At 70.0% G+C, this 55,298-nt stretch carries 51 protein-coding genes and 2 tRNA genes (1 of these 53 running past the window's edge); 19 read left to right on the forward strand and 34 right to left on the reverse strand.

Going from position 1 to position 55,298, the window contains the following annotated elements; translation table 11 throughout:
- Positions 1–13 precede the first annotated feature (13 nt).
- Positions 14–89: transfer RNA gene (locus tag GUI43_RS12910), tRNA-Lys, on the forward strand.
- A gap of 108 nt (positions 90–197) precedes the next feature.
- Here GUI43_RS12910 and GUI43_RS12915 read toward each other — a convergent pair.
- Complete coding sequence (locus GUI43_RS12915; RefSeq protein ID WP_112698884.1) at positions 198–668, reverse strand: TspO/MBR family protein; 471 nt, start codon at positions 666–668, stop codon at positions 198–200.
- A gap of 109 nt (positions 669–777) precedes the next feature.
- Between GUI43_RS12915 and GUI43_RS12920 the strand changes: the two genes are divergently transcribed.
- Together GUI43_RS12920 and GUI43_RS12925 are read left to right on the forward strand one after the other, a co-directional pair.
- Positions 778–1,086, forward strand: a complete 309-nt coding sequence (locus GUI43_RS12920; protein WP_112605750.1) for a hypothetical protein — start codon at positions 778–780, stop codon at positions 1,084–1,086.
- A complete protein-coding gene (locus GUI43_RS12925; RefSeq protein ID WP_112698885.1) occupies positions 1,086–3,746 on the forward strand; it encodes a DUF4132 domain-containing protein in 2,661 nt (886 codons plus the stop codon). Before GUI43_RS12920 ends, GUI43_RS12925 begins: the two co-directional genes overlap by 1 nt.
- 2 nt (positions 3,747–3,748) lie before the next feature.
- Here the strand turns inward: GUI43_RS12925 and GUI43_RS12930 are convergent, their stop codons facing one another.
- A complete protein-coding gene (locus GUI43_RS12930) occupies positions 3,749–5,428 on the reverse strand; it encodes a Na+/H+ antiporter (RefSeq protein ID WP_428842207.1) in 1,680 nt (559 codons plus the stop codon).
- A 235-nt stretch (positions 5,429–5,663) separates the two neighbouring features.
- Between GUI43_RS12930 and GUI43_RS12935 the strand changes: the two genes are divergently transcribed.
- Positions 5,664–5,739 (forward strand) — tRNA-Lys (locus GUI43_RS12935).
- Between the two features lie 7 nt (positions 5,740–5,746).
- Here the strand turns inward: GUI43_RS12935 and GUI43_RS12940 are convergent.
- The 8 genes from GUI43_RS12940 to GUI43_RS12975 all read right to left on the reverse strand — a co-directional run bounded on the left by GUI43_RS12940 (position 5,747) and on the right by GUI43_RS12975 (position 12,505).
- On the reverse strand, positions 5,747–6,997 hold the full coding sequence (locus tag GUI43_RS12940; protein ID WP_249037734.1) for an MFS transporter: 1,251 nt from the start codon (positions 6,995–6,997) through the stop codon (positions 5,747–5,749).
- Between the two features lie 127 nt (positions 6,998–7,124).
- The gene (locus GUI43_RS12945) at positions 7,125–7,469 is read right to left on the reverse strand and encodes a YnfA family protein (RefSeq protein ID WP_112582170.1); all 345 of its coding nucleotides are present in this window, start codon (positions 7,467–7,469) and stop codon (positions 7,125–7,127) included.
- 34 nt (positions 7,470–7,503) lie between these two features.
- A complete protein-coding gene (locus GUI43_RS12950) occupies positions 7,504–7,953 on the reverse strand; it encodes a MerR family transcriptional regulator (protein WP_112605759.1) in 450 nt (149 codons plus the stop codon).
- Positions 7,950–8,282 (reverse strand): hypothetical protein, encoded by a 333-nt coding sequence (locus GUI43_RS12955; protein WP_112698887.1) that lies wholly within the window; start codon positions 8,280–8,282, stop codon positions 7,950–7,952. The genes GUI43_RS12950 and GUI43_RS12955 overlap by 4 nt, the downstream gene beginning before the upstream one ends.
- 85 nt (positions 8,283–8,367) lie before the next feature.
- Complete coding sequence (locus GUI43_RS12960) at positions 8,368–8,820, reverse strand: MerR family transcriptional regulator (RefSeq protein ID WP_112605764.1); 453 nt, start codon at positions 8,818–8,820, stop codon at positions 8,368–8,370.
- The gene (locus GUI43_RS12965) at positions 8,820–10,319 is read right to left on the reverse strand and encodes a SulP family inorganic anion transporter (protein WP_112605767.1); all 1,500 of its coding nucleotides are present in this window, start codon (positions 10,317–10,319) and stop codon (positions 8,820–8,822) included. The genes GUI43_RS12960 and GUI43_RS12965 overlap by 1 nt, the downstream gene beginning before the upstream one ends.
- A 230-nt stretch (positions 10,320–10,549) precedes the next feature.
- Positions 10,550–11,533, reverse strand: coding sequence for an aldo/keto reductase (locus GUI43_RS12970; RefSeq protein ID WP_112698888.1), 984 nt, complete (start codon positions 11,531–11,533; stop codon positions 10,550–10,552).
- 87 nt (positions 11,534–11,620) lie between these two features.
- Positions 11,621–12,505 (reverse strand): aldo/keto reductase, encoded by an 885-nt coding sequence (locus tag GUI43_RS12975; protein ID WP_112698889.1) that lies wholly within the window; start codon positions 12,503–12,505, stop codon positions 11,621–11,623.
- Between the two features lie 211 nt (positions 12,506–12,716).
- On the opposite strand from GUI43_RS12975, the gene GUI43_RS12980 reads away from it, so the two are divergent.
- Positions 12,717–13,592 carry a helix-turn-helix transcriptional regulator gene (locus GUI43_RS12980; RefSeq protein WP_112698890.1) on the forward strand — a complete coding sequence of 292 codons (876 nt, stop codon included), beginning with the start codon at positions 12,717–12,719 and terminating at the stop codon, positions 13,590–13,592.
- Here the strand turns inward: GUI43_RS12980 and GUI43_RS12985 are convergent.
- From GUI43_RS12985 to GUI43_RS12995, 3 genes are all read right to left on the reverse strand, one after another.
- Entirely contained in the window at positions 13,585–14,307 is a 723-nt protein-coding gene (locus GUI43_RS12985; protein ID WP_211326682.1) for a flavodoxin, read from the reverse strand. The genes GUI43_RS12980 and GUI43_RS12985 overlap by 8 nt on opposite strands.
- Positions 14,308–14,629: 322 nt before the next feature.
- A complete protein-coding gene (locus tag GUI43_RS12990) occupies positions 14,630–17,701 on the reverse strand; it encodes an efflux RND transporter permease subunit (RefSeq protein WP_146765898.1) in 3,072 nt (1,023 codons plus the stop codon).
- Positions 17,702–17,806: 105 nt separating this feature from the next.
- On the reverse strand, positions 17,807–18,442 hold the full coding sequence (locus GUI43_RS12995; protein WP_112698892.1) for an acyl-CoA-like ligand-binding transcription factor: 636 nt from the start codon (positions 18,440–18,442) through the stop codon (positions 17,807–17,809).
- Positions 18,443–18,537: 95 nt separating this feature from the next.
- Between GUI43_RS12995 and GUI43_RS13000 the strand changes: the two genes are divergently transcribed.
- The gene (locus GUI43_RS13000) at positions 18,538–19,476 is read left to right on the forward strand and encodes an oxidoreductase (RefSeq protein WP_112698893.1); all 939 of its coding nucleotides are present in this window, start codon (positions 18,538–18,540) and stop codon (positions 19,474–19,476) included.
- A gap of 74 nt (positions 19,477–19,550) precedes the next feature.
- Positions 19,551–19,901: a DoxX family protein gene (locus GUI43_RS13005; protein ID WP_112582160.1), complete on the forward strand. Its 351-nt coding sequence runs from the start codon at positions 19,551–19,553 to the stop codon at positions 19,899–19,901.
- A gap of 8 nt (positions 19,902–19,909) precedes the next feature.
- On the opposite strand, the gene GUI43_RS13010 is transcribed toward GUI43_RS13005, so the two are convergent.
- Positions 19,910–20,617 (reverse strand): ABC transporter ATP-binding protein, encoded by a 708-nt coding sequence (locus GUI43_RS13010; RefSeq protein ID WP_112698894.1) that lies wholly within the window; start codon positions 20,615–20,617, stop codon positions 19,910–19,912.
- A gap of 20 nt (positions 20,618–20,637) precedes the next feature.
- Entirely contained in the window at positions 20,638–23,511 is a 2,874-nt protein-coding gene (locus GUI43_RS13015) for an FtsX-like permease family protein (RefSeq protein WP_112698895.1), read from the reverse strand.
- A gap of 262 nt (positions 23,512–23,773) precedes the next feature.
- On the opposite strand from GUI43_RS13015, the gene GUI43_RS13020 reads away from it, so the two are divergent.
- Positions 23,774–26,758: a glycoside hydrolase family 3 protein gene (locus tag GUI43_RS13020; protein ID WP_112698896.1), complete on the forward strand. Its 2,985-nt coding sequence runs from the start codon at positions 23,774–23,776 to the stop codon at positions 26,756–26,758.
- Between the two features lie 52 nt (positions 26,759–26,810).
- Here the strand turns inward: GUI43_RS13020 and GUI43_RS13025 are convergent, their stop codons facing one another.
- The 3 genes from GUI43_RS13025 to GUI43_RS13035 are packed head-to-tail and all read right to left on the reverse strand — an operon-like array spanning position 26,811 to position 30,312.
- Complete coding sequence (locus tag GUI43_RS13025) at positions 26,811–28,895, reverse strand: CotH kinase family protein (protein WP_112582153.1); 2,085 nt, start codon at positions 28,893–28,895, stop codon at positions 26,811–26,813.
- Entirely contained in the window at positions 28,892–29,713 is an 822-nt protein-coding gene (locus tag GUI43_RS13030) for a polyphosphate polymerase domain-containing protein (protein ID WP_112698897.1), read from the reverse strand. The genes GUI43_RS13025 and GUI43_RS13030 overlap by 4 nt, the downstream gene beginning before the upstream one ends.
- Positions 29,710–30,312 carry a DUF4956 domain-containing protein gene (locus GUI43_RS13035; RefSeq protein ID WP_112698898.1) on the reverse strand — a complete coding sequence of 201 codons (603 nt, stop codon included), beginning with the start codon at positions 30,310–30,312 and terminating at the stop codon, positions 29,710–29,712. Before GUI43_RS13035 ends, GUI43_RS13030 begins: the two co-directional genes overlap by 4 nt.
- Positions 30,313–31,165: 853 nt before the next feature.
- On the opposite strand from GUI43_RS13035, the gene GUI43_RS13040 reads away from it, so the two are divergent.
- Positions 31,166–33,868: a ricin-type beta-trefoil lectin domain protein gene (locus tag GUI43_RS13040; RefSeq protein WP_112698899.1), complete on the forward strand. Its 2,703-nt coding sequence runs from the start codon at positions 31,166–31,168 to the stop codon at positions 33,866–33,868.
- A 147-nt stretch (positions 33,869–34,015) separates the two neighbouring features.
- Here the strand turns inward: GUI43_RS13040 and GUI43_RS13045 are convergent, their stop codons facing one another.
- Both GUI43_RS13045 and GUI43_RS13050 read right to left on the reverse strand, forming a co-directional pair.
- A complete protein-coding gene (locus GUI43_RS13045; protein WP_112605788.1) occupies positions 34,016–34,237 on the reverse strand; it encodes a hypothetical protein in 222 nt (73 codons plus the stop codon).
- Positions 34,238–34,339: 102 nt separating this feature from the next.
- The gene (locus GUI43_RS13050; RefSeq protein WP_112605790.1) at positions 34,340–34,654 is read right to left on the reverse strand and encodes an amphi-Trp domain-containing protein; all 315 of its coding nucleotides are present in this window, start codon (positions 34,652–34,654) and stop codon (positions 34,340–34,342) included.
- Between the two features lie 144 nt (positions 34,655–34,798).
- Here GUI43_RS13050 and GUI43_RS13055 point away from each other — a divergent pair, with 144 nt between their 5' ends.
- A complete protein-coding gene (locus GUI43_RS13055; RefSeq protein ID WP_091393391.1) occupies positions 34,799–35,095 on the forward strand; it encodes a DUF6582 domain-containing protein in 297 nt (98 codons plus the stop codon).
- A gap of 65 nt (positions 35,096–35,160) precedes the next feature.
- On the forward strand, positions 35,161–36,378 hold the full coding sequence (locus tag GUI43_RS13060) for an FUSC family protein (protein ID WP_112698900.1): 1,218 nt from the start codon (positions 35,161–35,163) through the stop codon (positions 36,376–36,378).
- 14 nt (positions 36,379–36,392) lie between these two features.
- On the opposite strand, the gene GUI43_RS13065 is transcribed toward GUI43_RS13060, so the two are convergent.
- Positions 36,393–36,818 (reverse strand): VOC family protein, encoded by a 426-nt coding sequence (locus GUI43_RS13065; RefSeq protein WP_091393382.1) that lies wholly within the window; start codon positions 36,816–36,818, stop codon positions 36,393–36,395.
- Positions 36,819–36,974: 156 nt separating this feature from the next.
- Between GUI43_RS13065 and GUI43_RS13070 the strand changes: the two genes are divergently transcribed.
- Entirely contained in the window at positions 36,975–38,804 is a 1,830-nt protein-coding gene (locus GUI43_RS13070; protein WP_112698920.1) for a glycoside hydrolase family 15 protein, read from the forward strand.
- Positions 38,805–38,813: 9 nt separating this feature from the next.
- Here the strand turns inward: GUI43_RS13070 and GUI43_RS13075 are convergent, their stop codons facing one another.
- The gene (locus GUI43_RS13075; RefSeq protein ID WP_112698901.1) at positions 38,814–39,653 is read right to left on the reverse strand and encodes a DUF72 domain-containing protein; all 840 of its coding nucleotides are present in this window, start codon (positions 39,651–39,653) and stop codon (positions 38,814–38,816) included.
- A 100-nt stretch (positions 39,654–39,753) separates the two neighbouring features.
- On the opposite strand from GUI43_RS13075, the gene GUI43_RS13080 reads away from it, so the two are divergent.
- Positions 39,754–40,764 (forward strand): glycosyltransferase, encoded by a 1,011-nt coding sequence (locus GUI43_RS13080; RefSeq protein WP_112698902.1) that lies wholly within the window; start codon positions 39,754–39,756, stop codon positions 40,762–40,764.
- 61 nt (positions 40,765–40,825) lie between these two features.
- On the forward strand, positions 40,826–41,554 hold the full coding sequence (locus tag GUI43_RS13085; RefSeq protein ID WP_112582135.1) for a Clp protease N-terminal domain-containing protein: 729 nt from the start codon (positions 40,826–40,828) through the stop codon (positions 41,552–41,554).
- 10 nt (positions 41,555–41,564) lie between these two features.
- Here GUI43_RS13085 and GUI43_RS13090 read toward each other — a convergent pair whose 3' ends face one another.
- Together GUI43_RS13090 and GUI43_RS13095 are read right to left on the reverse strand one after the other, a co-directional pair.
- On the reverse strand, positions 41,565–42,083 hold the full coding sequence (locus tag GUI43_RS13090; RefSeq protein ID WP_112582133.1) for a hypothetical protein: 519 nt from the start codon (positions 42,081–42,083) through the stop codon (positions 41,565–41,567).
- Between the two features lie 145 nt (positions 42,084–42,228).
- Positions 42,229–42,423, reverse strand: coding sequence for a DNA repair protein (locus GUI43_RS13095; protein ID WP_112582132.1), 195 nt, complete (start codon positions 42,421–42,423; stop codon positions 42,229–42,231).
- Between the two features lie 169 nt (positions 42,424–42,592).
- On the opposite strand from GUI43_RS13095, the gene GUI43_RS13100 reads away from it, so the two are divergent.
- Entirely contained in the window at positions 42,593–43,255 is a 663-nt protein-coding gene (locus GUI43_RS13100; RefSeq protein ID WP_112698921.1) for a GNAT family N-acetyltransferase, read from the forward strand.
- A gap of 221 nt (positions 43,256–43,476) precedes the next feature.
- Here GUI43_RS13100 and GUI43_RS13105 read toward each other — a convergent pair whose 3' ends face one another.
- The 4 genes from GUI43_RS13105 to GUI43_RS13120 form a co-directional block, all read right to left on the reverse strand.
- Entirely contained in the window at positions 43,477–44,175 is a 699-nt protein-coding gene (locus GUI43_RS13105) for a TetR/AcrR family transcriptional regulator (RefSeq protein ID WP_112582130.1), read from the reverse strand.
- Positions 44,138–44,632: a thiol-disulfide oxidoreductase DCC family protein gene (locus GUI43_RS13110; protein ID WP_112604437.1), complete on the reverse strand. Its 495-nt coding sequence runs from the start codon at positions 44,630–44,632 to the stop codon at positions 44,138–44,140. The genes GUI43_RS13105 and GUI43_RS13110 overlap by 38 nt, the downstream gene beginning before the upstream one ends.
- A complete protein-coding gene (locus GUI43_RS13115; protein ID WP_249037735.1) occupies positions 44,629–45,183 on the reverse strand; it encodes a hypothetical protein in 555 nt (184 codons plus the stop codon). Before GUI43_RS13115 ends, GUI43_RS13110 begins: the two co-directional genes overlap by 4 nt.
- Before the next feature lie 134 nt (positions 45,184–45,317).
- A complete protein-coding gene (locus GUI43_RS13120; protein ID WP_112698903.1) occupies positions 45,318–46,772 on the reverse strand; it encodes a glycoside hydrolase family 3 N-terminal domain-containing protein in 1,455 nt (484 codons plus the stop codon).
- 168 nt (positions 46,773–46,940) lie between these two features.
- On the opposite strand from GUI43_RS13120, the gene GUI43_RS13125 reads away from it, so the two are divergent.
- Positions 46,941–48,116: an ROK family transcriptional regulator gene (locus tag GUI43_RS13125; RefSeq protein WP_112582127.1), complete on the forward strand. Its 1,176-nt coding sequence runs from the start codon at positions 46,941–46,943 to the stop codon at positions 48,114–48,116.
- A 124-nt stretch (positions 48,117–48,240) separates the two neighbouring features.
- On the opposite strand, the gene GUI43_RS13130 is transcribed toward GUI43_RS13125, so the two are convergent.
- Both GUI43_RS13130 and GUI43_RS13135 read right to left on the reverse strand, forming a co-directional pair.
- Positions 48,241–49,254, reverse strand: a complete 1,014-nt coding sequence (locus tag GUI43_RS13130) for an ABC transporter permease subunit (RefSeq protein ID WP_112582126.1) — start codon at positions 49,252–49,254, stop codon at positions 48,241–48,243.
- The gene (locus GUI43_RS13135) at positions 49,251–50,249 is read right to left on the reverse strand and encodes an ABC transporter ATP-binding protein (RefSeq protein WP_112698904.1); all 999 of its coding nucleotides are present in this window, start codon (positions 50,247–50,249) and stop codon (positions 49,251–49,253) included. The genes GUI43_RS13130 and GUI43_RS13135 overlap by 4 nt, the downstream gene beginning before the upstream one ends.
- Before the next feature lie 131 nt (positions 50,250–50,380).
- Between GUI43_RS13135 and GUI43_RS13140 the strand changes: the two genes are divergently transcribed.
- Both GUI43_RS13140 and GUI43_RS13145 read left to right on the forward strand, forming a co-directional pair.
- Positions 50,381–51,223, forward strand: coding sequence for an ABC transporter ATP-binding protein (locus GUI43_RS13140; protein ID WP_112582490.1), 843 nt, complete (start codon positions 50,381–50,383; stop codon positions 51,221–51,223).
- Between the two features lie 23 nt (positions 51,224–51,246).
- On the forward strand, positions 51,247–52,143 hold the full coding sequence (locus GUI43_RS13145) for a ribokinase (RefSeq protein WP_112604428.1): 897 nt from the start codon (positions 51,247–51,249) through the stop codon (positions 52,141–52,143).
- 40 nt (positions 52,144–52,183) lie between these two features.
- Here the strand turns inward: GUI43_RS13145 and ftrA are convergent, their stop codons facing one another.
- Entirely contained in the window at positions 52,184–53,212 is a 1,029-nt protein-coding gene (ftrA, locus tag GUI43_RS13150) for a transcriptional regulator FtrA (RefSeq protein WP_112604426.1), read from the reverse strand.
- 70 nt (positions 53,213–53,282) lie between these two features.
- Between ftrA and GUI43_RS13155 the strand changes: the two genes are divergently transcribed.
- Entirely contained in the window at positions 53,283–53,741 is a 459-nt protein-coding gene (locus GUI43_RS13155) for a rhodanese-like domain-containing protein (protein ID WP_112582120.1), read from the forward strand.
- 24 nt (positions 53,742–53,765) lie between these two features.
- On the opposite strand, the gene GUI43_RS13160 is transcribed toward GUI43_RS13155, so the two are convergent.
- The 3 genes in view from GUI43_RS13160 to GUI43_RS13170 are tightly spaced (at most 47 nt apart) and all read right to left on the reverse strand, a layout consistent with a single transcriptional unit that may run on beyond the window.
- A complete protein-coding gene (locus GUI43_RS13160; protein ID WP_112604424.1) occupies positions 53,766–54,494 on the reverse strand; it encodes a hypothetical protein in 729 nt (242 codons plus the stop codon).
- Between the two features lie 47 nt (positions 54,495–54,541).
- Positions 54,542–54,931, reverse strand: coding sequence for a DoxX-related protein (locus tag GUI43_RS13165; protein ID WP_112582117.1), 390 nt, complete (start codon positions 54,929–54,931; stop codon positions 54,542–54,544).
- A protein-coding gene (locus GUI43_RS13170) for a DUF6232 family protein (protein ID WP_091393319.1) crosses the window boundary here: on the reverse strand, positions 54,928–55,298 show its 3' portion. 112 nt of this gene lie beyond the right edge of the window; the window shows 371 of its 483 coding nt (coding positions 113–483); its start codon lies beyond the right edge, outside the window — the gene reads right to left on this strand; its stop codon occupies positions 54,928–54,930. Before GUI43_RS13170 ends, GUI43_RS13165 begins: the two co-directional genes overlap by 4 nt.

The raw sequence follows: 55,298 nt of genomic DNA on the forward strand, positions 1-55,298 counted from the left end.
CCGTTGCCGACGAGCGCCGCTAGCTCAACTGGCAGAGCAGCGGACTCTTAATCCGCGGGTTCGGGGTTCGAGTCCCTGGCGGCGCACCAACGATCAAGGTCCTGACCTGGTGATTCACACCGGGTCGGGGCCTTTTTTGTGTCTTCGGTACGTCCGGTAACTGGCGGACACACGCGGTACGAGGATGATCTTCCGGATCAACGGTTGGTGTTCAGGCGGACGATGGTGCCGTTGAGGGCGGTCGCGAAGAGCGTCCACGCGGCGTACGGGGCCAGTGCGACGGCCGCGACGCGGTCGGCCCGTGCGGCTCGGCGGAGCAGCACGAGGTTGGAGGCGTTGAGCGCGGCGATTTCGGCCAGCGCGATGGTGGGTCGGTGGGCCTTGAAGAACAGCGCGCTCCAACCGAAGTTGAGGGCCAGGTTGAGCCCGTAGGCGCGGGTGAACGCGGCGCGGTCGGTTCCGCTGGTGCGGTCCAGCACGCGGGCGCCGGCCACCGCGATCAGGGCGTACAGCGGCGTCCATGCCAGCGGGAACGCCACGGGCGGGGGTTGCCAGGTCGGCTTCCGTAGCCGTTGGTACCAGCGTGAGGAGGCGTCGGTGACCGTCGCCCCGGCGGTGGCTGTCACGGTGACCGCTGCCGCGGTCCTGGCCAGGGTTGGTAGTCGCATGCGGTTCAGCTACCCGGCCTGCGACGGATCAATCGCGTCCCGTTCACCGGCCGGCGGGCGGTGCAACGAGAGCGGAACGCTGTCGGGGTGCTCGGTTAGCCTCGGCGCCATGCCGATGATCACAATCGCCGATGAAGTGACCGGAGCGCCGAGCGGTCCTGAGTGGACCATGGACATCTTCGAGGAAGAGGTACGCCTCGGCGAGTTGATTCGGCGGCGGGTCTTTCTGGAGGTCGCGGAGTCCGGCGGGCACGTCGATCCGGAGGAGCGGACCCGGGCGACGCTCGAGGCGTTCGGCCGCAACGGCTTCGTGGTGCTGGTCGACGACCGGCAGGTGACGGCCCTGGACGACAAGGTCCACCTGCACGCGGGGTCCCGGATCACGTTCCTCAAGCTCGTCCCGCTGGTGGGTGGCTGATGGACACGTACGACCCGGAGCAGGCGCTGCGTGACGTGATCACCACGGTCAGGGGGTGGTGCGAGCGGGGCGGTGACGCCCTCAACGAGATCGACGGGCGGGACTTCGTCAATCGGGTGAGCATGGTGTGCGGCTGGGCACCGGACGGCACCGGGCCGGCGCTGCTCGCGGCGCTCAACGACCCGGCCGGACCGTACGAGCTGGCGTCCCCGCAGATCGAACTGCTGCCGGACGCCACACAGCGGGCCGAGGAACTCGCCGCCGCCGTCGCGGCGCTGAATGGTGATGGGGCGGATGACGACCGGCGGGCCGCCGCGGCGATGACAGTGATCGACAATCTGCCGCGGTTACCCCACAGCCGGAACACCTTGTGGGACGTCGCCCGCGGCGAGGTCTGGGAGCGGGCGAAGCAGCTCCTGGCCGTCCAGCCGGTGCAGGCGCGGCAGTTGGTGTTCGACGCATTGGCGGTGCCGGGGCAGGACAGCGACGGGCGCAACGGGCTGATCCGCGCTCTGTGCTCGGCCGGCGGGTTGACTGGATCCGGCTGGCTGGAGCGGCTGGGCGGTCAGGCGTGGCTGGGATTCGGACGGTGGAGCGCGTCGCTTGTGAGCTTCACCCGGGAGTCGCTACAAGCCGAGCACCTCGCCGGGCGTTCGCACCCGGCGGCGCTGGCGACCTGGCGGCGGACGCGGATCGAGCGCGTCCACTCGGACATGGGCGACGAGGACGAGGCGATGTGGCCGACCGTCAACATCGGCGAGCAGTGGGCTGACCGGGCCGTCGCGGACATCGAGGCGATGCCGCAGGAGCGCCGATCCAGGTGGCAGGCGTTGCTTGCCCACTGCCTGCTCGGTGCGGACAAGGCGCGGCCGACGGCCGCCTGGCAGAAGAGCGCCCGGGTTCTGCTCGACGCGGTCGGCGTCGACGAGTTCACCGATCGGCTCGACGACTGGCTTCCGCTGGTGGGTCTGCCGCGCAGTCTGCCGCTGCGGATGACCACCTGCTGCCCCGGTCACATCGAAGATTTCCCGCCGCGGCTGGCCGACCGCCACAACGTCGGGGTGCTGTGGGGCCTGCTCTGGACGCGAGCGATGTGCCCGCCGTCGGAGGAGACCCTGCGCAGCCTCGGCCACATCGCGGAACGGGCCGCCCGCAAGGTTCCCGGCCACGGTCCGTCGAGCCCGAAGCTGGCGAACGTCGCGGTCGCGGTGCTCGTCGACACCGATCACCCCGCCGCCCTCGCGCAACTGGCGCGGCTGGCGTCGCGGCTGACCTACAAGAGCACGCTTCGCATCGTCGAGAAGGGCCTGACCAAGCACGCCGAGGCGCTCGGCATCGGTCGAGAGGACGTCGAGGAGATGGCGCTGCCCGGTTTCGGGCTGCCGCTCGCGGACAAGCTGGGTGACAGCTCGTACGAGGTCGAGGTGCGCGGCGTCGACGCCGTCGTGGTGTGGCGCAACTCCGACGGCAAGGTGGTCAAGGCGCCTCCGGCGCAGGTGCGCAAGGACCACGGCGAGGAGTTGAAGGAGCTGAAGGCCACAGTCGCGGATGTCGGTGCCACGCTGATCGGGACCCGCGACCGCCTGGAAGGGCTGCTGCGGCGCAACCGTACGTGGACCGTCGAGCAGTGGCGGGAGCGGTTCCTGGACCACCCGCTGGCCCGGACCCTGACCCGACGGCTGATCTGGACCGTCGACGGCGTCGCCTGCTGCTGGGGCGGCGACGCCCTGCGGACCGTGGACGACAGGGTGTTCGAGCCCGCCGGCGACGCCACGGTGAGGCTGTGGCACCCGGTCGACGATCCGACCACGGTCCTGGCCTGGCGGGACTTCCTGGCCCGGCACACGATCACCCAGCCGTTCAAGCAGGCGCACCGCGAGCAGTACCTGCTGACCGACGCGGAACGGGCCACGGGGACATACTCCAACCGGTTCGCCGCGCACATCGTGCGCCAGCACCGTCTCATCGCGCTGCTGTCCCGGCGCGGCTGGTCGCACGTTCGACACCGCAACGACGGCGCGAGCTACCAGGACCCCTGGCTGGCCCTTCCGGACTGGGAGCTGCGCGCCGTGCTGCACATCGCCGGGATCGAGGATCAGGGCGACGACCTGATGTTCGACACGATGGGGACCGACCAACTGGTGTTCGTCCGGGGGGAACGTACGCCGGTGCCGCTGGAGGAGGTTCCGGCGGTCGTGCTGAGTGAGGTGATGCGCGACGTCGACCTGTTCGTTGCCGCGGCCGGGGTGGGCAACGACCCGAACTGGTACGACGGTGGTCCCCAGGGCCGGTACCGCGACTACTGGTCGCAGAGCAGCTTCGGCGACCTCACCCCGACCGCTAAGACTCGCCGGGAGGTGCTGGCCGAGCTGGTTCCCCGACTGGCGATCGCCAACCGGTGCACGTTCACCGACCGGTTCCTCGAAGTACGGGGTGACCTGCACACGTACCGCATCCACTGCGGCTCGGGCAACATCCTGATCGCCCCGGAGGATCGGTACCTGTGCATCATCCCCGACTCGGCGAAGGCGAAGGAACCGGAGATGTTCCTGCCCTTCGAGGGCGACAGCCGGCTCGGCGAGATCATCAGCAAGGCGTTGCTGTTGGCCGCCGACAAGAAGATCAAGGATCCGGTGATCCTGCACCAGTTGGCACGTTGACGTCAGCTGGAAGCCCGCCTCGGCAGTAGCAGCTCCTCGTGATCGAGTTCACGTTCCAGGACGCGGAGTTCCTCGTCCGGCAGTCGGCCGGAGTCGCGCCAGCGCACGAGCTCCTCGCGCTGCGCGTCGATGGCTGTCCGCCGGACACGAAGAGCCGTCTCGTACTCCGGTGAGGTGGGCAGCTCGGATGAGCCGCTCTGCTCCAGAAGGTCCAGCCGCCCGCGGTAGCGCGCCAGTCGGGCCAGCAGTTGCGTACGGGTGGTGTTGACGGCCACCACGCTGTCCGGCTCCACGGCGGCAACCTCCTCGAGGCGGGCCAGGGCGGCCTCGACCGCCGCCGAGCGGGCCTCGTTGCGTACGCGGGCCTGGTCGGTTTCGTTGGCGCGCAGGCCCAGCATCCGCACGAGCGGCGCGAACGTCAGGCCCTGCCCGACGAGTGTCACCAGGACGACCACGAAGGTGCAGAACAGCAGGAGGTCACGGTCGGGAAAGGGTGCGCCGCTGTTGGTGGTCAACGGCAGGGTGAAAATCGCGGCCAGGCTGATCACGCCACGGGTGCCGGACCAGCTCAGTGCCACCACTTCACGGGAGGTGAGCCGGCGGGCGTTGCGGTCAGCGCGCTCGATCCGCCGGGCGCTCCCGGGTTCGTCGGGGTCGTACTGCTCGGAAATGCCGCCCAGCCGGGTGTGCAGTGACCGCGGGAGGGACTGGGTCATCACCAGCCACGCGGGGCGCAGCAGGAGCACCACGCCGACCGATACCGCGACAGCGATGAAGATGGTCGACGTGTCGTACTGACGTAGGCCCTTGACGACTTCGGGAAGCTGCTGGCCGATGAGCAGGAAGACGAAGCCTTCGAGGAGGAAGTCGACCAACCGCCACACCGCGCTGGTCTGCAACCGGGCGGCCCCCGAGGTGAGCTGCGGCGTCTTGTGACCAACGATCAGCCCGGCGATAACCACGGCGAGCACCCCGGAGACGTGCAGTTCCTCGCCCAACAGGTAGGCCACGAACGGTGTCGCGAGCGAGATGGCATTCGACAACAGTGGGTCCGCGGTGAACGGTCGGGCCAGACGTACCAGCCAGGCCACGGCCGCTCCCACTGCGACCCCGCCGACCGCCGCCAGCACGAACTGGGCAACAGCGGACGGAAACGAGAACTCACCACCCACCGCGGCGGCCACCGCGACGCTGAGCATCGTCAGCGCGGTGGCGTCGTTGAGCAGCCCCTCGCCCTGAATGATCGTGACCATCTTCGGTGGCAGGTTCACTCGGCGGCCCACCGCCAGGGCGGCCACCGGGTCGGGCGGCGCGATGGCGGCGCCGACCGCGATCCCGGCAGCGAGCGTCGCCCCGGCGACGAACAGGTGGAACCCGATGCCGACCAGTACCCCGGTGAGGAGCACCAGCAGCACGGACAAGCTGACCACGATGCGCAGGTTCCGGCGAATGTCCAACAGTGAGGAGTCCAGTGCGGCGCTGTAGAGCAACGGCGGCAGCACGATCATGAGCACAAGGTCGGGATCAAGGCCGATGTTGGGGCCGGGGAGCAGCGCGTACACGATGCCGATGAGCGGCAGAAGCGCCGCGGCCGGCAGACCGGTGCGGGCCGCCACCCACCGCACGACGACGATGACCGCGACAGCGGCGAGCACGAACAACAACATCGAATGGGTGCTCACCTGGCTACTTCCCCCTGGAGCGGCGCGAGGTTCTTCGGATCCACTGCGGGCTCGCGGCCGAGCCGGCCGTTCGGCGCTGGTCAGCGCAGCAGGCAGCAGTAACGAGCGTACCCGCTTGATCAACCGGACCTGGCCGGCTGCCGGACCCGGCCGGCTGCCGGACCCGGCCGTCGTGCCCAGCACCGGCGACAGCGTCTCCCGGCACCGTGCTAACGTCTCGTCCCGTTGCCGACGAGCGCCGCTAGCTCAACTGGCAGAGCAGCGGACTCTTAATCCGCGGGTTCGGGGTTCGAGTCCCTGGCGGCGCACCAGCGATATTCAGGGGGCATGGCCAATCGGCCGCGCCCCCTGAATTGCGTTCTCCGGCGGGGCAACGCGGATCACGAGTGGACCACGACGTCCCAGCGCCCACACGATGAGCGCGAAGCAGCAGAGCGCCGTTCCCGCGATGGTGACCGCTGTCCAGCCGCCCGCGGACCAGAGCGCGGTTGCGGCGGCGGAGCCGATGGCGGCGCCGACGAAGTTGCCGGTGGCCAGCGCGGTGTTGAGCCGGCTCCGGGCCTCGTGAGAGAGGGCGAACAGTCGCGCCCGGTTCAGCAGGGCCTGCGTCTGGAGGGCGACGTCGAGCATGACGATCACGATGATGACGAGGACGACGGACCGTACGGCGAACGCCGCGACGACGAAGGCTGTGAGGGCCAGTATCCAGGCCGCGCCGGTGGCCGGAAGCGACCAGCCGCGGTCGTGCAGCCGTCCGCCGCGTAGGCCGGACAGGACACCGGCGAGTCCGGCCAACCCGAACAACCCGATCACCGCCACCGGGTACCGGAACGGCGGGCTGCTGAGGAGGAACGTCAGCGCCGTCCAGAACAGCGAGAACGCGGCGAATCCGGTGGCGCCCAGGACCAGCGTCCATCGGACCGCCCGATCGCGCACGACCACCGCGCCGACCGAGGCGATGAGCTGCGCATAGGGCATGCGTGTCCGCGGTGCCAGCGGTGGAATCGCGCGGTGGAGCACGATCGCGAGCAGGACGGCGAGGACCGCGGCGAGGGCGAAGATCGTCCGCCACCCGGCGGCGTCGGCGACGAGGCCGCTGATCGTGCGGGAGGCCAGGATGCCGGTGAGGGTCCCGGATCCGACGACGCCGACGATCCGACCGCGCTGGGCGTCGCCGGCAAGGTCTCCGGCGAGCGGAGTGAGGATCTGCCCGGAAATCGTCGTCACGCCGAGCACGCCGAGTGCGAGCAGGAGTACGCCGATCGACGGCGCCAGCGCGCACAGCAGCAGTGCGGCGGCCGAGGTCAGCAGCATGATCGGGACGAACCGGCGGCGGTCCAGGACGTCACCGAGCGGTACGAGCAGCAGCACACCGACGGCGTACCCGAGCTGCGTCGCGGTGACCAGCCAGCCGGCCGTCGCGGTCGTGACGCGTAGATCGCCTGCGATGAAGCCGAGCAGTGGCTGGGCCCAGTACAGATTGCCGACGGCCACTCCCGCGGCCAACGCGAAAAGGAACGTCAGCCGGCGGCCCATCCCTGACGGCGGTGCCATGCGGGGTGCTGCCACCCTGCCACGCTACGACCTGGGGCAAAGCCTGTGCCGTGGCGAGGGCTGAGCGTGCAGGACCGCTCTGATGCCCAGGTTCCCGGGTCGAATTGCCAGGGGACTTCGGGCCCGCTGGTCTTCGTGGCGATCAGGAGCCGCCTGCCGAACGCGGCGCGTACATGATCAAGGCGACGCCGATCAGGCAGATGCCGGCGCCGATGACGTCCCACCGGTCGGGCCGGAACTTGTCGACGATCACGCCCCAGGCGAGGGATCCGGCCACGAACACGCCGCCGTAGGCGGCGAGGATGCGCCCGAAGTTCGGGTCGGGCTGGAAGGTGGCGACGAATCCGTACGCGCCGAGGGCGATGACTCCGGCGGCGATCCACCACAGGCCGCGGTGCTCGCGCCAGCCCTGCCAGATCAGCCACGCCCCGCCGATCTCGAACAGGGCGGCGACGACGAACAGCAGGATCGAGCGGACGACGGTCATGCGTGGACCGTACCGGTGTGCCCGCAGCCCCCGATCATGTCGGTGACCTGGCCGAACAGGCACCTCCTGGAGCGATGGTGGCGAAGGGGATGGGGCAGCACGGCTGGCCGGCGCACTCGACGAGGTCGTCGCAGCCGGCCTCCACCGCGGCGCGCAGTGTGCCGGCGATGACCTGCAAGTCAGCGATCTTCGCCTCGACCTCGGCGAGCTTTGCCTGGGCACGGACCCGTAGGCCGGCGTCGGGGTGGCGACCGTGCCGGTGCTGGCCCGCGTCGAGAAGTTCGGCGACCTCGTCGAGGGTGAACCCGAGCCGCTGCGCCGCTTTGATCACCCTCAGCACGGTGACCGCTTCGGCTGGGTAGAGGCGGTGCCCGCCCAGACTTCGGTCTGGTTCGGCGAGCAGTCCGCGGCGTTCGTAGTAGCGCAGCGTCTGCGGGTTCACCCCGGCTGCGGCGGCGACCTGGCCGCTGCGCAATCCGCTCATGCCGTCATCCCGGCCGTGGCTCGTAGCGCGAGCGCGTCGAGGACGTCGACGTGCGCGGCCGGCACCCGCACGTCGAGGCGCAGCGTGCCGGTCTCGGCGGCGAGGGTGAACGAGAAGAACGAGCAGCAGGAGCTTTCCCGGCGGATGAGGTCCCGGGCGGTCGCCTCGGCGGTCGGGTCGAGACGCCACAGCAGTTCGGTGGGGGACAGCCGCTGCTGCGCCAGCAGGGCGGTGGCGAACAGGTAGTCGAATTCGGCCAGCCGCAGCGGCCGTTGTCCGCTCGGCAAGGTGCACGACTCGGGCAACCACGCCTGGGAGTCAGTGGTCATACCGACGACGGTAAGCGTGTACCTGGGTACCGGATGCAAGCCTGACGCTCGGCAAGTTTGCCGACCGGTCGCCACGGCCCAAGGTTCAGACAGGTGGGCGTTCGTGGTGGTCGATTTCGGCGCGGAGCGTGTCGGCGAAACCTTCGGCCGTGGCGAGTTGGTCGCGCAGGGCGGTGACGCGGGTGGTGGCGGCGGTGTGGAACATGGCGAGCCGGTCGAGCAGGGCGGCGCGGTCGGCGCCGGTGGTGGTGTCGAGGGCGTCCAGGACGGTGAGGAGGTCCCGCATCTCGTCGAGGGTGAAGCCGAGGGGTTTCATGCGTTTGACGACGGCGAGGCGGTCGAGGTCGGGTTCGGTGTAGAGGCGGAAGCCGCCCTCGCTGCGGGCGGAGGGAACGATCAGGCCGGCTTCCTCGTAGTGGCGGATGGTGCGGATGCTCAGCCCGACCCGTTCGGCGGCCTCGCCGATCTGCATGAGGCGGCCGGTGGCCGAGCCGGAGCGGTGCTGCTCCGGCTCGGTTTCCCGGCTGGTGGTGGCCATCAGTGGCCGACGCCGAGCTGACCGGCGAGGGTGTCGTGGATGCGGGCGCTGGGCTTGTTCAGTTCGATGATCTCGACGGTCTTGCCGCGGGTGGCGTACTTCTGCGTGATGGCGTCGAGGGCGGCGACGGATGAGGCGTCCCAGACGTGGGCGTGGGTCATGTCGATGACCACCGTCTCGGGGTCGTTCGCGTAGTCGAACTGGCCCACCAGGTCGTTGCTGGAGGCGAAGAAGAGCTCGCCGCGTACCGAGTAGATCCGTGTGGTGCCGTCCGGGTCCAGGACGCTGGTGACCTCGACCAGGTGGGCCACCCGCCGGGCGAAGATCACCATGGCGGTGAGGACGCCGATCACGACGCCGATGGCGAGGTTGTGGGTGGCCAGGGTGGTGGCGACGGTCGCGACCATGACGATCGTCTCGCCGTACGGCATCCGCTTCAGCGTGGCCGGGGCGACGGAGTGCCAGTCGAACGTCGACACCGCCACGATGATCATCACGGCGACCAGGGCAGCCATCGGAATCACCGCCACCACGTCGCCGAGCGCGACGACCAGGACCAGCAGGAACACGCCGGCCAGGAACGTCGAAAGCCGGGTACGGGCGCCGGACGCCTTCACGTTGATCATCGTCTGGCCGATCATGGCGCAGCCACCCATGCCGCCGAAGAAGCCGGTGACGATGTTGGCCACGCCCTGACCCCAGGACTCGCGCGTCTTGCTGGAGGGGGTGTCGGTGATGTCGTCGACGAGCTTGGCGGTCATCAGCGACTCCATCAGCCCGACCAGCGCGATCCCCAGGGCGTAGGGGGCGACAAGGGTGAGGGTGTTCATGGTCCAGGGGATCTGCGGCAGGCCTAGGGTGGGCAGGCTGTCCGGCAGGGCTCCCTCGTCGCCGACGGTCGGCACCGCCACGCTGGCGAAGACGGTGACCAGGGTCAGGACCACGATGGCGACCAGTGGCGCCGGGATGGCGCGGGTGAGCCGGGGGAGCCCCACCATGATCGCCAGGGCGACGGCGACGAGCGGGTAGACCAGCCACGGCACGCCGAGCAGGTGCGGGACCTGGGCGGCGAAGATGAGGATGGCCAGGGCGTTGACGAAACCCACCATGACGCTGCGCGGGATGAACCGCATCAGCTTCGCCACGCCGAGCACGGCGAGCAGGATCTGGATCGCGCCGCCGAGGATCACCGCCGCGATCAGGTAGTCCAGCCCGTGTTCCTTCGCCAGTGGCCCGACGACGAGGGCGATGGCCCCGGTCGCGGCGGAGATCATCGCCGGACGTCCTCCGCAGATCGCGATGGTGACTGCCATCGTGAACGAGGCGAACAGTCCCACGCGGGGGTCGACACCGGCGAGGATCGAGAACGAGATCGCCTCCGGGATCAACGCCAGGGCGACGACCAGACCGGCGAGGACCTCGGTGCGGAACACCTTCGGTGACAACCAGGACGGACGGGACAGACGCGGCCGGTTGACCGCGGACAGCACAGAAGACATACAGCCATTTCCACTCGGGCGTCTCGTGGACGCGCTCAGCTCCGCCCTGGATCGGGCAGCTACCCGCCGACCAGCGACAGGCGGTTGAGCGGCCTCAGGGCGTCATTGCCCGGACGCGTCACACTCGCCGGGGGAGCCAAGCGGCCCCGCCTGAAAGCCGACAGTGAAGCTACCCTTCCGTCAGGGGAGAGTTCACCGAACGTGCTGATCATCACCGCGCGCTCCGCCGATCAGCGCTCGATCACCTGCATCTGCTCGTCGGTGTGGTGGCCGCCCTCGGCGACGGGCAGCGCAGTGAGGGTGGCGACCTGCTTGGGGGTGAGCGTGACGGTGTCCGCTGCGGCGTTCTCCTCCACGCGGCTCACCCGCTTGGTGCCGGGAATGGGAACGATGTCGTCGCCCTGGGCCAGTAGCCAGGCCAGGGCGACCTGGGCTGACGTGGCGCCCACCTGGTCGGCGACGGCCTGCACCTGGTCGGCGATGCGCAGGTTGCGCTGGAAGTTCTCGCCGGTGAAGCGCGGGTGGTTCTTGCGGAAATCGCTGTCGTCGAGGCGCTCGACGTCAGCCGGCGTGCGTAGGGCACCGGTGAGGAAGCCGCGGCCAAGCGGTGAGTACGCCACCAGGCCGATGCCCAGCTCCCGCAGCACGGGCAGAATCTGCTCCTGATCACGCGTCCACAGGGAGTACTCCGACTGCAGGGCGGTGACCGGGTGGACGGCGTGGGCGCGGCGGATGGTGTCGATCCACGCCTCGGACAGGCCGACGTAGCGGATCTTGCCTTCCTGAACCAGGGCCGCGAGGGCGCCCATGGTGTCCTCGATCGGGGTGCTCTGGTCGACGCGGTGCTGGTAGTACAGGTCGATGTGGTCGGTGCCGAGGCGCTTCAGCGAGCCCTCGACGGCGGTGCGGATGTTGTCGGGGCTGCTGTCCAGGCCTCCCGGGACACGGCCGTCGTGGGAGACGAGGCCGAACTTGGTGGCCAGCACGACCTGGTCACGGCGGCCCTGTAGGGCACGGCCGACCAACTTCTCGTTGACGTACGGGCCGTAGATCTCCGCTGTGTCGATCAGCGTGACACCCAGCTCGAGAGCCCGGTGGATGGTGCGGATCGACTCGGCATCGTCGCTGCCCGCACCGCTGTAGCCGTGGGACATTCCCATCGCACCCAGACCGATGCGGGCGACCTCGAGCTGACCCAGCTTCACCGTACGCATGTTTGTCGTCCTCTCGTTCGTTCGTTGAACCGACAACCCGTTGTCCCGCGACATGTGCCTGGTGGGGGACTGCGGGTTCGGGGTGGATCAGGCTTCGGGGATCGGCCTGCCGAAGGTGGCGAGGGTGATGTCGGCGGGATCCGGGCCCCCGCGCTTGCCGGTGTCCAGGGCGTCGATCGCGGCGAGTTGCTCGGCGGTGAGCGCGAAATCGAACACGTCGAAGTTCTCTGCGATCCGCGCGGGCTTCGTCGACTTGGGGATCGCCGAACGTCCCTGCTGCACGTGCCAGCGCAGCATCACCTGCGCCAGTGTCTTGCCGTGTGCCTTCGCAATGTCACCGATCACCGGATCCTGCAGGGTGCTGGTGTGCTCGCCGTCGCGGTAGAAGGTGATGCCGCCGATCGGCGACCAGGCTTGCGACAGGATGCCGTGTTGCGCGGCGAAGGCCTGCACCTCACGCTGGGCGAAGTAGGGATGCACCTCGATCTGGTTCACCGCGGGCACGACGGTCGCCTTGTCGAGCAGCGCGGTCAGGTGATCGACCATGAAGTTGCTGACTCCGATGGCGCGGACCCTGCCGTCGGCCAGCAGCTTCTCCAGAGCCCGGTACGCGTCCAGGGTCCGATCGAACTCCGACGGCAACGCCTGGTGCAGGATCAGCAGATCGATCTGCTCGACGCCGAGTTTGGCGGCGCTCTTCTCGAATCCGTGCAACGTCTGGTCGTACCCGTAGTCGTTGATCCAGATCTTGGTCTCGATGAAGACCTCGGAGCGGTCGATGCTCGACGTGGCGATCGCCTCGCCGACCTCACGCTCGTTGCCGTAGGCGGCCGCGGTGTCGATGTGTCGGTATCCGGCCGACAACGCGGCCTCTACCGCGGAGCGGGTTTCCTGCGGAGGTGTCTGGAAGACACCGAGACCGACGGCGGGAATCTCGACGCCGTTGTTAAGCGTCAGCTGCGGGGTTGGCATGACAGCTAGTCCTTCCGATGCCGGGGCCCGTGCGGGTCTTACTTTCAACAGCAGATACCGCAGTCAGGTTTCCGGGGAGACCTTGCTCAAACGGGTACTGGCAGAGTCCCCCACCCCAGGTTTGGTCGCCGGGCGGTCGAGCATGAACCACCGTCGTGAGGGGTACCGCCAGGGACCCCCTCATGCCGGCCGTGATGCCTAGCCTGGGCATATGGACAACCGCAGCGAGGTACGGGCGTTTCTCACCTCCCGCCGAGCCAAGGTCAGCCCGGAGCAGGCCGGCATCCCCGCGTACGGCAGTCGCCGCGTCGCGGGGCTGCGCCGCGGTGAGGTGGCCGCGCTGGCCGGTGTCAGCGTCGAGTACTACACCCGCCTCGAACGTGGCAACCTCGCCGGCGCGTCCGACAGCGTCTTGGACGCCATTGCTCGTGCGCTGCAGCTCGACGACACCGAAACCGCTCACCTGCACCATCTCGCCCGCGCCGCCGGCCCTCAACCTGCGCGCGGCCGCGCCCAGCGCGACAAGGCCCCGGAGATCCGGCCGGCGATCCGCCGAGTGCTGCACTCGATGACCGGTGTGCCGGCGTTCCTGCGTAACCACCGCTTCGACATCCTGGCGGCGAACCCGCTGGGCATGGCCCTCTACGCGCCCATGTTCGCCGCGAACGCGGCGCTGCCGGCGAGCTCGATGCGGTTCACCTTCCTGGACCCACACGCACAGGCTTTCTACCCGGAGTGGGCGCAGGTGGCCCGCTCCGCCGTCGCCGCGCTCCGCATCGCCGCCGCGCAACACCCCGAAGACCAGCAGCTGATGAACCTGATCGGTGAGCTGTCGATGCGCAGCGAGCCCTTCCGTGCCTGGTGGGCCGCCCAGGACGTCTACGTCCACCGCCACGGCAGCAAGCGCTTCCGCCACCCGGCCATCGGCGAACTGGACCTGGCCTTCGAAGTGCTCGAGCTGCCCGGTGACGCTGCCCTGACGGTCCTGACCTACTCCGCCGAGCCGGGCACCGGCTCCGGTGACGGCCTGGAGCTGCTCGCCGCCTGGGCCGCCGCGCAGGAAGGCGCGGCTACCCGGATCAGCTGAGCAGGCCGATGCGGCGCAGCCAGGCCGCGACGTCGGGTTCGGCGTCGGCGACTTCCTCTCCGCGCACAGCGAGGCCCTCCCCGATCGTCGCGCCCCGGCAGATGGCGGCGTAGTCGCGTTCGGTGGTCCCCAGCCCGCTCATCGCGTGGGTGGTGAGCGGGTGGACGATCCTACCGCTGAAGTCGAGGCCCTCGACGAACGTCGTCATGATCATCGGTGCTCGGACGTTCCAGATTGGGCTGCCGAGCAGGATCGTGTCGTAGCGTCCGATCGAATCGAGTGGGTTGGCGATCGCCGGGCGGGCGTTCGCGTTCTGTTCCCGCACGTTGCGCGCGACGGTCGGCTCATAGTCGTCGGGATAGGGGTCGGCGGCCTCGATGCGGTGCACGGCGCAGCCGGTGAGTCGGCTGATCATGCCCGCCACCACCTCCGTGTTGCCGATGGTCAAGCGCCGGCGACCGCCGTTGAAGTAGTTTTCCCCTGCGCGGGAGAAGTAAGCCAGCAGCACCCCGCCGGCGGACGGCGAGGCGGGGGTCGAGGCGCTGCGCGATGCGCTGTCGGCCGGGGTGGAGGCCGGCGATGGGGCAGCGCGCGGTGAATCGGCGCAGGCGCTCAACATCGGGCCGGACGCCGTCGCGGCAGAACCGAGCAGGACGCCTCGCAGCAGCGCGCGGCGCGGGTACGCGTTCCTCGCATCCATCAGCCCTCCAAGCACCTTCTCGTCGTCGCGACAGGCGTGTGGCTCGCACTTCCATGCAACCCGTGATCTGGAGGGTCAGGGAGCCCCTGCTGAAAGGGGTGATGGCAGAAACCCCCATACGCCAGCAGCACCCATGCAGGACCCGCTGCGGCCCGGTATAGGCCGTGCTGCCTCCCACACCTGGTCAGCCGGCATTTCGGGTGAGGTCGACCATCTCGGGATGGGGTCCATTCGCCTACTGTTCCTGCGAGGCCTGGAACGTCACTGAACCTGGAAACGCCACTGAACCTGACGCCACGCGTTGCCGGCGCCCGGAGACGCCGGCAACGCCCCTGGGTCAGTTGGCGTGGGTCAGGCGTGTGGTGATGCGCAGGCCCGTGAGGGTGTCGTTCATCCACGGCACCCGCTCGCGGTGCAGACCTGCGGACATCTGGTCCGCCCACACCTCGTACCGCTGCATGAGCGTGTTGGCGCGGGACCGCGCGCTGGTGATCAGACAGTCACCCAGTGGGTCACCGGGAAGGTTGGACGAGTCGACAGCGGGCTCGCAGGGCACCTTGAGGCTGACCTGGTCGCGCAGTGGGCGGCTGGGGTCGAGCGAGCACGGCGTGGGCCCGCAGAGGGTGTAGTTCCCGCTCGCCTTGGCGTAGGCGTTACCGATCTTGGCGTCCGTCGGCATGTTCACCGGAATCTGGTACTGCCCGAACAGGTTCGCGGACAACACGTCGTCCGAGTCGAGGGCGTTGGGCAGACCCAACCGGGTGTACGCCTGGAGCAGCCGCGCCGCCGTGTTCACCTTCTTCAGGGCGGTGGGCACCGGCCCGCTGACCTGGGTGCTCTGGTCCCGTACCCGGTCGTACATGGACTTCTGCCGGGCCTGGAGGAAACCGCGCAGGGTCGGGGTCAGCGTGGTGTCCAGCGCCGTGTTGTTCACGACCGTCGCGCCGCTCGCGAAGGCGTACCGGCCGGACGGCCACTTCGGGGTCAGGCCCTGCTCGGGCGTGGTCTCGCTGTCACAGTTGAAGAACTCGCAGTCGACCTGGTAGACCTGCTCGTCGGGCCAGGTGTAGTCGGCGGTCCGGGAGTTCTGCCAGGCCGTGGACGAGTTCAGCCGGAACCGGCTGTGGATCTGCAACCGCAGCTTGCCGTAGTGGCGGATCACTCCGGTGCCGTAGCCCGTCGTACGTGTGTAGACCCAGCTCGGCGTGTAGCAGTGGCCGACCTCGGGCAACTCCCGTACACCCGCCGGCGGCTCGTCGAGGCGCGGCGTGTACGCGTACTGGAGTGCTCGCACCATGTTCGACATCAGGTCGTAGCGAACGTTGCTGGGCCGGTCGATCTGCCTGGTGCCGCTGCACGAGGGCACCGTCGTCTCGTCGGCCTTCGCCGGCGCCGGCGCGAGTGGCTTGTCGGTGTCCCAGAACAGGTCGTAGTTCTTGGGCGTCTTCACCTGTACGCCGTTGGCGTCCGGCTCGTAGCGGACCTGGACCTCGTTGGTCCGGAAGGCGGCCAGCGCTGTCGACAGCTCATTGGTGGCGGCGACGTACTCGTTGACCAGCCCTGTGATCAGGCCGTTGGCGTTGCCGTTGGCCGGTCGACCGAAGCTGGCCGCGAGGTCGGCGATGCGGGTGCCCTCCGCCTCGATCTGTGCGGCGCGGCCGGCGCTGACCTGGGCGGCGTACGTCGGGTTCTGCAGCATCAACATGGCGTACGACTGCGCGCCGAGGTTCCACACCGTCGGGTTGCCGACCGGCGTCGACGGTTCGACCATCGAGGGGTCACGTCCGCTGGCGACCCGAGCCAGGTAGTTGATCGACCGGGCCTCGCCGAAGCTGTTGAGCGCTGTGGTCGGGTCGACCGCCGGGTTGTCGGCGTCGGTCCGGGGCACCACGAAGGCGGCGCCGCTGGCCAGCTGTGTCGAGGTCAGGTGGAACTCGTTCTCCGGGCCGACGAACTCGCCGTACGTCGGGATCGGTTGACCGAAGTTCTCCAGGTAGCCGATGTACTTGTTGATGTCGGCGCGGGCGTCGTGCAGGGTGGCGTCGCCGATCGCGGCCAGCACTGTGGCGGCGATGTCCTCCAGGCGCAGGCCGAGCTGGGCGACCTGCTGCTGGACGAGGGTGATCTGCGCGGTGTTGCCGGCGATCGCGGCGTTCAACTTGTCGAACTGGGCCATCATGTTCGCGTACACCGTGTTGATCTGGGCCTCGACCCGCGCGAAGCTGGCGCGCATCTCGTCGCCGAGGGCCCGCACCTCGTCGCGCAACGCTTTGACCTGGGCCAGGATCTGTGCGTCCAGCGACGGTCCGCTGCTGCCGAAGAGCCCGACGATCGACATCACGGCACCGAAGACGTTGCCGGTCATCGCCAACGTCGCGGTGCTGAAGATCGAGCCCGCGAGCCCGCGGCCGGTGATCGCCGCCGCGTACTTGGAGATCGCGCTGATCGTGGTGAGGACCGCCTCCCCGATCACCTTGGACTTCTTGCCGGCGGCGGGGTCGGCGAACCCGATGATGGTGGAGACCATGCCCACCCCGGCCTTGATGTCGGAGATCGTCTGCTGCCGATCCTTGTCCCGGTCCTCGGCGGCCTTCTTGGCCGCCGCGGTGCACGCGGCGCTCGGCGGCCCTTCCGGCGGGCACTTGCTGTTGTTCTCGCCGATCTCGAGACGGATCTCCAGGCTCAGGCCGAGCAGCTCAGCGTGCAGGGAGGCCAGCTGCTGCTTGGCCGCCGCGACGTACGCCACCGAGTCGTCCCGCAGCGCCAGGATCGCGTCGAGGTCGACATGCGAAAGTCCGGGATCCTGCCGGAGCTCCTCGTAGGTGTTGGTGATGTCCACCCCGATCGGCTCGCCGAGGACGGCGTTCCAGGCGGTGGCGACGGAGGCGCTGGCTGCCGCTGCATGTCGGACCGCGGACCACACCGCGGCGAGAGCGTCGTCACGGCCGCGCAGCCACTGGGCGGTCCGCAGCGCGCCGGAGGCGAGTTCCTCGCGGGTGTCCCACGGCTCGACAGTCTTGCCGATCACGGCCCCGACCAGGCCGGTGATCTCCGGCGAGGTTCGGGTTTCCCCGCCGGGCGCGCCGAGCAGGATGTCGACGGACTTGAGCAGCAGGTCCTGTTCCGGCAGCAGGAGGTCGAACGTGGTCAGCGATTCGTCGAGCAGCTGCTGGCGTGCGGTGAGCTGGGTCTGTGCCTGTTCGGCCGTGGCGTTCGGGTGCAGACGGTGCCACTGAGCGAACTCGGCCGACAGCACGACGGTGGTGATCCGAGCGGCGCCCTGGAGATGGATCTCGGCGACCTGGCCGAAGGCCCGGTCGGTGAGCGCTGCCTGAGGGACGGGGACGGGGACGGGATCGGCCGACGCGGGCTCACCGGAGAGCACGCTTGCCGCGGTGACAGCGATCATCGCCAGCACGGCAGTCCCGCGCCTGGTGCGCGTGGAACGTTTTATTGTCATGCCGCGAACGTATTGAGCAGCCTGAAAGGGCGCGGAAACCGCGCTGACTCGCGCTCAGCCGGCGGCGGGTGACGCGGCGGGCGCGTCGAGGGCCGGCGCCACGACGGCGAACGCCTGGTCCATCAGCTTGGCCAGGTGCTGCTCATCGTCGCCCGGCTGCCACCGCTGGAGCACCGTGTCGAGTGCCAGCAGTGCCATCCCGGCGGCCATCCGTGGGTAGGGGTCGGTGTGCGGGTCGAGGCCGCTGCGGTTGGCCAGCTCGGCGGCCAGTTCGGCGCGCCACTCGATCTGGCGTTCCAGCCAGCGGGCGTGCAGGGCGGGGGTGTCCAGGATGAGACGGACGACGACCCGGGCTCGCTCGGAGTGTTCCGGGTGGTCGTTGCAGGCGGCCAGCGGCACCCAGAGGGCGTGCCGCAGCGCGACCGACGATGGCTCGGCGGGTGGCCGGGTCGCGAGTTCGGTGATGATGTCCGCGCTGGTGTCGGCCAGGAACCGGACGACGACGTCCTCCTTGGACGCGAAGTAGCGAAAGAAGGTACGTCGCGACATGCCGGCCGCCGCCACGATGTCGTCGACGGTCACCACGTCGAAACCCTTGGTCGCGAGCAGCATCAGGGCGGCGTCACGCAGCTCGTCGGCAACGAGCTGGCGTTTGCGTTCGGCCAGGCTGTTGTCCGCACGAGCTCTCATCCGTCGATGCTACGTCATGTGGTGCTACGGCATGCCTGTGGTGGCATCCCGCGCATTGCTTGACACTGAGTGCCACCGATAGCACAGTGGGTCGCATGACTGTCAATGGCTGGTCCACTGAACAGATCCCCGACATGAGCGGCCGTACCTTCGTCGTCACCGGTGCCACGGCGGGCCTCGGCCTGGTCACCACCCGGGCGCTCGCCGCCCGCGGTGCGCGCGTCGTGCTGGCCGTCCGCGACGAGGAGAGGGGCCGCCGGGTGGCGGCCGACATCGCCACGACCCGACCCGGCGTCGACCTGCAAGTCCGGCGGATCGACCTCGCCGACCTCGACTCGGTACGGAAGTTCGCCGACGGGATGCACGCCGACCATTCCCGGGTGGACGTGCTGATCAACAACGCCGGAGTGATGGCTCTGCCCCGCACCCTCAGCCCGCAGGGGCACGAGGTGCAGTTCGCCACGAACCACCTCGGGCACTTCGCTCTCACCGGGCTCCTGCTCGACCTCCTGCTGGCCGGCCGGGATCCACGGGTGGTCACTGTCACCTCGGTCAACCACCGGCAGGCGAAGGTGCGCTTCGCCGACCCGACCGGCGAGCGCGGCTACTCCCCGATGGGCTTCTACAACACGTCCAAGCTGGCCAACGCCATCTTCGGCTACGAGCTGCACCGGCGGCTCAGCGCCGTGGCCAGCCCGCTGGGCAGCTTCCTCGCCCACCCCGGCTACACAGCGACGAACTTGCAGAGCGGCGCCACCACGCCGATCTGGCGGCTGCTGCTGGGCCGGATCGGCAACCCACTCCTGGCCCAGCCGGTCGACCGCGGCGTCTGGCCGCAGCTGTACGCCGCCACCGACCCCGGGGCGCAACCCGGCCAACTCGTCGCCCCCGGCGGGCCGGGCGAGCTACGCGGCCACCCCGCGCCGGCGAAGCTCTCCACCGCCGCGACCGACCCCGAGCACGGCCGCCGTCTGTGGGAACTGTCCGAACAGGCCACCGACGTACGGTTCGGCGCGCTGCGGCCGGCGAGCTGATCGCGGAGGCCGGGAGCCGTCACGTTCCACCGCGCTAGATCGTCCTGGGGACGAGCAACCACAACGGAGGAACCATGTTCGCTGCCTATGTCACGGTCACCGTTCTGGCGTCGGTCTTCACCGGCTTCGCCGCCGTCACCTACCTGATCGGCCACGACTACCCGAAGGCGCAGGCGGACATGAAGCGCGTGCCGCGCTCGTGGGTACCGCGGTTGGGCGTGGCGCTGGCGGCAGGCTCGTTGGGGCTGCTGGCCGGCTTCGCCGTACCGCTGCTGGGCACTCTCGCCGCCGCTGGGCTGGTGCTGTACTTCATCGGCGCGCTGATCGCGCACCTGCGCGTCGGCTCCCGTCAGCTGGTGGGCCCGGCCGTATTCTTCGTCACCGTGGTGGCCGCGCTGACCCTGAACGTGCTCTACCGCTGGTGAACCGTCAGCTATGACGTGAGGCGCCCGTCCCGCATCTGGACGGTTCGGTCGCAGCGCGCGGCGATGGCTGTGTCGTGGGTGGCCATGATGACCGTCGTGCCCTGCTCGTCGCGCAGCCGCAGCAACAGGTCGACGATGGCGGTGCCGGTCTGACTGTCGAGATTGCCGGTGGGTTCGTCGGCGAGCAACAGGGCAGGTCGGTTGATCAGCGCACGGGCGATGGCGACCCGTTGCTGCTGCCCGCCGGAGAGCCGCGACGGCAGGGCGGCGGCCCGGTCGGCGAGCCCCACCGTCGCCAGCAGTTCGTGTGCCCGAGCGACCTTGTCGAAATCGGTGCGGAACGGGATCAGCGGTGCCATGACGTTGTCCAGGGCGGTGAGCGTGGGCAGCAGGTGGAACCGTTGGAACACGAAGCCGACCCGCCGCCGGTAGGCCGCCAACCCCCGGCCGGACAGGCCGGTCACCTCCTGACCGCCGACCTCGATGCTGCCACCGTCACTCCGTTCGATGGCGCCGATCAGGTGCAGGAGCGTCGACTTGCCCGAGCCGCTCGGCCCGGACATCGCGATAGCGGTCCCGGCGGCGATCGCGAGGCTGACGTCGTTCACCGCCACCAGCGGTGCACCGTCGGGCAGCGGGAATGACTTCCGTACCCGGGTGAGACACACAAGCGGCATGGTGACCGTGCTCGACGCCGCAGCTGACGTCCGTTCCATCGGACCTACTCCTTTGCCGCTCACCCCTCGGCGAGCAGGTGGGCGGTGGGCAGTCGGCGGAGCACGGCGATCGGCACCACCACCGACAGAGCGGAGACGGCGACGCCGAACACCAGGGCGGCTCCGGAACACCAGAGGATTGGAACGGTGACGCCCCCGGTGAAGGCCGCCGCCGCGCCAAGGCCGGCAGCGGCACCGAGCGTGCCGCCGATGGCACCCATGCCGATGGCCTCGATGATGACCAGCCGGTTCAGCATGGCGTCGGTCCAGCCGACGGCACCGAACAGGGCGAACTCGGCCGCGCGTTCGGAGATGTTGAGATAGAGCACGTCAGCGACCGAGACGATGCCCAGCATGATCGTGACCGCCACCGCGATGTGATCGACGGTGCGGGCCTGGAGGGTGATGGCGTCACCGAGCAGGGTGCCGGTGATCGCCCCACGGAACGCGAACGTGATGGCCAACAACATGGTCAGCGCGGCCACCCCGATCATCAGACTCAGCGCGCCGAGCGCGGTCCGACCGGGTGTGCGGGCAAGGTTGGCCAGGGCGAGGGTGACCAGCCGGCGCGGCGCCTGCCGGCGGAGGGCGAAACCCGGGACGGCGGGGCGGATGATCTCGCCGGGGTCCGGCCGGGCGGCCCGCCAGGCCGGCCAGCCGCCGGCGAGCAGGGCAAGGGCCATCGCTGCGGGTACGGCGAGCAGGGTGTGGATCCAGGCGATGTTGAGCCCGAGACCAAACGCGATCCCGAGCGCCAGCCCGGTGCCCGCGATGCCCGCGGCGAAACCGATGCCGACGATCTCGATGAACATCAACTGGAGGAGGTGCCGTCGGCCCCATCCGAGGCAGGTGAGGATGCCGAACTCGGTGCGTCTGGCGCGGATGGCGGCGGTGTTTGCGTTGAGCACCGCCAGCGCGCACACCGCGAGCACCAGGACGGACAGCAGCACGCTCTTGCGGTCGGCCGCGCGGACGAGCACGGACGCGACGCCCTTCTGTACCCAGGGCTCGGCCACGGCAAGGTCGGGCCGGCCGTAGTTGCCCGCCGGGTAGTGCACAGTCACTGCGGTGGGTGACGACCCCAGGGTGATGTCGACCTGCAGGCCGGTGCGTTGCGCGATCTCCTCGGCGATCAGCCGGACCCGCTCGCGGGAGACCGGGTCGATGCCGACGTCTCCGGCCAGCCGGACTCGCACCACGCTGATCGGTGAGGTGGTGTTGAGCTGGTACTCCGGGTAGCTGGGCTCGGTGCTGTACGCGCCGGGGTCGAAGATGGCTGGCAGGGCCGCCATGGTGGTGAGCATCAGCGGTGGTTGGCTGAGCAGGCCGGTGACGTTCGAGTTCGGGGCCAGCCGTCGGCCGCCCAGCGCCTGCCGTGACGCTTCGTCGGCGCCCTCGGCGCCCGGGTTGAAGTACGTGTCCATAGGCACGGCCGACAGCGCGCTGCCCAGCGAAACCTTGGCGGGGTCGAAGGTGCCCACCGCGCCCAGCGCGGCATCGGGCATGCTCACGTCCCCCGGCTGCTCCTCGTAACCGTGCGCCAGGTTCCGATGGACGGCCACCTCGCTGCGCACGCTGGTGTCGGCGAACTCCATCGGCACGTGCCGGGACGACCCGCCGTCGTCGGCGCCCTGACCCCAGATCTTCAGGTCGTACGGATCTGGCTGGGCCCGCAGACCGTTTCCGGCCCGTACCCTCTTCGGCGGTCCGACGGTCCAGAACTGGTCGAGCCACCTGGTGTTCGACGTTGCCAGGTCGTACTCGACGCCGAGGTCGTCGGGACGGAGCATCCGGTCGAGCAGGTTCTGGTACGGCTCTTCAAACGACATCGCCCGTTGGGCGACCGGCGTGCCGGACTCGTTGACCAGAGCGGCGCGGAGCCGCTGGTCGTCGGCGGATCTCCGGACCAGCTCGGGCGCGTCGGAGTTCAGGCGCTGCACTGTGACGTTGAGCGTCCTGTCGACCTGGGGTCGGTCCGCGACGAGGATCGGGAGCACCGAGTAGGGGTACGGCATTCCGTCCAGCCGCCGTGAGGTCGGCGCTTCCGCCGAGGTGAAGTATCGGCCTGAGGTGACGGCCTGGTCCAGCCCCGCCAGCGCGGCCTCCGACTCCGGGTCGACCGCGGCCATCAGGAACGGCACCGTCCACGCCAACGTGACTGTCGGCCGCATCGCCTTTCCCTCGCGATCCGTCGAACCCATGCCACCGACGCACGTCAACGACGATCGGGCTCGAAGGTCGGTCGGTGCGAGCCACTCCTCGGCGGTGATGGCCGGAGCTGCTGGGCAGATCTTCACCCGCTGGCCGTCGGCGTCGACCTCCTCCGGCGGTGGCAGGCCCCCGCCGCTCTTCAGTTCGCTGTTCGGCACCACGTCCAACCGATTGCGCGTCGCGTACAGAAACGCTGGCCCGTCCGGGATCTGGCTCAGCCCCGCGTCCGTCGCCCAGGTCGGCTGGACCCGCAACACCTGACGCTCGGCGGTCGGGTCAAGGTGATCCGACAGGTCGACAGTCACGGGCACCGTGCGCATCACGTACCCGACCATCGCGACAGGTGCCGCCACCGACACCCCGCGCACCGCCTGGATCTCGTGCCACTGATCGTGGGTGATGCCGCCACGCATGCCGGCCAACTGGCCCGACTGGACCAGATTGCGCTCCTGCTCCAGCGGCAGCACCGCGTCCTTGGGGCGTACCAGCAGGTCGTAGACCGGGCGGTAGTTGGCGCTGACCGTGCCCACCGCATCCAGTCGGGAGGTCACAGCGGCCCCGGTGAGCACTGTGAACCCGGCTACCGCGACGGCGATCATCGAGAGCAGGGCCAGCGACCGGCGCAGCCGTACGCGCCACTGCGACGCGGCTATCCCCAGCATCGACGCCCCGCCCCGCATCATTGGTCCTCCTGTGGGAAATCATACGACCTTTCTCCCTCTCCGCCTGTCCGACGGTTTGTCGACGGAGGGAGCAGGTATTGCCCAGTCATTGGCGTACATCTATAGTTGCGCGGATCACAACAATCATGGCCGTGGTGACGCGGCCGGGTCGTCGAAGCGCTTCGACGATTCGTCGTTCAGGCCCGTCAGCCGGGTGTCGAGCCTGGTCACGCCGGTCTCGGCGCCCCGCTGGGCGTCTGTCGTACGACATGAGGAGAACCGCATGCGGAACTGGCGCCTTCGGCGCGGAATCACCGCGCTCGCGCTTGCCCTGCTAGCCCTACCGGCCGTTCCCGGCACCGCGCTCGCCGAACCCACCTACCCGTTCCGAGATCCCCGCCTGCCCGTGAACGTCCGGGTCGACGACCTGCTCGGCCGGCTCACCCAGGACGAGAAGATCTCCTGGCTGCACCAGTACCAGCCGGCCATTCCCCGGCTGGGCATCGGCCTGTTCAAGACCGGCACCGAGGCGCTGCACGGGGTGGCCTGGTCCACCGACATCGACAACAACGGCGCGGTGGTCAAGGCTCGCGGCACCGTCTTCCCACAGCCGGTGGGCATGGCGAGCACCTGGAACACCGACCTGATCCGGCAGGTCGGATCGGCCGTCGGCGACGAGGCGCGCGGCTACCACGCGCAGAACCCCCGGGTCTGGGGGCTCAACCTCTGGGCGCCGGTGGTCAACCTGCTGCGCGATCCCCGGTGGGGCCGCAACGAGGAGGGCTACTCCGAGGACCCGCTGCTCACCGCCGAGATCTCCACCGCGTACGGGTCGGGGATGACCGGCGGTGACCCCAACCACCTGAAGAGCGCGCCGACCCTCAAGCACTACCTGGCCTACAACAACGAGGTCCGACGCGATGTGACCTCCTCGAACGTGCCGCCTCGGGTGCTCAACGAGTACGACCGCGCCGCCTTCAAACCGGCCATCGCCGCCGACGCGGCGACCGGGATGATGGCCGCGTACAACCTCGTCAACGGCCGTCCGGCCACAGTGGACCCGGACCTGGCCACCGTGGTACGCGACTGGACCGACCAGCCGCTGATGAACGTCACGGACGCCTGGGCGCCGAACAACCTCGTCGCCTCGCAGGGGTACTACGCCACCCAGGCCGAGGGCAACGCCGCGATCATCAAGGCCGGCCTCAACAGCTTCATCACCGACGACACCAACGCGCAGCCCACCATCACCGCCATCAAGCAGGCCCTCGCGACCGGCCTGCTCACCGAGGCAGACATCGACGCCCGGATCCGCGAGATCCTGAACGTCCGGTTCCGGTTGGGTGAGTTCGACCCGGGCGGCGGCCGGTACGGCGGCATCACCCCGGACGTCATCAACAGCCCCGAACACCAGCGACTGGCCCGGCAGGCCGCCGGCGAGGCGATGGTGCTGCTGAAGAACGAGCGGCAGGCGCTACCGCTGGACCCGGCCCGGACCCGCAAGGTGGCGGTGCTCGGCCCGCTGGCCGACACCCTCTACTCGGACTGGTACGGCGGCGACCTGCCGTACCAGGTGACGGCGCTCGACGGCATCCGCGAACGGCTGGGCAGCTCGGCCAGTGTGAGCGGGCTCGACGGGGCGGACCGGATCGCGCTGAAGGACGTGTCGACCGGCCGGTACGTCTCGGCCACCGGCACCACCGACGCCGACCGCGTCCTCGGGACCGGCGCCACCCCGGCGCTCGTCGCCCAGTTCGACGTGGTCGACTGGGGGCAGGATGTGGTGACGCTGCGCAACGCCGCCAACGGCCGCTACCTCGGCTACAACTGGGGGCCGTTCCTCACCCGTGACGAGCAGCCGAACGGTTGGTACGTCCAGCAGCAGTTCAAGCTGGAGCCGCAGGCCGACGGAACGGTGGTGCTGCGCTACGTCGGCTACGAGACCAAGGAGAGCTGGTTCGGCGCCGACACGTACGTGACCATCGGTGACGACGGCGCCCTCAAGCTCGGCGCATCGACCCCGGCCGCCGCGACCCACTTCAGTCGCGAGGTGATCAGCAGCGGAATCGACCGGGCCGTGGCGGCAGCCAAGGCGGCCGACACCGCCGTGCTTGTGGTCGGCAGCAACCCGTTCATCAACGGCCGCGAGGCGCACGACCGGACCTCAACGGCGCTGAGCGCCGGCCAGGAGGCGCTGGTCAAGGCCGTGGCGAGGGCCAACCCGCGGACCGTGCTCGTGCTCCAGACCAGCTACCCGGTCACCATCCGATGGGAGCAGGAGCACGTACCGGCAATCGTCTGGACCACCCACGCGGGCGCGGAGACCGGTCACGCCGTCGCCGACGTCCTCTTCGGCGACCGCAACCCGTCCGGCCGGCTCACCCAGACCTGGTACCGCTCGGACTCGCAACTACCGCCGGACCTGCTGGAGTACGACATCATCTCGTCCGGGCAGACCTACCTGTACAGCCGCGCGAAGCCGCTCTACCCGTTCGGCCACGGGCTGTCGTACACCCGCTTCCGGTACGGCCAGCTGCGGGCCGGTGCGCAGTCGGTCGCGGCCGACGGCACCATCACGGCCAGTGTGGACGTGACAAACGTCGGCAGTCGGGCCGGGACCGAGGTCGTTCAGCTCTACACCCACCAGCGCACCTCGCGGGACACCACCCCGATCCGCCAGCTCAAGGCGTTCCAGCAGGTGAAACTCGCGCCCGGGCAGACCCGTACGGTGACCTTGCGTCTGCCCGCCGCCGACCTGGCGCACTGGGACGTCACCCGCAGCAGGTGGGTGGTCGAGTCGTCCGTCCACGACCTGATGGTCGGGGCGTCCGTCGAGGACATCCGGGCCCGCGCCGCGGTCCGGGTCCGGGGTGAGACCATCCCGGCCCGCGACCTGTCCCGGACCACCAGGGCCGAGACCTTCGACAGGTACGCGGGCGTCCGGCTCGTCGACGAGACGAAACCCAGCGGTACGGCGGTCGGTGCCACAGCCGCCGGTCAGTGGATCTCCTTCGACGGTTCCGCGCTGCGAGCCGACGCGCGCACCTTCACCGCGAAGGTCGCCAAGGCCGGTGCGGGCGTCGGCACGATCCAGATCCGGATGGGGTCGCCCACCGGCCGGCTGCTCGGCACGGCCACCGTGCCCAGCACCGGCGACAACTACCGGTACGTCAGCATCAGCACCGAGTTGGCCCGGGCCGTCGGCAACCACGACGTGTACCTGGTGTTCGACTCCCCGCTGCGGCTGGCGGAATTCTCCATCAGGTGACCGGCGCCCGGGGCCGGGTCGATCGTCGACCCGGCCCCGGGCCTTCGGCTGGTCAGCTCGCCGTGCAGGTCAGCGCCGGTGTACTGGGCGTGCCGCTCGACGAGCCGAGGAACCCGAACGCGGTGCTCGCGCCGGCGCCCAGTGCCCCGTTGTAGGCGACGTTGCGGGCGGTGACCGCCGACCCCTGGCTCGTGACTGTTGCGTTCCAGGCCTGGCTGATGCTCTGGCCACCAGCGAAGGTCCACGTCACGGTCCAGTTGCTGATCGCCGAGGTTCCCGCGGTGACCCGTACCTCGCCCTGGAAGCCGCCGGTCCACTGGCTGGTCACCGCGTACGTCGCGGTGCAGCCCGCCGCCGGGGGTGGGGTGGTGGGCGGTGGGGTGGTGGGCGGTGGGGTGGTGGGCGGTGGCGTGGTGACGGAACCACCCCAGCCGGCGGTGGAGTCCAGCCAGGCGGCGCGTCGCAGCATCCAGTCCCGCATGACCTGGACCTGCCCCTGCCAGGTGGGCGAGGTCGGGGTGCGGAAGAAGCTGACCGTCGGTGCCGTCAGGTTGGGCCAGCGTTGGAAGTTGCGCTGGGCCGCGTTGGTCAGCGGGGCCGCGAGAGCATTTATCCGGGTCTGGAGCGCGGCGTCGGAGAGCAGGCCCCGTCGCAGCGTCTGCCAGCGCGATCGGGCCTGGTTGACGAACGCGGGGTCGCGCAGTAACTGGGCGAACCAGTCGTTGGCCGACGGCTGCCGGGTCTGCTGGTGCTGCCAGCCCGATACCTGGTCGTTGGCGAAGAACCCACCGACGCCGAAGCTGAGGTCGAAGTCCCACAGCGGACCCGCGAAGATCTTGCTGTCCCGGTCCTTGTAGAAGTGCGAGCTGCGGACGTAGGCGTCCATCTCCCGGCTCAGCTCGTTGACGATCATGAGGTCGATGAAGGAGTCGACGTCGATGTACTTGCGGTATCCGGTGGTCGGGTCGGCGAAGTTCGACGAGTGCAGCACGTCGTTGAACTCCTGGAGGTGACCGCGCAGCCAGTCCCGTTGCTGCGGTTGCAGGGGCGACGGGTCGGCTACCTCAAGGTAGTTCCAGCAGGTGGCCGCCGGCCCGGTGCACGGCAACGTCGGCTCCTCGGCCGCCATCCACTCGAATTTCCAGATGTACCCGCCCTGGATCTTCGGCAGTGTCACGTCGTCGGAGTCCAACTGCTTGAGGTCGAGGCGGTCCTTGGAGTTCTTGATCGTCTCCATGAACATGTAGACGCCCATGTAGTCGCTGGCACCCACCGGTGCGGCGTCCGTGTTGAGGTAGAACTCGGCGAACGCGTAGCGCGGGGCGGGCAGCCCCATCTCGCGCCCGAGGTCGTAGACGAGAGCCTCACGGATCAGCGCCTTGTCGGGGAACGGGCCGCGCAACACCCAGTCGGAGTCGGCGGGCATGCCCAGCACCGGGTGGTCGGCGTCGTCGTCCTCGTTGTCCCAGAACTCGACGCGGAACGGCGTCTTCTCGAACGTTGCCGACGAGTTGCCGCGCAGACGGAATCCGGCCCGGGTGCTGAGCGTCGGGGCGGCCGCCAACGACGTGGTGCCGCCGCCCGTCGGTTCGAAGATCATGGTGGTGGCGTCGAAGTACTCACGGTCTGGCCGGCCGGCACCGTACGAGTCGATCAGTACCACCGGCAGGTCGTGGGCGGTGGTGACGTTCTGGGCGGCGTACATGGCGGTGCCGGGCGCGCCCGTCGGCGTCTGGCCGACGAACGCCTGTGCCCGCAACTGGGTGGTGCGGGTGAAGCGCAGCGCCGAGCCCGAATAGAGCGACGACTGGGCGGTGGGTGGCTGCCCGTTGGTGGTGTAGCGGATCTGGGCACCGCTGACCGTGCTGCTCAGCGTCACCGTCACCTCCCCCCGGAAGGTGCCGCTGGGCACCGAGAAGGTGATGTCGCCGGCCAGGTCGTCTGCCGCGGCATCGGCGGCCGGGGTGCCGGCGGGGAGTTCGGTCACCGGTTGGGCGACCTGGGCAGCGGCGGCAACGGGTTCGGCGCCGGCCGGTGGTGAGGACACCACGAGGAGGCCTGCGACGAACACGGCGGTGGCGGCGATCCCGGCGGCACGAAGGGCCGCCACCGGAAGACCGGTGTTGCGGGTGGTCATGCGCACGATGCCTCCTGTTCTGATCGGGTGGGAACGGGCAACTCCAGGAGCGCCGAGGACGGGTCGGCGCGGAAATGGCGGCGTAGCGTCCGACGCCACGGCACATCGGGAAGGTCCAGGCGGAGTGCCGCGAGACCGGTGGCGTACTTCGAGATGCGTACGGGCCGGGTCCCGCGCTGCCACAGCGCACGGTCGACCAGCGAAGGGGCCGAGCTGGTCTTGGTCTCGACCACGGCGATGCCGGGCAGTCGCAGGGTTTGGTCACCGTCCTGCCAGGTGAGCCCGGTGTCGATGGTGACCCGGCTCGCGGTCGCGGGCAGCAGCAGAGTGGAGCGACGGTAGCTGGTGACAAGCACCGGCTCGAGCGGGCTGCCGCTGAGATTGGACAGGATCAACTCCCGGTCGAGCACCTCGTTGACGAACCCGCGCCCGGACCGGACGGTGCGGCGGTCCTCGGCGAGATACGGCAGTCGGTGTTTGGTGACCCGTCCGCGTGCGCCGCTGATCTTCACTTCAAGCCAGCACTGGGCGGAGTCGAGGTAGGTCCGGGTCCGTACCTTGAAGCGCCTGCGCCGCCGGTACGCGGCGCAGTGGTAGCTGGCCAGGCAGGGCGTGTCGAAGTACACGGACTCGTACCGGAAGCTGCGCTCACCGTCGATGTCCAGCACGCGGGCGTACGGGGTGAGCTGGTCCAGCAGTTGCGGCAACTCGTCCACCGCGATGACGTACTTGCGGTCCACCCTGCACTGCAGCGCCGCCCGGTCGATCACCTCGGCGAGTGCGATCGGCGCCAGCGTCGCCAGCGGTGGCGCGTTCATCGAAGCGCTCCGGCCCGTACCGACTTGCTGGTGCCGGTCGCCGCGCTGCGCCGGGCGACCGAGTATCGGACGTCGACCACTGTGGTCTCGTTGACCATGTCGAGCCGCTGGACGATGGCGTTGTGCACCCGGGCGTTGAGCAGTTGTTCCAGCTGGGCGACGAGAGCGACGTGATCGGTGACGGCGGAGTCGAGCACCATGATCTGGTGCCGGTAGTGCCGGAGCAGCCTTCGGTGATCGCCGATGAACATCACCGCGACGATGAGTGCCATCAGACCTCCGCTGAGCCAGACCGAGGTGGTGCTGAGTGCGCCGAGAATGCCCAGTGCGAGAGCGGAGAAGTAGTACGCGACCTCGTGCTGGTCGAGCTCCGTCGACCGGAGTCGGATGATGGAGAGCACTCCGAACAGCGCCAGCCCCAGCCCGAGCCCGGCCCCGACGTCACTGGCGCTCAGCGCGCTCGCCACCGCGAGGACGCCGACGTTGACCCCCAGGTAGGCGACGACCAGGTCGCGCCGGCGGTGCCGGGGGAAGTAGAGCCCGAAGACGAGCAGCGCCACCGCGCAGATGTCGATCGCGAACAGGACGAGCTGCGACATCGCTGGGGTTCCTCCTGGTTCACGCCGGAGTGGACCGACGCCAGGCCGCCGTCGCTGCGTGGCGACCTGCGGAAGGTGGCCGGACCCCCGGGCTACTTTTCGGTAAACTTTCGGTATTTCGTTGGTGACTGTAAGCAGAACATCAACCTAAGTCAATGTGTGATCTGTGCGGACATGCAGGTCCCGAGGCCGGCTGGCGAGGGTGCGGTGCGCCTGACGTGGGCAGGCTCGGGGCGCCGCCTCGGCTCGTGAGGCCACCGAAACTTTCGGAGTCTTTCGGGCGCACGGACGGACCTCTGGGTGGTCGCCCGGGTTCGCGTGACCGTCAGCGTGGGCGGGAGCTCAGTAGCTGTGGTGCCTATGGAGCTGATGCCGCAAACGAATCAGGCGAGGGGACCCGTGGTGGCGGTCGGGGTCGCGACAACCGTTCGGGGCCGTCTGCCGGTGATGTCGTAAGCGATTCAGCTCCAAAGGAGACCGCGCCCACCCATGCCCCTGTCTCGACGGCGCCGGCGGGTGCGCCGCGCTCCATCGCTCCGCGAGTGGTCGCGGGCCTCGACGGGCGAGCCTCGCCTCGTCGCTGCGGATTCGTCGGACGACGTGAGCAGGGGCGTGCGGCCGGCGTGGTTGGTCTGCCCGATCCGGGGGCATTTCTGCATAGACGCCCTCCAATTGCCAGTTGCATTGGTCAGACGTGTGACCTACGCTCCCAGTAAGAATTTCGGGGCGGTTAACAAAGAGTGCGGTCGGGGCGACGGAAGTCCCCGCCGGCCCTTAGTGGCGTCGCTGTTCCGTACTCGTCGCTCGATACGCACTTTGGGCACCACATCGACGACCAGTGAGAGGAACAGACGTGAAGTCAGCCATATCCACCGCTCGATTGTCAGTGTTGGCGGTGGCGGCGCTTGTCGCCGCCACACTGCCGGCAGTGCTGACAAACCAACTGCCGGCCTCGGCCGCGGTCCAGGCGACCTACTATGTCGCCCCGGACGGTAACGACGCCAATCCGGGCACCCTGCAGTCGCCATTCCGGACTCTGCAACGTGCCCGGGACGTCGTTCGTACGGTGAACACGAACATGACCGGCGACGTGAACGTCTACCTCCGTGGTGGCACCTATCCGGTGAGCAGCACTGTCGAATTCGGGCCGAGCGACTCCGGCACCAACGGCTTCCGGGTCAGCTACGCGGCCTACGCCAATGAGAAGCCGGTCCTTGACGGCGGCGTCCAGGTGACCGGGTGGAGCCAGCACAGCGGCAACATCTGGAAGGCGCCGCTCGACCGCGCCAACAAGCTGCGGGCGCTCTACGTCAACGACAAGCGCGCGTACATGGCGTCGAAGACGATCAGCTCGGCGGGCTGTTACGGGACGTACAACATCACGGCCAACCAGGCCTCGTGGGCCTGGGAGTCGGGCTCGCAGTGCGACGGCGCAAAATACAGCCTCAACGATTTCCCGGCCGTCGCCAACAATCAGGACGACATCGAGATCGAGACCGGAACGACCTGGACCACGGCCATCGTGGGCGTCCGGCAGGTGACCACGAGTTCCGACGGCGCCAACCGGGTGGCCCTCTTCCAGCAACCGGGTGCGGCCATCGCGCAGGGCGCGTTCAACGGCAACGCGCAGGTTGGTGGAACCCACAAGGTGATGAACGCCTACGAGTTCCTGGACGCCCCCGGGGAGTTCTACTTCGACAAGACCAGCCGGACGCTCTACTACTACAAGGCCAGTGCCGAGAACATGTCGACCGCGACGGTCTACGCGCCGAACAACGTGACCACCGTGTTGCGGGTGGCCGGCACCTCGACGAGCAGCCACGCGCGCAACATCACCTTTTCCGGCCTCACGGTGCAGCACTCCGACTGGAACCTGGTCAACGTCGCCGGATCGTCCTTCAAGCAGGCGCAGCAGGGCAATCTCAGCGCGAACGTGTACGCCAAGGGCAACTTCCACGTCTACCACTACCGCAACGTCGATGTGGTTCCCGGCATCGTCCAGGTGCAGAACGCCGACGGGATCCTCCTGCAACGCAACCGGATCCAACACACCGGTTCCGACGGGATCAGCATGGTCAACGACGTGCAGGGCACACAGTTGATCGGCAACCACACCAACGACATCGCGGGGTCCGCGATCCTCGTGGGCCATCCACAGCACGTCTACATCGGGGACGGCACGTCGACCAACCGGGAGAAGTACTCGGCGTCGGTCGAGGGGCTGCCGAAGAACATCGACATCAAGAACAACTACCTCTACGACAGCGCGGTCCTGTTCAACGGGCACAGCCCCATCTCCGCGTACTTCGCCGACACACTGACCATCCAGCGCAACCGGATCGAGAAGACCCCGTGGTCGGGCATCACGCTCGGCTGGGGCTGGTGGAACTTCGACGGATCGTCGGGCTCGATCGTGCCGAACCGACCGACCACCACGGCGAGAAACAACACCATCAGCTACAACCACATCATCGACACGGTGCAACGCCTCAGCGACACGGCTCCCATTTACACGCTTGGGAGCCAGCCCGGCACCACCATTACGAACAACTACCTCCAGGGCGTTCCGTCGGGCCACAAGTACGGATTGCACCCGGATGAGGGCTCGGCGTTCATCACCTTCCGCGACAACGTCCTGAGTATCGACAAGAACGTCACCTGGATGATCAACTCGGACGACTTCGGGCGGAAGCACGATCTGAGCATCACGCAGATCTACGGCCCGATCAACAAGGTCTCGAACAAGAATCTGCCGAACAGCACGGTCGGCGACATCCTCGTCTCCTCCGACTATGTCTGGCCGGCGGTGGCGTACGGCATTGCCGCGAATTCCGGTCTTGAGGACGCGTACCGGGACATCATTCCGGCGAGCAATTTCTCCGCGCCGAACTACGCGCTGCCGGCCAGCACCTTCGTCACCAGTGCCACCGCGTCGATCCCGATCCGGAGCATCGGCGACGCCACCAGATCGGTCTGGCTGGCTCCGTACGGCACGACCACCTTCACCGCCGGGGCGACGATGACCAGGGCCACCGGCACCGCCACGTCCATCGCCGTGCCAGCCACTCAGGGCGAGTACCGGCTCTACGTCGTCGACGCACAGGGCAACCGGTCGGCCGAGTCGACAGCGATCGTCCGGCAGCAGCAGGGCGGTGGCAGCGGTACGGGGAGCGGACAACTCGTGGGTGGCCAGTCCGGCCGCTGTGTCGAGGTGCCCAACTCCTCGACCACCAACGGCACTCAGACCCAGCTCTGGGACTGCTCCACCGGCACCAACCAGCGGTGGACCCACACCGCCAGCAAGCAGCTGACCGTGTACGGCAACAAATGTCTGGACGCCTCCGGGGCGGGCACGGCCAACGGCACCGCGGTCATCATCTGGGACTGCCACGGCGGGCTCAACCAGCAGTGGAACGTCAACACCAACGGCACCGTGACGAACGCCCAGTCGGGGCTCTGTCTCGACGCCAACGGCGCCGCCACCGCCAACGGCACGAAGCTCATCCTCTGGTCCTGTAACGGCGGCACGAACCAGCGGTGGACGCTGCGTAGCTGACCGACCAGAAGCCCCCGGGGCCAGGCCGACACGGGCCTGGCCCCGGCTACTTCTGGTACGCGGGCCGCTGGCGTGGGTGTGGGCATCGACCGTCGGACTCGACGGTCGATGCCGACACGTGCTGCCGGGTCGATCCGACAGGCGTCGTTACTTGGCGGCGTTCAGGGCCACCAGTGCCTGGGCGGTACGGAAGTACGGGCTGCGACCGAGGTCGCCGACAGTGGTGATGTTGAACGCCTCCTTGAGCAGCTTGGCATCGCCGGCGCTGACGCCGGTGAGCGCATCCACCGGGGAGTCGACCAGCTCGGCGAGAGTCTTGTCCTGGTAGGCCTTGACGACCAGCTTGCTGAAATCGGTGGCGACAGTCATTCGTTCTCCTTCGATCTGTGGGGTGGCGGAACCAGATCATCATGTACGGGCCGGGATCCACTGTGAACAGCGACGAGGGGCCGCCGGGCACTCGTCAGGCGGTCACGCCTCCGGCGTGGCCTCGGCCGTCCCGGTCGGCTCGGCGGCCTCGTCGTCCTTCGAGGGTTCCTCCTCGTCCGCCGCCTTGACGCGCGCGGGCTCGGTCCAGGAGAACTCGATCTCGACGGACACCTCCGTCTCGTTCTCCCGCTCGATCTCCAGCTCGCACCGCACCGTGTCCGCGACGGTCACCGCACCCGCCGCGCCGTAGAAGAGCCGCCCGTCAGACTCCAGCTGGTTCGCCAGTTGGCGCAGCCAGGCGGCCAGGTCCGAGCGCGACACGGTACGGGCGTCCTCGTAGATATCCATGTCGGCCATGCTCGCACTCCACAAAGGACAGCGTGCGCAGGGCTTCGGCTTCGGACGTCCCGGCCGGCATGATATGGATCTTGCCGGTGGCGATCGTCCGGGAAATTTCGGCTTCGGAGGTGCCGTCGGACAGCGTGCGGGTAATGCTGGGCGATGAAATCCACCTGGAAGCCCCACGAGAAGCACGGTGGCCTGTCGGACAAGGACAAGCGCGAGCTGCCGGAGACCGTCTTCGCGTTTCCCGGCAAACGCAAGGAACCGATGACCGACGCCAGCCACGTCCGCAACGCCGTCGCCCGGTTCGACCAGGTGCAGGGCGTCACCGACAAGGACCGGGACCTGGCCTTCCAGAACATCCTCGCCGCCGCCAAGCACTACGGTGTCGACGTCGCCGAGACGAACTGGCGCCAACTCGGCAAACTCCCGCACACACCGAACCCCGCCCACTGACGGGGCGTCCGCACGATTCGGCTCGCTCGCCGGATAGGTTCGTATTCGCTGGGTAAGCGGCGTGGATGCCCGCCAAACAGGAGCCGGCAGCTGACGACGACCCGCCCCCGCACGGGGTGTCCCGGGCCGGTCGAACCTGGGCCAGCCTGCCCAATCCGGTGCGGCACGGGTTGCGCTCCCGCGCCTGGCGGTTCCGCCTCTACGGGCTGCTCGCCGTGCAGGCCGGCGTCGCGGCGACGATCGCCTGGTTCGTGGGGGCACAGTTCCTGGACAATCCCTCCCCGGTCCTCGCGCCCACCACAGCTGTCGGCATCGTGGCCGCCTCGATGGGCACACGCCTGCGGCGCACCATCGAGCTGCTGGTCGGGGTCGTCCTCGGGCTCGCCGTCGGCGACGCGGTCATGCCGCTGTTCGGCATCGGACCCTGGCAGACCGGCCTGGTCGTCGTACTGGCGATCATCGTCGCCATCCTGCTCAAGGGCGGTGGCTCCCTGCTCACCCAGGCCGGTGGCACCGCGGTGCTCATCGCCACCCTGGAACCGCCAGTGCGTGACCTGTCCGTTCCTCGCTTCGTCGATGCCGCGGTCGGCGGACTGGTCGGGTTGGCGGTCGGTCTGCTGGTGGTGCCCATCCACCCGCAGCGGACGGTGCAGCGGCTGGCCGAACCGGTCCTCGACCCGGCTATCGCCGCCCTGCACAGCCTGGGCGGGGCGTTGCGTCGTCGGGACCTTGACACCACCGAGCAGAGTCTGACCGGCCTGCGGATCCTCGGGTCGCGGGTGACCGCGCTGGACGAAGGGGTCGAGGCTGCCCAGGAGGTGGTGCGACTGGCGCCGCTACGGTGGCACCAACGTCGGTTGCTGGCCCGCTACACCCGGGCCGTCAAACATCTTGAGCGGAGCCTCTACGGCTGTCGGGCCGTTGCGCGGAGACTGGCCAAGGCTCTCCGGGAGGATGAGCCGATACCGGAGGAGTTCGCGGCAGCCATCGAGCTGCTGGCCACCAGCATGCATACGCTGAGACGCACCACCACTCCCGAGCGGGCGGACCCGCGGGAGGCGCGCCAGCAGATCCTGACCGCTCTCAAGCTGGTCGAAGAGGCGCAGGGGCAGCCCGCGCCGGATCCCACCCGTCCGCACGCCCACCGGTTGGGCTACTCGGGGATGATCGCCGCGGGTGAATTCCGCACGGCCGCCCAGGACCTGCTCATCGCCAGTGGGTTGGACACCGACGAGGCGGCAGCGCTGGTGCGGCGGACGTCGGGTCGGGACGAGTGGGACTGAACCCCGTTCACCCGTCAGGTCGCCTTCAGCGACGCGAGGACGTCGAGGTAGTGCGGGTTCCTCATGACTCCCAGCACGTTGCCGAACGGGTCGACCACCGCTGCGGTGATGAACCCCTCGTCCCCGTGCGGAGTGATCGGCTGGTACTCAGTGGCGCCCAACGCCAGCAGCCGCTCGACGGTCGCGTCGAGGTCGTCGACGCACCAGTGCATGATCGCGCCGCCGGGCCCGGCCGCCGCGCCGGCCGGTGCGTACCTGCGGTCGATGATGCCCAGCTCGGCCTGATAGTCCCCGATGCGGAACTCGGTGTAGGCCGGGCGTCCGTCGGGACCAGGGCGCATGAAGTACGCCTCGATGCCAAGAAAGTCCGCGTACCAGGCCGTGGCGGCTGTCACGTCGTCCGCCCAGATGTTCAGGGTGGCGAATCCTCGCAGGCTCATCAGGTGTCCTCTCGTCGATGTCGACGCTATCGACCATTGCGGAAGGTCTGCTTCCGCAATGAGTTGCCGGTCTCGGCGGTGTCGAGCCCGGGGCCGCATCTTTCGTCGGTGCCCGGGTAGTCGCCGCCATTGCCAGTACGAGTGGCGGGGGATGGCGTGGACAGCTACCCGGCAGTCGAGGACCACGGTCTGATCGGTGATCTACAGACCGCGGCGCTGATCAGCACGGACGGTACGGTCGACTGGTTCTGCGCGCCCCGCTTCGACTCGCCGAGCGTCTTCGGCGCGCTGCTGGACCGCCGCAACGGTGGCCACTTCCAGCTCTCGCCCGACGGCGTCGACTACACGAGCAAGCAGCTCTACCTGCCCGGTACGCCGATCCTGATCACCCGCTTCCACAGCGCCGACGGTGTCGGTGAGCTGTTGGACTTCATGCCGGTCACCGGTGCGGAGGCCACCGAACGGCACCGGTTGATCCGGCTGGTGCGGATGGTCCGGGGGAGCATGCGGTTCCGCTTCCACTGCCACCCACGGTTCAACTACGGGCGTGATTCGTACGAGCTGGAGGTGCACCCCGAGGGCGACGTCTTCCGGAGCCCGACGATGACCCTCACCCTGGCCGCCTTCAAGAACTCGCTCCGCGAGTTCGACGCGAGGGACATCAAACGGGACACCGACGGCGTGTCCGCGTCGTTCACCCTGCACGCCGGCGACATCGGCGGGGTGGTCCTGGAGACTGCCTGTCCGCACGCGCCGCGAGCACTCAGCACCGACGAGGCGTGCGATCTGCTCGCCGAGACCCGCGACCACTGGCGGCGGTGGGTGGGCGGTTCCGGATACAAGGGCCGCTGGCGGGAGGTGGTCGAGCGGTCGGCGATGACCCTCAAGCTGATGACGTACGCACCGACCGGCGCCCTGGTCGCCGCGCCCACCGCGGGGCTGCCCGAGCAGATCGGCGGGCAGCGGAACTGGGACTACCGCTACACCTGGATCCGGGACGCGTCCTTCTCCGTGCACGCGCTGCTGCGCCTGGGCTTCACCGACGAGGCCGAGAAGTATCTGCTCTGGCTCGACGCGCGCATCCGTGAGGCACGGGACGGCAACCTGCCCCTGCAGATCATGTACCGCATCGACGGCTCACCGGACCTCCCCGAGGAGGTGCTGGGTCACCTGGAGGGGTACCGCGGCTCCGCCCCGGTGCGGATCGGCAACGGTGCCGCGGGCCAACTCCAGCTCGACATCTACGGCGAGGCGCTCGTCTCGTTGGAGCTCGCCGACCGCAACGGGCTGATCGCGCCGTACGAGGGGTGGCGCAAGACGGCCGGCTTGATGGACTGGCTCTGTGCGCACTGGGACCAGCCCGAGGACGGCATCTGGGAGACCCGTTCCGGTCGGCAGGACTTCACCTACGGTCGGGTGTTGTCCTGGGTCGCGCTGGACCGGGCCATCCGCATCGCGCGACGCCGGGGCCGCCCCGGCGACATCGCCCGCTGGTCCGCCGAACGTGACGCCATCTACGAGCAGGTGATGACTCGTGGGTTCAACCAGGAGCGTCGCGCGTTCGTGCAGCACTACGGGTCCGACATCCTGGACGCGTCGCTGCTGGCGATGCCGGGGCTGAACTTCATCTCGCCGACCGACCCGATGTGGGAGTCGACGCTGCGCGCGATGGACACCGGCCTGGTCTCCGACAGCCTGGTCTACCGCTACGACCCGAAGGCATCGCCGGATGGTCTCGCCGGCACCGAGGGCACCTTCAACATGTGCACCTTCTGGTACGTGCAGGCGCTCGCCCTGGCCGGCCGGATCGACGACGCCCGGTTGACCTTCGAGAAGATGCTCACCTACAGCAACCCGCTCGGCCTCTACTCCGAGGAGATCGCACCGACCGGTGAGCAGATCGGCAACTTCCCGCAGGCGTTCAGCCACCTCTCGCTGATCAGCACGGCGGCCCACCTCGACGACCTGCTCGACCACCAGGGTTGACCGGACCGGTCAGAACAGCGTCAACGGCTCGACCGGGATCGGCTCGGGCAACGCGTCCAGCCCGGGTACGCGTGCTCGTACCTCGTCGTGGAACCGGCGGGCGAGCGCCGGAGCGTCGGCGTTGTCAGGGGTGTGGATGAACATCGTCGGCGAGCGTCCCTCGCGGAGCCAGGCGACTGTCACGTCGACCCAGCGCTGCCACCCCTCGACAGTGCGCGTCGAGTCGTCACGACCGAGGTAGCGGACGATCGGCCGGTCGGTCAGCGCGACGGACCGGAGCGGCACGCGGGGCTTCCTGGTCCAGGCGTCCCGCTCCGCGTCGCTGGTCGGCGGGCTCGCGAAGAAGGCGGTCGTGTCGAAGGGGATCCATTCGGCGCGGGCGGCGGCGAGGGTCGCCCCGAGCAGTCGGGCCGCGCGGGCGTCGGTGAAGAACGCGGGATGGCGGACCTCCACCGCGTACCGGTGGGACTGCGGAAGCTTTTCCAGGAAACGGCCCAGGGCCGGGATGTCGGCGGGCGCGAACGAGCCGGGCAGCTGGATCCAGAGGGCGTGGGCGCGCGGGCCGAGCGGTTCGATGGCGTCCAGAAAGACGCGCAGCGGTTCGTCGACGTTGGTGAGCCGGCGTTCGTGTGTGATGACCTTGGGAAGTTTGAGGACGAACCGGAACTCGGGCTCCGTCTGGGCGGCCCACGAAGCCACTGTGTCCCGGGCCGGTGCCGCGTAGAACGTGGTGTTGCCCTCCACGGCGTCACACCAACTGGCGTAGTGCCGCAGGCGCTCGGTGGGCGGCAGCCGGTGGCCCGGCCACGACCGGTGACTCCACATCGCGCATCCCACGTGCAGACGCATGACCGCCCTTCCCGCCGGTGACCGCGCTCGACCGGAGCCCACCGTATACGGGCCGCCGGACGCGCCGGGCCCACGGTGGCGGCAGGTAGGGTCCGACGCCATGCGCGTGCTGTTCGCCAGTCTTGCGTCCGTCGGTCACACCTATCCGCTGATCCCGCTGGCGATCGCCGCCCGGGAGGCCGGGCACGAGGTCCACTTCGCCGCCGGTCCAGAGGTGCACCCGCCGCTCGTCGCGCACGGCCTGCGGCCGTTCCGGCCCGGCGACGCCTTCTACGAGGTGTACGCGGAGGACCTCGCACCGGAGCTCGCGCGGCTGCGGCCCGACCTGGTGGTGCACGAGTGGGGGCTGCCGGGGGCGGCCGTGGCGGCTCACCGGGCCGGGATCCCGGGCCTGTGGCACGGGTTCGGCCGGATGTTTCCCGAGGGCATCGGTCTGGAACTGCCCACCAGGAACGCCGAGGTTGTCGGCCGGCCGCACCTGGACATCTGGCCGCCCTCGCTGCAGGACAAGGACTTCCTCGCCACCGAACGTCGGATCGAGCTGCGACCGGTGGCCTTCTCCTCACCGGCCCCGCTGCCCGAACGGGTGAGCCGTCGAACGTCCCGACCGTTGATCTATCTGACCCTCGGCACCGCGTTCGGCACGCCGGAGCTGCTGCGCAACGCCATCGCCGGCCTGGCGGCGCTGAACGCCGAGGTGGTGGTCGCGGCGGGCCGGGTGCCCCGGGAACAACTGGGCGAGATCCCTGACCACGTCAGCGTGCACCAGTGGGTGTCGCAGGCGGAGCTGCTGCCGCTCGTCGACCTGGTGGTGCACCACGGAGGTAGCGGCACCACGCTCGGCGCGCTCGCGGCCGGCGTACCGCAGTTGCTGCTGCCGCAGGGCGCCGACCAGTTCGCCAACGCCGACACGCTCGCCGCCGCCGGTGTCGCCCTGCGGCTTCTTCCCGGCGAGGTGGACGCGAGCGCCATCGCCGAGCAGGCCCACCGGCTGCTGCCGCAGCGCGGCAACGTCGGGCAGCGCGACGCGGCCCGCGCTGTCGCCGAGGAGATCGCCGCCATGCCCTCGCCAGCGGCCGTCGCTCGACTCCTGCCGGAGTACGCCGCCTGACTGGACGCACCATCGTCAACCCAGGGTTGACGGGACGGGTCCGTCAACTTATGGTTGACGCATGACAGATCCTCTCCAGATCGGTAACACCGTCAAGCTCGACGACCTGATTCAGGCGATCAAGACGGCGCACACCGACGCGCTCGACCAACTCACCGACGCGGTCATCGCCGCCGACCACCTCGGCGAGGTTGCCGATCACCTGATCGGGCACTTCGTCGACCAGGCTCGGCGCTCGGGGGCCTCCTGGACCGACATCGGCCGCAGCATGGGAGTCACCAAGCAGGCCGCCCAGAAGCGCTTCGTGCCGAAGGCGACCGACGCGGCCGCGCTCGACCCCAACGCCGGCTTCGGCCGGTTCACCCCTCGCGCCCGCAACGTGGTGATGGCTTCACAGGAGGAGGCCCGGGCCAGCGGCAACGCCGAGATCGGCCCCGAGCACCTGGTGCTGGGCCTGCTGGCCGAGCCGGAAGGGCTGGCCGCCAGGGTGATGGCTGGTCGCGGCGCCACCCCCGAGGCGGTACGGGAGGCGGTCGGTGCCGTCCTCCCACCACGGGCCGAGCAGGTTCCGGACCTCATCCCGTACGACGCGCGCGGCAAGAAGGCGCTGGAGCTGACCTTCCGGGAGGCGCTGCGCCTCGGGCACAACTACATCGGCACCGAGCACATGCTGCTCGCCCTGCTGGAGCAGGAGGACGGCGCCGGCGTGCTCACCAACCTCGGCCTGGACAAGGCGACGGTCGAGGCCGACCTGGCCGCCGCCCTCGCCGCCGCCGTCGGAAAGAAGTGAGAACCAGGGGTCAGGGCGCCTCAGGAAAGCCGTAACGCAGGGCGTGCTCCGGATCGGCCGGGTCGATCTGGCGTACGCCCGCGTCGGCGAGGCGCTTGTTGACCTCGTCGAGTTGCTCGCGCACCAGTCGGGCCTCCTCCTCGGTGACCCGGCCCCGGTGTGGCTTGCCGGCGTGCTCCAGCGTGCCGTAGTCGATCTTCTCGGTGGTCTTGCGGGCCTTGGGCGGGCGAACCCGCTCGGCCGTCTTCAACAGCTGCGCCATCGGCACGTCGGTGGCCATCGCGTCGAACTCGCTGGCGGTCAACACCACCCGGCGGGGCTCGCCACCACCGTGCCGGTCGTGGATCTCCACCACCGCCACGTCCAGCGCGGCGTCGTCGATGTTCTCCACCTCGCCCGGGGTGGCGTCCAACTGCACGGGCCCGGCGACCAGGTCCGGGTGCTCCAGCACGACGACGCGGACCACCTCGTCGTCCTGCTGCAGAACCGTGCCGGTGAAGTCGGAGACGTGGATCGTCTTCTTGCCCATGCGCGGAGCTTCTCCTGTCGTAGGCCGGGATGGCGGACCACAAGAAATTACCCGACAGGTGTGCGAAAGCCGCCGCTGGACCTCCTCCGGTGTGTCGCCCCGAACGTCAGAGCCTGCCCTTCGGCGCCACCCAACCGGTGGTGGGTCAGTGGGTGTTCAGGCGGTGCCGACTGGAGTTGCCGACGGACAGCTTGTTCAGGCCGGCCCACGACAGGGAGTCGCCGCCGATTGTCCGCGGGTTCCGGTAGCGCGGCTGGGGCGGATTGCCTCCGACGGCCTCCGCCGCCTGCCAGAGTCGCTCGGGGTCCTGCTGGTAGTGGTCGCTCGGCTGAATCGGCATGCGTTCACCGTCCCAAACAAAGGTGTCCAGATATGGAAATACATATGACGGTCGATCCGCGCCCCCGGTTCCCGCACCCCTTTCCCACTCGGCCCTGACGTATCCTGCGCCCGGCCCTGCCGTCCGGCGTACGGTGATCGACGACGGGTCGGGTGACGGGGAGGTGCGCATGCTCGACCGGCGGCTTCACCTGCACCTGGCCAGCTGGCTCGGCCAGTGGCCGGCAGGGCCGGGGTTGCACGTGGTCGCCTCGCAGCGGCGGGCCGAACCGGCCTGGGATGGCCGGCTACGCCCCGCGCTCGCCGTGGACACCGGGCAGAGCGCCGTGCTCTCCGTGGCGCCGGACCGTGTGGCGGCGATTCGCGCGCTGGTTCGCCATACGCCGGCTCGCTTGCTCGCCGCGCTGCCGGAGGCCGTCGGCCGGCCCGAATTCTGCGTACACGACGGTCCCTTCCGGTGGAGCGTGGCGCCCGCCCCGCTGCCCGACGTGGGGGAGTGGACCGAGCCGACCGCCACCGGGCTGCCGCCGTGGCTGCGACTCTTCGACCGGCCGGTGCTGGTGGTCCGTGACCCGGGCGGCGCCTATCTGGCCGGTGCCGGGATCAAGCGGCACGACGCGTACGGGCACGAGTTGGCCGTCGGCACGGTGCCGGCCGCCCAGGGGCATGGCCTCGCCCGCCGGCTGGTGGCCCAGGCGGCGCGGCGGGTGCTCGACGAGGGGGCGGTCCCCACCTACCTGCACGAGCGGGACAATCACGCCTCGGCCCGGGTCGCCGAAGCGGCCGGGTTCCCGGACCGGGGCTGGCGCGCGTACGGGGTCTATCCGCGCTGAGCGGGCATTGGGCGCGGACCGTGGATCCCGGGCCGGATCCACGGTCCGCAACCTCCCCCCAGGCCCCGGTTCCGGGTGTAGCGGCCCCGCCGACGGCGTGCCGCTACGTGTCGATCACGCTACGTATCGAACAGGCTCGGGGCAAGGTTGAAGCTGTCGGTTCGGAGTGTCGAAAAGTGGACTTGACCTGCTGCTTCGCCGGCCGAAGGAGGTCAGCCGGATCAGTGACGGAGCGTGCGAATCAGGTCGAGCACCTGTCGGGTCACCGGCCGCAGGACCCGGAGCCGGGACAGCGCCACGAGCCGGTCGATCAGTGGTACTGCCCCGTCGATGAGCTGGCGGGTCTTGGTCTGGCCCGGCGATCGGTCGTGCACCCAGTAGAGGATCACGCCCATGTACGCGAGCCAGAGCAGCTCGGGCAACTGTGGGCGCAGCTCGGCGTCGACCTTGGCCGTCGAGCCGGTCAACACCTCGCCGAAGAGGTCGATGGCCGCCTGTCGGGGGCCGGAGGACTCCGCGGAGAAGGGGCTCAGCGGGGAGGTTGGCTCGGCCGCCGTCTTGAAGAAGGTCGCCGCGAATCCGTGTGAGGGCGTCAACACGTCGATCCCCGCGTGCAGCACCCCCGCGAGCCGGGGACCGAACGCCTCCTCCCGATCGAGCACGGGCTGCGCGGCGGCCCGGTGCTCGACCTGGGACTGGGCGTAGAACTCCTGAATCAGGTGGTCCTTGGAACCGAAGTAGTAGTAGGCGTTGCCGACCGCGACGCCGGCCTCCTGCGCGATCGCCCGCATGGTGGTCTGGGCGTATCCGCGTTCGCGGAACAGCCGCATCGCGGTGTCCCGGATCAGCTGCCGGGTCTGCTCGCCTCGGGCGGTGGCTGGATCACCCGCAGTGGTCGTCTGCGCAGGCTGCTCGGTCATCGGGGTCACCGTATCCCGCCGGTTCGTCGGTCGGCTCGGCCCACGGGTCGCGGATCCGCTCCCGGATCGCCGACGCGGCGGCCACCGTCTGCCGGGCCAGGGGCAGCAGGTGCGGTCGGGCCAGCCGCTCGGCAGTGGACCGATGGTCGGTCAGCGCCCAGAGGCAGGCGAACCAGGCGCCGTCGCCCGCGTACACCTCGCCGGTGTCGGCGATCACGGTGAGGTCGCGCAGCGTCGCGTCGTGGTCCAGGCCGGGGAAGCGCCGCCGGGCCTCGGCGGACCCGGCCGGCACGAACTCCAGGGGGACGAGCTGGGCGCGGGACGACAACCAGCGGCGGGCGGCGCGGCAGAGTGGGCAGGCCGCGTCGAACAGGACGGTGAACCCCCGGATCCCACCGCCTGCGTGAGCGGTGGGATCCGGGAGCCGACCGACGCCGTCGGTCGGGGGCACGGTCATCGGGTTGGTGGGTTGTTCGTCGGGCCGACGCCCGGTTGCGGACCAGCGGGCTGGGGTCCGGCCGGGTTCGCGCCGGTCGGCTGCGGTCCGCCCGGGTACGCGCCGACCAACTGCGATCCGGGTGGGGTGGACGGCATGGGGAGCCGGCCGATCGGGGCGAGCGGGGGGTGGGTGGCGAGCTGGCGGAGTCGGTTTCGGCGGTAGCGGCCGAGCGCGAAGACGTTGAAGAAGTGCAGCGCGCCGAGCACCAGCAGCACAAAGCCGATCTTGAGAGACAGCTCCTCCATGGCCTGGCTGGTCGAATCGATCGGGTCGGAGTGCTTCATCGCCACCGTGACGTAGCCGAGGTTGAGCAGGTAGAAGCCGACCACCAGGAGGCTGTTGACCGCCCGGGCGAGCCGTTCCTCGGCGAACACCTCCTCCAGGAAGACCTGCCCGTTGCGGGACAGCGCTCGAGCCACCCAGATGGTCAGGCCGACGCTGACCGCGAGGTAGATCACGTACATCCAGACCTTGATGTCCATGTGGACGCCCTTCTTGAACGTGTTCAACTACCGATGTCATCAGACTAGGGCCGATATTGAACATGTTCAAGAAGTGGCGACGAGTGACTGTGGACACTCTGGGGTGGCGCTGGAGCGCGCCATCCGGCCGCGCCTGACGCCCGGCCGGATGGCGCCGTGGCTCAGCCGGCCAGGCCGAGCACCTCGGCCGCCGCGCGACCGTTGGCGTGGCTCGCGCCGTAGGTGGTGACGAAGGCGCGGACGCCCGCGGGCCGCCACTGCGCCGGCCAGCCCATCTCCACCACTGTCACCGGGTGCTGGGCCGCCAGGTCGGCGATCAGCTCCGGGCCGCCGGGCAGCCGGTGCAGGTGTCGTCCGACCAGGACGATGGGACGGTCGCCCGCCAATCCACGCAGCGTGGCCGGGTCGGTCTCGGCGGCGATCACCCGGATCTCCGGCACCCCGTCCAGGTGTGGACCGAGGCCCCACGGCACCCGACCCTCGGCCATCGTCGACTCGGTGTGCAGTTGCACCACCAGTGGCTGGTCCAGGCCGGTGAGCAGGCCATCCACCCGGACCGCTCGACGCGCTGCCGCGTACCCCAGCTCGGGGTCGCCGGTGGCCGGCGACCCGCTGGCGGCCCGGGTCCAGGCGGCGAGATCGGCGGCGCGGCCGGCCGCCTCCTCGACCCGCGCCCTCGCCAGCCGGCCGTCGGCGAGCGCGTCGACGATCTCGGCGGCCACCCGCTCGACCAGTTCGGCGTCGACCTTCGCGCCGATGCAGAGCAGGTCGGCACCCGCGCTCAGGGCGCGGACCGCAGCCGGCCCGACCCCGCCGGCGGCCACCGCGGCACCTTTCATCTCCAGCGCGTCGGTGATGACGGTGCCGGTAAAGCCGTACTCGGCGCGCAGCAGGTCGACCAGGACGGCTCGGCTGAAGGTGGCCGGGTCGGCGCCGGTGAGCGCCGGCACCCGGATGTGCGCTGTCATCACGGCTCGCGCCCCGGCGGCGACGATGGCCGCGAAGGGCGGTAGATCCCGCTGGCGGAGCAGGCCCAGTGGAGCGTCCACTGTCGGCAGTTCGTGGTGGGAGTCGGTGACGGTGGCGCCGTGCCCGGGGAAGTGCTTGGCGCAGGCGGCCACGCCGGCGGCCTGCAACCCGGCCACGGCGGCGGCCGAGTGGGCGGCCACCCGCACCGGATCCGCGCCGAAGGACCGGGTGCCGATCACCGGGTTGTCGTCGGCGGTGTTGACGTCGACAGTGGGGGCGAGGTTGACGGTGACGCCGAGCGCGGCCAGTTCGGCGCCGATCGACTGGTAGACCCGTCGGGTGAGGGCCACGTCGCCGATCGCGCCCAGGGCGGCGTTGCCGGGGTACGGGCTGCCGGTGGCGTGCGCCAGCCGGGTCACGTCGCCACCCTCCTCGTCGATCGCGATCAGCGCATCCGGCCGACCGGTGCGCAGCGCGGCGGTGCTCGCCGCGACCTGCGCGGGGTCGTGCACGTTGGTGCCGAACAGGGTGTGCCCGGCCAGCCCGTCGGCCAGCAGGTCGACCGCCCAGTCCGGCGGGACCGGTCCCGGGTACGCGGCCAGCAGCGTGCCCAGCGCGAGCCGGCGCAGTCCTGGATCCAACCCCACGTGCTTCCCCCTTCGGTGCCCCCGCGAGTACGAAACGTCGTACCGGTGGTGGTCCTGGCCCTGCCGACTCGGCGGAGCGTCCCACCGTCGAGTGGCCGTTACGCTACGGCTACCCGTTCGCAGGTCGGTTTACAGTTAGCAAAGTTTACTAAAACTAGAGGACGTGTCATGAGTGCGACCCGGCTGCCCGGCACCCCCCGTCTGTTGCGGGCGCTCAACGACCGTGCCGCGCTGGAGCTGCTCCTCGAACGCGGCCCGCTGACCCGGGCTCGGCTCGGCGAGCTGACCGGACTGTCGAAGGTCACCGCCTCGCAACTTGTCGAGCGGCTGGAGGAGCGCGGCCTCGTCGCGCGGGTCGGCGAGCAGGCCGGCGGGCGAGGGCCGAACGCCCAGCTCTACGCCGTCCGCCCGGGCAGTGCGCACGTGGTCGGTGTGGACGTCGGACCGGACCGGGTGGTGGCCGCCTGCGCCGACATCACCGGTGCTGTCATCGGGCGGGTGGAGCAGTCGACCCGGGACACCGACGACCCGGTGGGCGTGGTGCACAACGCCGTCGTGCAGGCGGCGAGCAGCGCCCAGGCGCAGCTGAGCAGCGTACGACGGATCGTGCTCGGCACGCCGGGCCTGGTCGACCCCGGCACCGGCGACATCACCTTCGCCTTCAACCTGCCGCGTTGGCACAGCGGTCTGCTCGCCGCGTTGCGGGACGACCTGGATACGCCGGTGGTCTTCGAGAACGACGTCAACCTGGCCGCGGTGGCGGAGGCGCAGTCCGGCGCAGCGCAGGGGCTGTCGGACTTCGTGCTGGTCTGGGTGGGCGCCGGCGTCGGTCTGGCGATCATGCTGGGCGGGCGGTTGCACCACGGCAGCAGCGGCGCCGCCGGCGAGATCGGCTACCTGCCGGTGCCCGGCGCGCCCATCCCGCGCGACGTCTCCCGTCGCGCCAAGCCGGCCTTCCAGCAGCTGATCGGTGCGGACTCGGTACGCGCGGTGGCCCGCGAGCACGGCTACCCGGACGCCGACGCCGCCGAGGCGGTCCGCGCGGCCGTCGCGGCCGGCGCCGACGGGGGCCCGATGCTCGACGAACTGGCCCGTCGGCTCGCGCTCGGCGTGGCCAGCACCTGCGTGGTGCTGGACCCACCGCTGGTCGTGCTCGCCGGCGAGGTCGGCCAGGCCGGTGGCGCTGCGCTCGCGGACCGGGTGCAGCAGGAGGTTGCGGCGATCACCTTGGTCCAGCCGCGAGTGGTGCCGACCGGGCTGACCGAGGAGCCGATCCTGCAGGGCGCGCTGCGCACCGCCCTGGACGCCGTACGCGACGAGGTGTTCGGCTCCACCGTCGGCTGAGCCCGCTGCGGCGGTCATGTGAAGGAATATTTCACCGTGCGTCCGCAGGGTGCAAGCTCTTGCCGGACGCCGGCTTGGCCGTTCCGTCGGGCCGCCCGGACCGGGGCGACCCGACGGCCTCGATTCAGATCAGGTCGCGGCGACGGAACACGGCGAACGCCGCCGCGGTCAGCCCGCCCGTGATCGCCAGCAGCACCAACAGTGCCGGCAGCCAGGTCACCGTGTAGAACCCCTCGCAGTACGGGAAGTCGGTGCTGCCCCGGCAGAGCTGTTCGTCATAGAACCGCGCCCCGCCGTTGAGCCACGCCCCGATGTGGCTGGACAGCATGAACAGGTCCGACTTCCGCGCGTCGACGATCTCCAGGACCAGTCGGGCGCCCAACTCCCAAACCACCGCGTACGCGGCGAGCGCGCCGAGCGCCGCCGAGGTGTGCCGACCCAGCGTGGCGATCGCGAAGCCCAGCGCGGAAGCGAGCAGCACCAACACCAGGCCACGGCCGTGCACCGCACCGAGTGAACGCCAGAAGTCACCGTCCAGCCGGCCCGGCAACCCGGCGGCCTGCCCGATCACCCAGAACGTGGCGAGGTAGACCACCGACGCCAGCAGGGCCAGCACCAGCACCGCGCCGAGCAGGGTGCCCAACTTGGCCGCGAGCACCGTCAACCGACGGGGTCGCCAGAGCAACAGGTTCACCACGCCGCCCGAGGTCAGGTCCGCGCCGATGTAGGAGGCGCCGACCAGGAACCCGAAGAGCACCAGGAACGCGATGAGGAAGTACAGCAGCGGCTGGGCCTGCTCGGCGAAGTTGAACACACCCGGCAGATAGTCGGCGGGGATCGGCAGCCGGTCCTGCCGGATCGGGTCGATCTCCGAGCAGTCGCTGGGGAAGTACCTGTCCGTGTCGGCCGGCAAGGTGCCGCTCTGACGGGCCAGGCACTCCTGGTGGGTGGCCTCCAGATCGCGCCGTGCCTCGGCGGCCTGCGCCCGCGCCGAGCTCATCTCGTCCGCGTTCGGCTTGTGGGAACCGGCCAGTGTCGTCGCCGCCGTGACGGCGAACGCCAACACCAACAGGACGACCATGAGCTGCACGAAGCGACGCGCGGACAGTCGCTCCAACTCGGCACGCACCAGGTTCACGCGTCCACTCCCCGATCAAGGTCGATCACAGCTTCGCCCTGCGGCAGCGACGAGTCGCCGACCTGCCGGGGCACCGACGAATGCTCGTACGCGCCGGTCAGCTCCAGGAAGACGCTCTCCAGATCCGGCCGCAGCGGCGTCAGCTCGCCCACCCACAGACCCTGCTCACCAAGCACCCGGCTGACCACCGTCGGGTCGCTCACTCCGCTCACCACCAACGCTCCGCCGTCCACGACCGCCGTCAGCTCGGCCGCGTGCAGCAGCTCGACGGCCCGCTCCGGCTCGGCCACCCGGACCAGCAACTCGTGCCGGTCGTGGCCCGCCAGCACCTCGTCCACCCGACCGGTCGCGACCCGCCGCCCCCGAGAGATGATCGTGACGTGGTCGCAGATCAGCTGGATCTCGCCCAGGATGTGACTGGACACCAGCACCGTCACCCCGTTGGCCGCCAGCGACCGCATCAGGTCCCGCATCTCCCGGATGCCCGCCGGGTCCAGCCCGTTCGCCGGCTCGTCCAGGATGAGCAGCCGCGGGTCCTTCAACAGCGCGGACGCCACCGCCAGACGCTGCTTCATGCCCAGCGAGTAGCCCTTCACCCGCTCATCGCCCCGGTCGTCCAGGCCCACCAGATCCAGCACCTCGTCCACCCGCGAGACCGGCACCCCACCCGCGCGGGCCAGCAACCGCAGCGTGCGGTAGCCGGTGAAGTTGCCGAAGAACTGTGGGCTCTCCACGATGGCGCCGACCTGCCCCGCCACCCGGGGCAGCAGCTCCGGCGACGGTTCACCGAGCACTGTCATCCGGCCGCTGTCGGCGCGGACCAGCCCGAGCAGGGCCCGCAGCGTGGTGGTCTTGCCCGAGCCGTTGGGGCCCAGGAAACCGTGGACCTGGCCCGCCTCGACCAACAGATCGAAGCCGTCCACCGCCACCCGTCGGCCGCTGCGCAGGCTGTGGAAGGTCTTGCGCAGACCCTCGATCTCGATGACCGCGCTCATCGGCGCGGCTCCGTACGTCGACGGGGCATGGGCCGTCCTTCGGGCTTGGTGATCAATGACACGGCGCTTCACCCTATGGCTGAGGTGCCGCCCATGGGGGGCACCCCGGCGCTGCGTGGTTGGATGGTGTGGTGACTGGTGACCTGATCCCCGGCGCTGCCGACGCCGCGCCTGCCGCCGCTCTCGTGGACCCGGATCTGGTGGTCAGCCTCGACGGCGTCGGCGTACGCCGCTCTGGCACCGCCCTCCTACAGGACCTGACCTGGCGCGTCGAGCTGGACGAGCGGTGGGTCGTGCTCGGCTCCAACGGTGCCGGCAAAACCACACTGCTCAACCTCGCCGCCGGTCGGCTGCACCCCACCACGGGTGTCGCGCACGTGCTCGGCGAGCGGATCGGCCGCACCGACGTCAACGAGCTACGTACCCGGATCGGGCTCACCACCGCGGCGATCGCCGAGCGGCTGCCCGCCGACGAACGGGTCAGCGACGTGGTGGTGACCGCCGCCTGGTCGGTGGTCGGCCGCTGGCGGGAGAACTACGACCGCGGCGACGAGGCGCGGGCGCGGGCACTGCTCAGTCAACTCGGCGTCGGTGGCCTCGCCGAGCGCCGCTACGGCACCCTCTCCGAGGGTGAGCGCAAGCGGGTGCAGATCGCCCGTGCCCTGATGACCGACCCGGAGCTGCTGCTGCTCGACGAGCCCGCCGCCGGGCTCGACCTGGGTGCTCGGGAAGACCTGGTCGCCCGACTGGCCGAGCTGGCGTACGACCCCGACGCCCCGGCGATGGTGCTGGTCACCCACCACGTCGAGGAGATCCCGCCCGGGTTCACCCACGCGATGCTCCTGCGCGAGGGCGGGGTGGTCGCCCAGGGTCTGCTCGCCGAGACGCTGACCGGTGACAACCTCTCCAAGACCTTCGGGCTGCCACTTGTGGTCGAGCGGTCGGGCGACCGCTTCACGGCTCGCGCCGCCTGAGCGCCGGACAGGCGGAGACGGCCGTGCCGCAGACCCGGGTTGCCGTGGTGGGCAGCGCCAACATGGACCTGGTCGCGATGGCACCCGCGCTGCCTCGACAGGGCGAGACCATGCTCGGTACCGACTTCGTGATGGTGCCCGGCGGCAAGGGCGCCAACCAGGCCGTGGCCGCGGTCCGGGCCGGCGCCTCCTGCGCCTTCCTCGGCGCGATCGGCTCGGACGCCTTCGGGGTCACCCTCAAGGCCCGCATCACCGCGGCCGGCGTGGACACCAGTCAGCTTCGCGTGGTCTACGGCGCCTCCGGGGTGGCGCTGGTGATGGTCAACGCCCAGGGGGAGAACGCCATCGTGGTCACCCCCGGCGCGAACGACGCGCTGGTCGGCCTCACCGAGGAGGAGCTGGCCACGGTGCGCGGGGCGGACGTCCTGGTCGCCCAACTGGAGATCCCGGTGCAGACCGTGACGGCTGCCGCGGTGGCCGCCCGCGAGGCCGGCACGAGGGTCATCCTGAACGCCGCCCCGGCGCGGGACCTCCCACCCGAGTTGCTCGCCGCCGTGGACCTGCTGGTCGTCAACGAGGGCGAGGCGCAGGCGCTCGCCGGCAGGGGTCGGGAGGAGCCGCGCGCGCTGCTCGACCTGACCCCCCGGGCCGTGCTCACTCTCGGCGGTGAGGGCGCCTGGTACGTCGACCGGGACGGCACCGAGGTGCACGTGCCGGCGGTACGGGTCGACGTGGTCGACTCCACCGCCGCCGGTGACGCGTTCACCGCCGCGCTGGCCGTCGGCTGGGGCGAGGGGCGCGACCTGGTCGACGCGGTGCGTTGGGCGTCGGCGGCCGGCGCTGCCTGCGTCCGCAAGCTCGGCGCCTCGGTGGCCCTACCGCAACGCGCCGAGATCGACGAGCTGTACGTACCGGCCTGAGCGGCGTTCCGCGCTGGGTCGGCGTGAGCGCGTAGGCGGGTTACGCCCGCTGGCCCGCACCGGTGCGGAAGGCCCGGCGGTACGCCGACGGTGAGGTCAGCATGACCCGGCCGAAGTGGTGCCGATAGGTCACCGGCGTGTCGAAGCCCACCGCGCGCGCGACCTGCTCGACCGAGGCGTCGGTCTCCTCCAGCAGGGCCAGGCTGGCGCGGATCCGCTGGTCGATCAGCCAACGGATCGGGCTGGTCCCGGTGGCTCGGGCGAAGTGCCGCAGGTAGGTGCGGGACGACATGTGCGCCCGCCCGGCGAGCTGGGCCACGCTCAGCGGCTCGGCGAGATGGGCGAGCGCCCAGTCGATGCTGCCAGCGATCCGGTCGTCGTCCGGGTCGGCGGGTACCGGCGCCTCGACGAACTGGGCCTGCCCGCCGTCGCGGTGCGGCGGTATCACCAGCCGTCGAGCGACCGCGTTGGCGATCGCCGCGCCATGGTCGCGCCGGATCACGTGCACGCAGAGGTCCAGCCCGGCCGCGCTGCCAGCACTGGTGAGCAGGTCACCGTCATCGAGGTAGAGCACGTCCGCGTCCACCTCGACCCGCGGGTACCGCCGCGCCAGCAGTTCCGCGTACCGCCAGTGGGTAGTGGCCCGCCGACCGTCCAGCAACCCCGCCCCCGCCAGCGCGAACGCGCCCGAGCAGATCGACATGATCCGGGCACCGCGCCGGTGTGCCCGGCGTAGCGCGGTGATCAGCTCGGGCGACGGGTCAGCGGTCACGTCCGGCACGCCGGGCACGATCACCGTCCGCGCCGTGGCCAGTTCGGCCAGACCGTACGGGGTGTGCAGGCTGGCCCCGCCGACCACCGGCACCGGCCCCGGCTGCTCGGCGCAGAGCACCAGGTCGTACCAGTCGACGTCGAACTCCGGCCGGGCGAGCCCGAACACCTCGGTGACGATGCCGGTCTCGAACACCGACATCCCCGGGTACGCGAGCACGGCGACCCGGTGCGCGGCCGCCGGTCGTCGGGGCGCTGGCAGCAGGCGCGGGCCGGCTGTCGTGGCCGGAGTCGGCATGGCGGGATGTTAGCGCAGGACGTCGTTCCCGCCACTCGTCCCGAGGGGGCATCGTGCCGAGGATCGGTGCATGACCTTCACCTTCGCCGTTCCGCCGGCCGATCCGGCCACCGCCGCCGCCTACTTCCGCAATCGGCTCAGCGTCGAGACCGACGTCAGTGACGTGCACGCCGACCTGTCGGCCCGTACCCCGGGTCTGGTGGTCGTCGATTCTCGGGGCGCGGCTGCCTGGGCGCAGGGGCACCTACCCGGCGCGGTGCACCTTCCCACCGCCGAGATCGCGACCCGGGCAGCGGACCTGATCCCGCCGGGCTCGGCGGTGGTGACCTACTGCTGGGGTCCGGGCTGCAACGGCGCGACCCGGGCGGCGCTGGAGTTCGCCCGTCTCGGTCATCCGGTGAAGGAGATGCTCGGCGGGTTCGAGTACTGGGCGCGGGAGGGGCTGCCGGTGGTGACGGAGGCCGGGGTGACCCGGCGACCGGTCGACGACCTCACCGCACCCAGCACGACGATCACCTGCGACTGCTGAGCCACGGCGCAGCCGGGCGAGAGCTCAGCCGACGGGCTCGTCGGTGAGCTTCTCGCCGCGTCGGCGCAGCATGCCCAGCCCGGGGATGCCGGCCACGGCGAGCTTGAGGTCGCGGGTCACGTCCAGCAGGTCGTGCAGGTCCGGCCCGACCCGGTCCAGTGTGGCCAGGATCGGCAGGATGTCCGCCGTCAGGTGTTCCTTGAGCTTCGGCAGCTCGTCGATCAGGTGAATCGCCGCGCTGATCTCCTCGTGGCTCAGTTCCTCGACGAACCGGCCGGCCATCGGCGCGGCCCGGCGCAGCGCCGGCTCGTACGCCGCCAGCAGCTCTGCCGCCGTCGCGGCGGCCTCCGTCGCGGTGCCCACGGTGGTGGCGGCGCGGTTCGCGACACGGTCGGCCTCGGCGACCACAGTGCCCGCCGCCCGGGAGACCCGTTCGGCCTCGTCGACCACCACGGCGGCGGCGGTGGCCACCTCGGTTGCCGTGTCGATGGCGGTGGTCGCGGCGGCGCTGATGACTGCCACCTCGCGAACCGCGGCCTCGGCGTCAGTGAGCACCTGGTCGGTCCGGTCCAGGGTCGTCTCGATCCGGTCGACCACGCCGTTGATCCGGGCCAGCAGCGCCTCCACCCCGTCCAGCACCGCGAACGCGCGGGCGGGCACGGCCGCCATCGAGGCCGCAGAGCCGAGCGCCTGGTCGAGAGCGGAGCGGGTCAGGCCGACCACGGCGGCCGGGGTGGGGAGGGGAATCGCCATGGGGTCAAGTGTGCGTCGGCCGTGCCACAACCGCCCGACGGAGCCGGTCAGCGGGGCCGTTGAGCGGCGGTGTCGGCGCGGGCCACCCGCAGCGCCCACCAGATCAGCGGCACCTGCAACGGCACTCGGCCGTACGCGATGGCCCGCTTCGTCGGGCGTCGGTGCCGCCAGTCCACGGCCATCTTCACGTTCGCCGGCAGGACGGCGACGAAGAGTGCGGCGGCTGCCCGACCGCCGGCCCGCCGGGTGGTCGGGTGCGCCACGGCCGCCGCCACCGCCAGCTCGGCCACCCCGCTGGCGTACGTCCAGAAGCGGGCCGGCCCGGGCAGCGCGCCTGGCACGATCGGGTCGTACACGCCGGGTCGTAGCAGGTGGGTGACGCCGGCCGCGGCGAGCAGGCCGGCCAGCGCGACGGCCTCGCGGCGGCGGGTGGTCATCGATGGTCCCCCTGCTGTTCGACGGCGCGCTGCACGGCCCGGTAAATCTGCCCGAACCGTAGCGCGTCCGGGGTGCGCACCAGCAGGTCCTCCCGACCGTGGTGCTGCACCCACAACTCGTGCACATGGTTGCCGCGCTCGTAGGAGCGGTCCAGCCAACCCAACGGGATTTCCAAGAACGGCATCAACGCCAGCGCCCCCACCGCGCACGCGGCGAGGATGATCAGCGCCAATTGCCAGTTGCCCCGGTCCTGCGCGGACCAGGCCAGTGACAGCACGCAGACCACCGCGACCAGCGGCGGCAGCGAGAGCAGCAGGACCAGGACACCGCGCCCCAGCACACGGCCCCGGACTGCGAGGGTCTTCT

Origin of the sequence: Micromonospora noduli (assembly GCF_003264365.1) — a bacterium.
GTDB classification, from domain to species: domain Bacteria; phylum Actinomycetota; class Actinomycetes; order Mycobacteriales; family Micromonosporaceae; genus Micromonospora; species Micromonospora noduli.

What these genes read in the sequence shown, in the direction of transcription:
- GUI43_RS12915 (WP_112698884.1), bottom strand. Translation starts at nt 668, where the DNA reads ATGCGACTACCAACCCTGGCCAGGACCGCGGCAGCGGTCACCGTGACA.
- GUI43_RS12920 (WP_112605750.1), top strand. Translation starts at nt 778, where the DNA reads ATGCCGATGATCACAATCGCCGATGAAGTGACCGGAGCGCCGAGCGGT.
- GUI43_RS12925 (WP_112698885.1), top strand. Translation starts at nt 1,086, where the DNA reads ATGGACACGTACGACCCGGAGCAGGCGCTGCGTGACGTGATCACCACG.
- GUI43_RS12945 (WP_112582170.1), bottom strand. Translation starts at nt 7,469, where the DNA reads ATGACCGTCGTCCGCTCGATCCTGCTGTTCGTCGTCGCCGCCCTGTTC.
- GUI43_RS12950 (WP_112605759.1), bottom strand. Translation starts at nt 7,953, where the DNA reads ATGAGCGGATTGCGCAGCGGCCAGGTCGCCGCCGCAGCCGGGGTGAAC.
- GUI43_RS12955 (WP_112698887.1), bottom strand. Translation starts at nt 8,282, where the DNA reads ATGACCACTGACTCCCAGGCGTGGTTGCCCGAGTCGTGCACCTTGCCG.
- GUI43_RS12960 (WP_112605764.1), bottom strand. Translation starts at nt 8,820, where the DNA reads ATGGCCACCACCAGCCGGGAAACCGAGCCGGAGCAGCACCGCTCCGGC.
- GUI43_RS12965 (WP_112605767.1), bottom strand. Translation starts at nt 10,319, where the DNA reads ATGTCTTCTGTGCTGTCCGCGGTCAACCGGCCGCGTCTGTCCCGTCCG.
- GUI43_RS12970 (WP_112698888.1), bottom strand. Translation starts at nt 11,533, where the DNA reads ATGCGTACGGTGAAGCTGGGTCAGCTCGAGGTCGCCCGCATCGGTCTG.
- GUI43_RS12975 (WP_112698889.1), bottom strand. Translation starts at nt 12,505, where the DNA reads ATGCCAACCCCGCAGCTGACGCTTAACAACGGCGTCGAGATTCCCGCC.
- GUI43_RS12980 (WP_112698890.1), top strand. Translation starts at nt 12,717, where the DNA reads ATGGACAACCGCAGCGAGGTACGGGCGTTTCTCACCTCCCGCCGAGCC.
- GUI43_RS12990 (WP_146765898.1), bottom strand. Translation starts at nt 17,701, where the DNA reads ATGATCGCTGTCACCGCGGCAAGCGTGCTCTCCGGTGAGCCCGCGTCG.
- GUI43_RS12995 (WP_112698892.1), bottom strand. Translation starts at nt 18,442, where the DNA reads ATGAGAGCTCGTGCGGACAACAGCCTGGCCGAACGCAAACGCCAGCTC.
- GUI43_RS13000 (WP_112698893.1), top strand. Translation starts at nt 18,538, where the DNA reads ATGACTGTCAATGGCTGGTCCACTGAACAGATCCCCGACATGAGCGGC.
- GUI43_RS13005 (WP_112582160.1), top strand. Translation starts at nt 19,551, where the DNA reads ATGTTCGCTGCCTATGTCACGGTCACCGTTCTGGCGTCGGTCTTCACC.
- GUI43_RS13010 (WP_112698894.1), bottom strand. Translation starts at nt 20,617, where the DNA reads ATGGAACGGACGTCAGCTGCGGCGTCGAGCACGGTCACCATGCCGCTT.
- GUI43_RS13015 (WP_112698895.1), bottom strand. Translation starts at nt 23,511, where the DNA reads ATGATGCGGGGCGGGGCGTCGATGCTGGGGATAGCCGCGTCGCAGTGG.
- GUI43_RS13020 (WP_112698896.1), top strand. Translation starts at nt 23,774, where the DNA reads ATGCGGAACTGGCGCCTTCGGCGCGGAATCACCGCGCTCGCGCTTGCC.
- GUI43_RS13025 (WP_112582153.1), bottom strand. Translation starts at nt 28,895, where the DNA reads ATGACCACCCGCAACACCGGTCTTCCGGTGGCGGCCCTTCGTGCCGCC.
- GUI43_RS13030 (WP_112698897.1), bottom strand. Translation starts at nt 29,713, where the DNA reads ATGAACGCGCCACCGCTGGCGACGCTGGCGCCGATCGCACTCGCCGAG.
- GUI43_RS13035 (WP_112698898.1), bottom strand. Translation starts at nt 30,312, where the DNA reads ATGTCGCAGCTCGTCCTGTTCGCGATCGACATCTGCGCGGTGGCGCTG.
- GUI43_RS13045 (WP_112605788.1), bottom strand. Translation starts at nt 34,237, where the DNA reads ATGACTGTCGCCACCGATTTCAGCAAGCTGGTCGTCAAGGCCTACCAG.
- GUI43_RS13050 (WP_112605790.1), bottom strand. Translation starts at nt 34,654, where the DNA reads ATGGCCGACATGGATATCTACGAGGACGCCCGTACCGTGTCGCGCTCG.
- GUI43_RS13055 (WP_091393391.1), top strand. Translation starts at nt 34,799, where the DNA reads ATGAAATCCACCTGGAAGCCCCACGAGAAGCACGGTGGCCTGTCGGAC.
- GUI43_RS13060 (WP_112698900.1), top strand. Translation starts at nt 35,161, where the DNA reads ATGCCCGCCAAACAGGAGCCGGCAGCTGACGACGACCCGCCCCCGCAC.
- GUI43_RS13065 (WP_091393382.1), bottom strand. Translation starts at nt 36,818, where the DNA reads ATGAGCCTGCGAGGATTCGCCACCCTGAACATCTGGGCGGACGACGTG.
- GUI43_RS13075 (WP_112698901.1), bottom strand. Translation starts at nt 39,653, where the DNA reads ATGCGTCTGCACGTGGGATGCGCGATGTGGAGTCACCGGTCGTGGCCG.
- GUI43_RS13080 (WP_112698902.1), top strand. Translation starts at nt 39,754, where the DNA reads ATGCGCGTGCTGTTCGCCAGTCTTGCGTCCGTCGGTCACACCTATCCG.
- GUI43_RS13085 (WP_112582135.1), top strand. Translation starts at nt 40,826, where the DNA reads ATGACAGATCCTCTCCAGATCGGTAACACCGTCAAGCTCGACGACCTG.
- GUI43_RS13090 (WP_112582133.1), bottom strand. Translation starts at nt 42,083, where the DNA reads ATGGGCAAGAAGACGATCCACGTCTCCGACTTCACCGGCACGGTTCTG.
- GUI43_RS13095 (WP_112582132.1), bottom strand. Translation starts at nt 42,423, where the DNA reads ATGCCGATTCAGCCGAGCGACCACTACCAGCAGGACCCCGAGCGACTC.
- GUI43_RS13100 (WP_112698921.1), top strand. Translation starts at nt 42,593, where the DNA reads ATGCTCGACCGGCGGCTTCACCTGCACCTGGCCAGCTGGCTCGGCCAG.
- GUI43_RS13105 (WP_112582130.1), bottom strand. Translation starts at nt 44,175, where the DNA reads ATGACCGAGCAGCCTGCGCAGACGACCACTGCGGGTGATCCAGCCACC.
- GUI43_RS13110 (WP_112604437.1), bottom strand. Translation starts at nt 44,632, where the DNA reads ATGACCGTGCCCCCGACCGACGGCGTCGGTCGGCTCCCGGATCCCACC.
- GUI43_RS13125 (WP_112582127.1), top strand. Translation starts at nt 46,941, where the DNA reads ATGAGTGCGACCCGGCTGCCCGGCACCCCCCGTCTGTTGCGGGCGCTC.
- GUI43_RS13135 (WP_112698904.1), bottom strand. Translation starts at nt 50,249, where the DNA reads ATGAGCGCGGTCATCGAGATCGAGGGTCTGCGCAAGACCTTCCACAGC.
- ftrA (WP_112604426.1), bottom strand. Translation starts at nt 53,212, where the DNA reads ATGCCGACTCCGGCCACGACAGCCGGCCCGCGCCTGCTGCCAGCGCCC.
- GUI43_RS13155 (WP_112582120.1), top strand. Translation starts at nt 53,283, where the DNA reads ATGACCTTCACCTTCGCCGTTCCGCCGGCCGATCCGGCCACCGCCGCC.
- GUI43_RS13160 (WP_112604424.1), bottom strand. Translation starts at nt 54,494, where the DNA reads ATGGCGATTCCCCTCCCCACCCCGGCCGCCGTGGTCGGCCTGACCCGC.
- GUI43_RS13165 (WP_112582117.1), bottom strand. Translation starts at nt 54,931, where the DNA reads ATGACCACCCGCCGCCGCGAGGCCGTCGCGCTGGCCGGCCTGCTCGCC.